This is a genomic window from Curtobacterium flaccumfaciens, from assembly GCF_018598405.1.
In the GTDB taxonomy this organism is placed as follows: domain Bacteria; phylum Actinomycetota; class Actinomycetes; order Actinomycetales; family Microbacteriaceae; genus Curtobacterium; species Curtobacterium aurantiacum.
In genome coordinates, this window is sequence record NZ_JAHEWS010000006.1 from 112,650 (window position 1) to 159,731 (window position 47,082).

At 70.8% G+C, this 47,082-nt stretch carries 40 protein-coding genes and 1 tRNA gene (1 of these 41 cut by a window edge); 28 read left to right on the forward strand and 13 right to left on the reverse strand.

Annotation, left to right across the window (positions count from 1 at the left end; translation table 11 throughout):
• Positions 1 to 694 carry the start of an arabinosylfuranosidase ArfA gene (gene arfA, locus KK097_RS05665; RefSeq protein WP_214543991.1) on the reverse strand. The gene continues 812 nt to the left of window position 1, outside the view, so 694 of the gene's 1,506 nt are visible here — the first part of the coding sequence; it begins with the start codon at positions 692 to 694; the stop codon falls past the left edge of the window.
• A gap of 295 nt (positions 695 to 989) precedes the next feature.
• Here arfA and KK097_RS05670 point away from each other — a divergent pair, with 295 nt between their 5' ends.
• The 3 genes from KK097_RS05670 to KK097_RS05680 all read left to right on the forward strand — a co-directional run bounded on the left by KK097_RS05670 (position 990) and on the right by KK097_RS05680 (position 4,314).
• On the forward strand, positions 990 to 2,345 hold the full coding sequence (locus KK097_RS05670; RefSeq protein WP_110865197.1) for an extracellular solute-binding protein: 1,356 nt from the start codon (positions 990 to 992) through the stop codon (positions 2,343 to 2,345).
• Positions 2,346 to 2,429: 84 nt separating this feature from the next.
• On the forward strand, positions 2,430 to 3,401 hold the full coding sequence (locus KK097_RS17945) for a carbohydrate ABC transporter permease (protein ID WP_027466146.1): 972 nt from the start codon (positions 2,430 to 2,432) through the stop codon (positions 3,399 to 3,401).
• Position 3,402: 1 nt separating this feature from the next.
• Positions 3,403 to 4,314: a carbohydrate ABC transporter permease gene (locus tag KK097_RS05680; protein ID WP_209049393.1), complete on the forward strand. Its 912-nt coding sequence runs from the start codon at positions 3,403 to 3,405 to the stop codon at positions 4,312 to 4,314.
• A 435-nt stretch (positions 4,315 to 4,749) separates the two neighbouring features.
• On the opposite strand, the gene KK097_RS05685 is transcribed toward KK097_RS05680, so the two are convergent.
• A complete protein-coding gene (locus KK097_RS05685; RefSeq protein ID WP_214543992.1) occupies positions 4,750 to 5,580 on the reverse strand; it encodes a siderophore-interacting protein in 831 nt (276 codons plus the stop codon).
• A 28-nt stretch (positions 5,581 to 5,608) separates the two neighbouring features.
• On the opposite strand from KK097_RS05685, the gene KK097_RS05690 reads away from it, so the two are divergent.
• The 4 genes from KK097_RS05690 to KK097_RS05705 are packed head-to-tail and all read left to right on the forward strand — an operon-like array spanning position 5,609 to position 9,799.
• Positions 5,609 to 6,688 (forward strand): FecCD family ABC transporter permease, encoded by a 1,080-nt coding sequence (locus tag KK097_RS05690; RefSeq protein WP_307858339.1) that lies wholly within the window; start codon positions 5,609 to 5,611, stop codon positions 6,686 to 6,688.
• An 11-nt stretch (positions 6,689 to 6,699) separates the two neighbouring features.
• Complete coding sequence (locus KK097_RS05695; RefSeq protein ID WP_214543994.1) at positions 6,700 to 7,830, forward strand: FecCD family ABC transporter permease; 1,131 nt, start codon at positions 6,700 to 6,702, stop codon at positions 7,828 to 7,830.
• On the forward strand, positions 7,827 to 8,768 hold the full coding sequence (locus KK097_RS05700) for an ABC transporter ATP-binding protein (RefSeq protein WP_214543995.1): 942 nt from the start codon (positions 7,827 to 7,829) through the stop codon (positions 8,766 to 8,768). Before KK097_RS05695 ends, KK097_RS05700 begins: the two co-directional genes overlap by 4 nt.
• An 11-nt stretch (positions 8,769 to 8,779) precedes the next feature.
• Positions 8,780 to 9,799, forward strand: coding sequence for an ABC transporter substrate-binding protein (locus tag KK097_RS05705; RefSeq protein ID WP_214531186.1), 1,020 nt, complete (start codon positions 8,780 to 8,782; stop codon positions 9,797 to 9,799).
• A gap of 82 nt (positions 9,800 to 9,881) precedes the next feature.
• Here KK097_RS05705 and KK097_RS05710 read toward each other — a convergent pair whose 3' ends face one another.
• Positions 9,882 to 11,936 carry a transglycosylase domain-containing protein gene (locus KK097_RS05710; RefSeq protein WP_250896474.1) on the reverse strand — a complete coding sequence of 685 codons (2,055 nt, stop codon included), beginning with the start codon at positions 11,934 to 11,936 and terminating at the stop codon, positions 9,882 to 9,884.
• 157 nt (positions 11,937 to 12,093) lie between these two features.
• Between KK097_RS05710 and KK097_RS05715 the strand changes: the two genes are divergently transcribed.
• The 3 genes from KK097_RS05715 (at position 12,094) to KK097_RS05725 (ending at position 14,464) form a co-directional block, all read left to right on the forward strand.
• Positions 12,094 to 12,336: a hypothetical protein gene (locus KK097_RS05715; RefSeq protein WP_214531185.1), complete on the forward strand. Its 243-nt coding sequence runs from the start codon at positions 12,094 to 12,096 to the stop codon at positions 12,334 to 12,336.
• 46 nt (positions 12,337 to 12,382) lie between these two features.
• Complete coding sequence (locus KK097_RS05720; protein WP_214531183.1) at positions 12,383 to 12,574, forward strand: hypothetical protein; 192 nt, start codon at positions 12,383 to 12,385, stop codon at positions 12,572 to 12,574.
• 123 nt (positions 12,575 to 12,697) lie between these two features.
• Positions 12,698 to 14,464, forward strand: a complete 1,767-nt coding sequence (locus KK097_RS05725) for a pectate lyase-like domain-containing protein (RefSeq protein WP_214543996.1) — start codon at positions 12,698 to 12,700, stop codon at positions 14,462 to 14,464.
• Between the two features lie 80 nt (positions 14,465 to 14,544).
• Here the strand turns inward: KK097_RS05725 and KK097_RS05730 are convergent, their stop codons facing one another.
• A complete protein-coding gene (locus KK097_RS05730; protein WP_214543997.1) occupies positions 14,545 to 15,039 on the reverse strand; it encodes a MarR family winged helix-turn-helix transcriptional regulator in 495 nt (164 codons plus the stop codon).
• Positions 15,040 to 15,143: 104 nt separating this feature from the next.
• On the opposite strand from KK097_RS05730, the gene KK097_RS05735 reads away from it, so the two are divergent.
• Together KK097_RS05735 and KK097_RS05740 are read left to right on the forward strand one after the other, a co-directional pair.
• Positions 15,144 to 16,076, forward strand: a complete 933-nt coding sequence (locus KK097_RS05735) for an NADP-dependent oxidoreductase (protein WP_214544024.1) — start codon at positions 15,144 to 15,146, stop codon at positions 16,074 to 16,076.
• A gap of 47 nt (positions 16,077 to 16,123) precedes the next feature.
• Complete coding sequence (locus KK097_RS05740; RefSeq protein ID WP_214543998.1) at positions 16,124 to 17,113, forward strand: alpha/beta hydrolase; 990 nt, start codon at positions 16,124 to 16,126, stop codon at positions 17,111 to 17,113.
• Positions 17,114 to 17,132: 19 nt separating this feature from the next.
• Here the strand turns inward: KK097_RS05740 and bla are convergent, their stop codons facing one another.
• Together bla and KK097_RS05750 are read right to left on the reverse strand one after the other, a co-directional pair.
• Positions 17,133 to 17,933 (reverse strand): class A beta-lactamase, encoded by an 801-nt coding sequence (gene bla / locus KK097_RS05745; protein ID WP_307858340.1) that lies wholly within the window; start codon positions 17,931 to 17,933, stop codon positions 17,133 to 17,135.
• Between the two features lie 381 nt (positions 17,934 to 18,314).
• Complete coding sequence (locus tag KK097_RS05750) at positions 18,315 to 19,796, reverse strand: mannitol dehydrogenase family protein (protein ID WP_214544000.1); 1,482 nt, start codon at positions 19,794 to 19,796, stop codon at positions 18,315 to 18,317.
• 195 nt (positions 19,797 to 19,991) lie between these two features.
• On the opposite strand from KK097_RS05750, the gene KK097_RS05755 reads away from it, so the two are divergent.
• The 5 genes from KK097_RS05755 (at position 19,992) to KK097_RS05775 (ending at position 25,354) form a co-directional block, all read left to right on the forward strand.
• Positions 19,992 to 20,630, forward strand: a complete 639-nt coding sequence (locus KK097_RS05755; RefSeq protein ID WP_214544001.1) for a TetR/AcrR family transcriptional regulator — start codon at positions 19,992 to 19,994, stop codon at positions 20,628 to 20,630.
• A gap of 78 nt (positions 20,631 to 20,708) precedes the next feature.
• A complete protein-coding gene (locus KK097_RS05760; RefSeq protein WP_214544002.1) occupies positions 20,709 to 23,303 on the forward strand; it encodes an MMPL family transporter in 2,595 nt (864 codons plus the stop codon).
• A 179-nt stretch (positions 23,304 to 23,482) separates the two neighbouring features.
• A complete protein-coding gene (locus tag KK097_RS05765; RefSeq protein ID WP_214544003.1) occupies positions 23,483 to 23,926 on the forward strand; it encodes a MarR family winged helix-turn-helix transcriptional regulator in 444 nt (147 codons plus the stop codon).
• Between the two features lie 57 nt (positions 23,927 to 23,983).
• Positions 23,984 to 24,196, forward strand: a complete 213-nt coding sequence (locus tag KK097_RS05770; protein ID WP_214531163.1) for a hypothetical protein — start codon at positions 23,984 to 23,986, stop codon at positions 24,194 to 24,196.
• 63 nt (positions 24,197 to 24,259) lie between these two features.
• Positions 24,260 to 25,354: an alkene reductase gene (locus KK097_RS05775; protein WP_214544004.1), complete on the forward strand. Its 1,095-nt coding sequence runs from the start codon at positions 24,260 to 24,262 to the stop codon at positions 25,352 to 25,354.
• A gap of 93 nt (positions 25,355 to 25,447) precedes the next feature.
• Here KK097_RS05775 and KK097_RS05780 read toward each other — a convergent pair whose 3' ends face one another.
• Entirely contained in the window at positions 25,448 to 26,530 is a 1,083-nt protein-coding gene (locus KK097_RS05780; protein WP_214544005.1) for a DUF3137 domain-containing protein, read from the reverse strand.
• Between the two features lie 81 nt (positions 26,531 to 26,611).
• Between KK097_RS05780 and KK097_RS18610 the strand changes: the two genes are divergently transcribed.
• The 6 genes from KK097_RS18610 to KK097_RS05810 all read left to right on the forward strand — a co-directional run bounded on the left by KK097_RS18610 (position 26,612) and on the right by KK097_RS05810 (position 33,370).
• The gene (locus tag KK097_RS18610) at positions 26,612 to 28,726 is read left to right on the forward strand and encodes an acyltransferase family protein (protein WP_214531159.1); all 2,115 of its coding nucleotides are present in this window, start codon (positions 26,612 to 26,614) and stop codon (positions 28,724 to 28,726) included.
• A gap of 89 nt (positions 28,727 to 28,815) precedes the next feature.
• Positions 28,816 to 29,922 (forward strand): alpha/beta fold hydrolase, encoded by a 1,107-nt coding sequence (locus tag KK097_RS05790; protein ID WP_214544006.1) that lies wholly within the window; start codon positions 28,816 to 28,818, stop codon positions 29,920 to 29,922.
• A 144-nt stretch (positions 29,923 to 30,066) separates the two neighbouring features.
• A complete protein-coding gene (locus tag KK097_RS18615; RefSeq protein WP_214544007.1) occupies positions 30,067 to 31,719 on the forward strand; it encodes a glycoside hydrolase domain-containing protein in 1,653 nt (550 codons plus the stop codon).
• Between the two features lie 29 nt (positions 31,720 to 31,748).
• Positions 31,749 to 31,970 carry a hypothetical protein gene (locus KK097_RS05800; RefSeq protein ID WP_214531153.1) on the forward strand — a complete coding sequence of 74 codons (222 nt, stop codon included), beginning with the start codon at positions 31,749 to 31,751 and terminating at the stop codon, positions 31,968 to 31,970.
• On the forward strand, positions 31,967 to 32,647 hold the full coding sequence (gene aroQ, locus KK097_RS05805) for a gamma subclass chorismate mutase AroQ (RefSeq protein ID WP_307858341.1): 681 nt from the start codon (positions 31,967 to 31,969) through the stop codon (positions 32,645 to 32,647). Before KK097_RS05800 ends, aroQ begins: the two co-directional genes overlap by 4 nt.
• A gap of 93 nt (positions 32,648 to 32,740) precedes the next feature.
• Positions 32,741 to 33,370, forward strand: a complete 630-nt coding sequence (locus tag KK097_RS05810; protein ID WP_214531151.1) for a TetR/AcrR family transcriptional regulator — start codon at positions 32,741 to 32,743, stop codon at positions 33,368 to 33,370.
• Between the two features lie 4 nt (positions 33,371 to 33,374).
• On the opposite strand, the gene KK097_RS05815 is transcribed toward KK097_RS05810, so the two are convergent.
• Complete coding sequence (locus KK097_RS05815) at positions 33,375 to 33,890, reverse strand: hypothetical protein (RefSeq protein WP_214544008.1); 516 nt, start codon at positions 33,888 to 33,890, stop codon at positions 33,375 to 33,377.
• A 52-nt stretch (positions 33,891 to 33,942) separates the two neighbouring features.
• On the opposite strand from KK097_RS05815, the gene KK097_RS05820 reads away from it, so the two are divergent.
• Positions 33,943 to 35,109: a N(5)-(carboxyethyl)ornithine synthase gene (locus tag KK097_RS05820; protein ID WP_214544009.1), complete on the forward strand. Its 1,167-nt coding sequence runs from the start codon at positions 33,943 to 33,945 to the stop codon at positions 35,107 to 35,109.
• Between the two features lie 54 nt (positions 35,110 to 35,163).
• On the opposite strand, the gene KK097_RS05825 is transcribed toward KK097_RS05820, so the two are convergent.
• From KK097_RS05825 to KK097_RS05835, 3 genes are all read right to left on the reverse strand, one after another.
• Positions 35,164 to 35,236, reverse strand: a tRNA-Arg gene (locus KK097_RS05825).
• A 110-nt stretch (positions 35,237 to 35,346) separates the two neighbouring features.
• Positions 35,347 to 36,132 (reverse strand): dienelactone hydrolase family protein, encoded by a 786-nt coding sequence (locus tag KK097_RS05830; protein ID WP_214544010.1) that lies wholly within the window; start codon positions 36,130 to 36,132, stop codon positions 35,347 to 35,349.
• 29 nt (positions 36,133 to 36,161) lie between these two features.
• Positions 36,162 to 37,583 carry a glucose-6-phosphate dehydrogenase gene (locus KK097_RS05835; protein WP_214544011.1) on the reverse strand — a complete coding sequence of 474 codons (1,422 nt, stop codon included), beginning with the start codon at positions 37,581 to 37,583 and terminating at the stop codon, positions 36,162 to 36,164.
• A 76-nt stretch (positions 37,584 to 37,659) separates the two neighbouring features.
• Between KK097_RS05835 and KK097_RS05840 the strand changes: the two genes are divergently transcribed.
• From KK097_RS05840 to KK097_RS05855, 4 genes are all read left to right on the forward strand, one after another.
• On the forward strand, positions 37,660 to 38,817 hold the full coding sequence (locus tag KK097_RS05840) for a Gfo/Idh/MocA family protein (RefSeq protein ID WP_214563933.1): 1,158 nt from the start codon (positions 37,660 to 37,662) through the stop codon (positions 38,815 to 38,817).
• A complete protein-coding gene (locus KK097_RS05845) occupies positions 38,814 to 39,740 on the forward strand; it encodes a sugar phosphate isomerase/epimerase family protein (protein ID WP_214544012.1) in 927 nt (308 codons plus the stop codon). The genes KK097_RS05840 and KK097_RS05845 overlap by 4 nt, the downstream gene beginning before the upstream one ends.
• A gap of 196 nt (positions 39,741 to 39,936) precedes the next feature.
• Entirely contained in the window at positions 39,937 to 41,691 is a 1,755-nt protein-coding gene (locus KK097_RS18620) for a thiamine pyrophosphate-dependent enzyme (RefSeq protein WP_307858342.1), read from the forward strand.
• A gap of 102 nt (positions 41,692 to 41,793) precedes the next feature.
• A complete protein-coding gene (locus KK097_RS05855) occupies positions 41,794 to 44,175 on the forward strand; it encodes a bifunctional metallophosphatase/5'-nucleotidase (protein ID WP_214544013.1) in 2,382 nt (793 codons plus the stop codon).
• A 322-nt stretch (positions 44,176 to 44,497) separates the two neighbouring features.
• Here KK097_RS05855 and efeB read toward each other — a convergent pair whose 3' ends face one another.
• Together efeB and efeO are read right to left on the reverse strand one after the other, a co-directional pair.
• Entirely contained in the window at positions 44,498 to 45,802 is a 1,305-nt protein-coding gene (efeB, locus tag KK097_RS05860; protein WP_214544014.1) for an iron uptake transporter deferrochelatase/peroxidase subunit, read from the reverse strand.
• Entirely contained in the window at positions 45,799 to 47,019 is a 1,221-nt protein-coding gene (gene efeO / locus KK097_RS05865; RefSeq protein WP_214531134.1) for an iron uptake system protein EfeO, read from the reverse strand. The genes efeB and efeO overlap by 4 nt, the downstream gene beginning before the upstream one ends.
• Positions 47,020 to 47,082 lie beyond the last annotated feature (63 nt).

Sequence of the window (47,082 nt, forward strand, 5' to 3'; positions counted from 1 at the left end):
TGTGCTCGAGGACGGTGCGCTCCCACTCGCCGAACGTCGGCATCGACGCCCCCGAGGAACCGCAGGCGACGAGCTCGAGGTCGGGCTGGATCTGCCGCATGGCCTTGGCGGTCATGGCTGCGAGCTTGCCGTAGTCGTCGGCGTTCTTGTGGCCGAGCTGCCACGGGCCGTCCATCTCGTTGCCGAGGCACCACATCTTGATGGCGAAGGGTTCCTGGCGACCGTTCGAACGACGGTATTCGGACAGTGCGGTCCCGGCGTCGATGTTCGCGTACTCGAGGAGTTCGATCGCCTCCTGCGTGCCGCGGGTGCCGAGGTTCACGGCGAGCATGAGCTCCGAGCCGACCTGGTCGAGCCAGTGCTGGAACTCGTGCAGGCCGACCTCGTTCGTTTCCGTCGAGTGCCAGGCCAGGTCGAGGCGGCGGGGGCGCTGCTCGACGGGGCCGACGCCGTCCTCCCACTTGTAACCGGAGACGAAGTTGCCACCGGGGTAGCGGATGGCGGAGACGCCGAGTTCCTTGACGAGTTCGACGACGTCCTTGCGGAAGCCGTGCTCGTCGGCGGTCTCGTGGGTGGGCTCGTGGATGCCGTCGTAGACGTGGCGGCCGAGGTGCTCGACGAACCCGCCGAACAGGCGACGTCGCACCGGCCCCACGGTGAACGCGGCGTCGAGGACGAGGTGTGTGCGGGGCATGGATCTCCTTCGATCGTGGCAGTGCGGTTCGTGCGGGGAGCGGGTGGGGCCACGGACGGGAACCGAAGCGGGCCGTCACGAAAGTGAGCGCTCACCTGACAGAAACGCTACCGGGTTCCACGCCGTCGCGAAAGGGGTGGCGGATGCCGGGAGCGAGCGCTAATGTGAGCGCTCACGGAGCACCGGAAGGTCGTTCCGTGTCCGGAGCAGCAGTGCTCCGGGTCCGGAGCAGCGATGCTCCGGCGGGAGCACCGACCCTGTTCCCGAGCCCGGCCCATCCCGATGGAGTGATGCCATGCCGATCCCACCCGCAACACCCGCGTCGCGCCTCTCGCGCCGGGGCTTCCTCGCCGCCGGGGCAGCGGCCGCGACGGTCCTGCCGCTCGCCGCCTGCTCGAGCCCCCTCGCCGCCGGCCTCGCCGGCAGCGCACTCAACCCCGAGACCCTCGTCTTCTGGAACCTGTTCGGCGGCGGCGACGGCGTCCGCATGCAGGCCATGGAGGACGGCTACGCGAAGCAGCACGGCGGCTCGAGCGCGCTGCAGGGCACCACGTTCGCGTGGGGCAACCCGTACTACTCGAAGCTGACACTGGCGACCGTCGGGAACAAGCCGCCGGACGTCGCGGTCGCGCACCTGACCCGCGCGAAGCCACTCTGGGACGGTGACCTGCTCGACCCGATCACGTCCGACGACCTGGCGAGCGTCGGCCTGAGCGCCGCCGACTTCAACCAGAAGGCCTGGGCGGCGCAGAAGACCGACGGCAACAACATCGCGGTCCCGCTCGACACCCACCCCTTCGTCCTCTTCTACAACGTCGACGTCTGCAAGAAGGCCGGCCTGATCGACGGCGACGGCAACCTCGTCGACCTCAACGGCATGGACAACTTCGAGAAGGCCCTCGCCGCGGTCGCCAAGGTCACCGGCGGCACGGCGCTCAACGTCGCGAACGTGGTGCCGGAGACGGCCACCCCGTGGCGCTTCTTCTGGACCATGTACAACCAGCTGAAGGACGCCACCCCGTTCATCAGCGACGGCGGATCGAAGCTCACCGTCAACGAGGACGCCTACAACGAGGTCACGAGCCGCACCCAGAAGTGGGTGAAGGAGGGCTGGCTGAACAAGGCCCTCGACTACGCCACCGCGCAGTCGCTCATGTTCGACGGCAAGGCCGGCTTCTTCATGCAGGGCGAGTGGGAGATCAGCACCGCGCAGTCGATCAAGGGCCTGAACTTCGGCATGGCGCCGATCCCCCAGCTCTACGACAAGCCGGCGACCCAGGCGGACTCGCACACGTTCGTCCTGCCGAAGAAGGCCCGCACGCCGGAGCAGCGCAAGCAGCACATGCTCTTCATCAAGCAGATGCTCGAGCAGAGCCTGACGTGGGCCGAGGGCGGGCACGTGCCGGCCTACATCCCGACGTTCGACAGCGCGGCGTACAAGAAGCTCACGCCGCAGTCGAACTACGCGGCCGCAGCCGAGACCGCCGTGTTCGACGACGCCGCCTGGTACGGCGGGTCGGGTTCGACGTTCGAGGGCACGGTGGGCGCCCAGCTCGCCCTCGTGCAGCAGGGCAGCTCGTCCCCCGCGCAGGCACTGCGCGCCATCAAGTCGCAGCTCGCGACGTACCTCAACACCCCGAGCCCCCTGTGACCCGGCACGCAACCGCCCGGCCGGACCACGCCGGGCAGACGACCCCCGCGATCGCCGTGAACACCGCGCGAAAGGCACGATGACGTGACCACAGCACCTGTCCTCGACCGGCCGACCGACGCGGCCACCGCGCCGCGTCTCCGCCGGAACCGCTCCTACGGCTCCAGCGTGAACCGCGGCCAGGGCCGCAGCGGCTGGCTGTTCCTCGCCCCGTTCGGCCTGTTCTACGTGGCCTTCCTGCTCGGCCCGACGGTCTGGATGATCGTCACGAGCTTCTTCAACACCTCGACCGTCCGCACCGGGCTCGGCAGCTTCGCCGGGTTCGCGAACTACGCCGAGATGCTCGGGCGCAGCGACTTCTGGTCGTCGCTCTGGCACACGCTGCAGTTCACGCTGTACACGACCCCGCCCCTCGTCATCCTGGCGTTCGTGTTCGCCGTGCTGACGAACCGGATGAACCGCGGGCAGTGGTTCTTCCGCCTGGCGTTCTTCCTGCCGTTCATCCTGCCGTCGGCGACGATCTCGCTGATCTGGGTGTTCATCTTCACGCCGAGCACCGGTCTGTGGGCGAGCCTGCAGTCGGCGATCGGCATGACGCCCGGCTCCGGCATGCTGTCGAGCCCGAACACGGCCATGATCGGTGTCGCGATCGCCACCGTGTGGTGGACCCTCGGCTTCAACTTCGTGCTCTACCTGGCCGGTCTGCAGGAGATCCCGCGCGAGCTGTACGAAGCAGCCGCCGTCGACGGCGCGTCGAACTGGCAGCAGATCAAGTCGATCACGCTCCCCCTGCTCGGCCGCACGACGACCCTGGTCGTCCTGCTGCAGATCATCGCGAGCCTGAAGATCTTCGACCAGGTCTACCTGATGACGAACGGCGGGCCGGGCATCTCGACCCAGGTCTCGCTGCAGCTCATCACCGGCGTCGGCTTCACCGACAACCGACTCGGTGCCGCTTCGGCCGCGTCGGTCCTCCTGTTCATCGTGATCGTGGCGATCGCGGTCATCCGGCAGCTCGTCGAGCGCGCTGCCGCCAAGCGAGAGATCGGTGCCTGACATGACCGCCACCGAGAGCATCACCACCGGCCGCAAGCTCCGCACCGGCGTCTCCTCCGCCGCTCCCACGAGCGCCGCGAAGATCGGCGTCAGCGGCCGCGGCTTCACGATCGCGTCGGGCATCGTCCTGACGATCTTCGCGATCATCTGGCTCATCCCCAGCGTGTTCGCCCTGAAGACGTCGCTGTCCGACAACGGCGTCGCCGCCCTCGGCGCGAACGCGATCCTGTCGAACTGGAACCCGACGCTGCACTCGTACTCGTCGCTGTTCCAGGCCGGGGACATCTGGAACTGGTACCTCGCCAGCGCCATCACGAGCGTCGTCACCGCGGTGCTCACCGTGCTGTTCGCGTCGATGGCGGCGTTCGCGCTGTCGCGGCTCGTGTTCCGCGGCCGGAACATCGCGTTCCTGCTCATCATCCTCGGGATCATGATCCCGACGCAGGTGCTGATCATCCCGATCTTCCAGGAGCTCAACGCCGTCGGCCTGCTCAACACCTACTGGTCGGTGATCTTCCCGCAGGTGCCCGCCGTGATCGCGGTGTTCATCTTCAAGCAGTTCTTCGACGGGATCCCGAAGGAGCTGGAAGAGGCGGCGCGCATCGACGGCGCCGGCATCTGGAAGGTCTACTGGTCGGTCATCCTGCCGCTGTCGCGCCCGGTGATCGCGGCGGTGACGATCCTGACCTTCGTCGGGGTGTGGAACAACCTGCTTCTGCCGCTGTTCGTGCTGTCCAACCCGGACCTCATGACGATCCCGGTCGGGCTCGCCACGGTCCAGGGCAGCTTCGGTCAGCGTTACGCCGACATCCAGGCGGGTGCGATCCTCGCGGCGCTGCCGCTGATCATCCTCTACCTGATCTTCCAGCGGCAGATCGTGGAGGGCGTGACGGGCTCGGGCCTCAAGGGCTGACGCGACCCCAGGACGGACGGGAGGCCCGGTGCCAGCTGGCACCGGGCCTCCCGTCCGTCTGTTGGTCGCGTCGCCGTGCGCGGCGCGGCTGGTCTGGTCGGGCGGAACCGGGCGTACCTGGTGGAACCGGGCGTACTTGGCCAGAAGTTTCGCGGCAGTACGCCCGAAAACACCATGCATCGCGAACGCCATGGGAAGGAACGGGCGTACCTGACGGAACCGGGCGTACCGAGCGGGAACGGGCGTACCTAGCCAGAAGTTTCGAGGCAGTACGCCCGAAAACACCATGCATCGCGAACGCCATGGGAAGGAACGGGCGTACCTGGCGGAACCGGGCGTACCGATCGGGAACGGGCGTACCTAGCCAGAAGTTTTGCGGCAGTACGCCCGGGAACACCAGGCATCGCACACGCCATGGGAAGGAACGGGCGCGGGTCAGGCGGGGACGGAGACCTTCGCCTCGTGCTTCCAGAAGCCGGAGAACGTGATGCGCGACTTCGGCAGGCCCGCGCGGTGCAGGTGCCGGCGCCCCTCGGTGGCGAGCCTCGACTCACCGACCACGAACGCGTAGCCCCTGTCGTCGACCGGGACGTGCCGCTGCAACTCGGCGAGCGCGCCGCTGCCGGGGACCGCGCCGGGCTGCCGCACGATCCACGTCACCTGCACGCCGTTCGGGGCGTCGAGGTCGCGGATGTCGGCGGCCGACGGGACCTCCTGGATGATGCGGCCGACGGTGTCGCGCGGCAACGAGGCGGCGATGCCGACGATGCCCGGCAGCCCGGTCTCCTCGGCGGCGATGATGACCTCGCTGGTGCCGGCGGGCACGTCGAAGATGCAGCCCTGGTCGAGCATCGCGAGCTCGTCGCCGGGGCGTGCTGCACAGGCCCAGATCGCGGCACGGCCCTCGAGATGCCCCCGGTGGTCCAGGTGCACGACGAAGTCGATGTCGAGCTCAGCGGTGCCGTCGGCGAGCAGGCGGTAGGCGGCGACGGTGTAGTTCGCGCAGTGCGGGCGGATGTCCTCGGGGATGCCGAGGAAGGTCGGCCACCACTTCTTGCCGTCCAGGTCGGGCATGCGGAAGGCGTCCTGGTCGGGGCGCTGGACGAACAGGCGGAACCAGTGGTCGAACCCGAGGTACCCGAACTCGTGCAGGTCGTCGCCGGTGACGGTGACGCGCTGCATCGAAGGGGTCACCCGCTCGGTCCGCAGGACACGGGCGCGGAAGAGCCTGGGGTTCGTCGGCAGGAGCCGCGGGGTCTTCGCCATGAGGCAAGGCTAACCTAAGATGGCTTCCGTGCCAGCCCCCTCTTCCACTCTGGCTTCCGGTCCGGAGGCCCTCGACACCGACGCGTCCCGCGCCCTCGGCGTCCACCGGACCGCCGTGCGCCGACGGGCCGCCGTGATCGTCGGACTCGTCGTCGCCCTGGTGCTCGTCGCCGTCGCGAGCATGCTGCTCGGCAGCAACCGCATCGGTGTCGACGAGGTCTGGGCCGGCCTCACGCGCACCGGGTCGAGCACCGACGAGGCGATCGTGTGGGGCTCCCGGATCCCGCGCACGCTCATCGGTGCCGCGGTCGGAGCGGCCCTCGGCATCGCCGGACTGCTCATGCAGGGGCACACCCGCAACCCGCTCGCCGACCCGGGCCTGTTCGGCGTCTCGTCCGGGGCGGGGCTCGCCGTGGTGCTCGGCGTCTACGTGTTCGGGGTGACGAGCACGAGCGCCACCGTCTGGTTCGCCCTGGTCGGAGCCCTGGTCGCCAGCGTCGTCGTCTTCTCGGTCACGATCGCCGGCAGCGGCACCGCCAGCCCGGTGCCCCTCGCCCTCGCCGGGGCGGCGGTCTCTGCACTGCTCGCCGCGCTGACGTCCTTCGTGGTGCTGACCGACCAGGCGTCGCTCGACGCCTACCGGCTGTGGGTCGTCGGGTCGCTCGCCGCGCGGCAGCTCGACATCCTCGGGGCGGTGTGGCCGTTCCTGGTCGCCGGCCTCGTGCTCGCGGTCCTCAACGTCCGCGCCCTCGACGCGCTCGGCCTCGGCTCGGAGCTCGCGAAGGGGCTCGGCGAGAACGTCCTCGTCGCCCGGCTCGTCGGCCTGGGCGGCATCACACTCCTGGCCGCCGGCGCCACCGCGGCCGCGGGCCCGATCGGCTTCGTCGGCCTGACCGTGCCGCACGTCGCCCGCGCGCTCGTCGGCACCGGACACCGCTGGACCCTGCCGGTCTCCGGTCTGGTCGGCGCCTCCCTCGTGCTGCTCGCCGACGTCATCGGTCGCCTGATCGGCGGGTTCTCCGAGGTCGAGGTCGGCATCGTCCTCGCCGTCATCGGCGGCCCCGTGTTCGTCGCCGTGGCCCGACGCCGATCGCTGGTGTCCCTGTGAGCGGGGCGGCGGTGCGCAGCACCGGAAGCACACCCGGCAGCAGGCCCGAGACCACCACGCCGGGCACGTCCTCCCCCGCTGTCCACACCCCCGGCCGCGCCGGCATCCGCATCGGCCCCGTCGGCCTCGCCTGGCGCCCCCGGGTGTTCTGGTACACCGTCGGGTCACTCGCCACCGTCCTGGTGCTCATCGTGATCGGGACGGCGGTCGGCTCGACGTGGATCGCACCCGGGGTCGTCACCCGTTCCCTGCTCGGCCTCGAGTCCGGCCCGGACGCCTTCATCATCACCACGCTGCGCCTGCCGCGCGTGCTCACCGGCGCGCTCGTCGGGCTTACCCTCGGCATCGCCGGCGCACTCACGCAGACGTTCACCAGGAACCCCCTCGGCACCCCGGACATCATCGGCGTGACTGCGGGTGCGAGCGTCGGTGCGGTCGCCGCGATCGTCCTCGGCGGCGGGACCTACTCGGTCTCGTCCCTGGTGCTCGGCGGCGGCATCCCGGTGGCCGCGACGATCGGCGCCCTGGTGGCCGCGGTCCTGGTGTACGGCCTCGGGTGGCGCGGCGGGGTGCAGAGCTACCGGCTCGTGCTCGTCGGCATCGGCGTGAGCGCGACCCTCGACGCCGTCACCAGCTACCTGCTCGTCCGCGCGAAGATCACCGTCGCCACCGCGGCGTCGCAGTGGCTCGTCGGCAGCCTGTCGAGCACCTCGTGGGAGAGCGTCTGGCCGCTGCTCGTGGTCGCCGCCGTCGCGGTGCCGCTCGCCCTCGCGACGAGTGCCGCACTCGGCATCGGGCAGCTCGGCGACGAGGTCGCGACCGGCGTCGGACTCGGCGTCCAGCGGCACCGCCTGCTCGTCATCGCGCTCGCGGTCGTGCTGACCGCCGCGGCCGTGGCCGCCGCGGGCCCGGTCGGCTTCGTCGCGTTCGTCGTGCCGCAGGTCGGGCTCCGGCTCGCCGGCACGAACCGCCCTCCGCTGCTGCTCGCCGGTGCCCTCGGTGCCGTGCTCGTGCTCGCCGCCGACCTGTTGTCCCGCTCCGCGTTCCCGTGGCAGGTGCCGGTCGGCATCATCACCACCGTGATCGGGGCGCCGTACCTGATCTGGCTCCTCATCCGTCACCGCAAGGAGATGTCCCGATGACGACACACCACCAGCACGCGCACCAGCACCAGCACCAGCAGGACACCCCCGTGCTCGAAGCCAAGGGCCTGTCCGTCGGCTACGACCGGCGCCCCGTGTTGCGCGACCTCGACCTGCGCATCGAACGCGGCACCGTGACGACGTTCCTCGGGGCGAACGGCTGCGGCAAGTCGACCCTGCTCAAGGCGTTCGGCCGGGTGCTCAAGCCGCAGGCCGGCGAGGTCCACCTCGACGGGGCCCCGATCCGCAGGGAGCCGAACCGTCAGGTCGCCCGCAAGCTCGCGATCCTGCCCCAGTCCCCCGTCGCCCCAGCCGGCACGAGCGTGCTCGACCTGGTGATGCGCGGACGGAACCCGCACCAGTCGTGGGCCAAGCCGTGGACCGCCGAGGACGCCGCCGTCGCCGAAGAGGCGATCGCCGCGACCGGGCTGACCGAGGTCGCGCACCGCGACGTCACGAGTCTGTCCGGCGGGCAGCGTCAGCGCGCCTGGATCGCCATGGTCGTCGCGCAGCAGGCCGAGACGCTCCTGCTCGACGAGCCGACGACCTACCTCGACCTCGCGCACCAGCTCGAGGTCCTGCGGCTCGTCCGTCGGCTGAACCGCGAGCAGGGGTCGACGATCGTCATGGTGCTGCACGACCTGTCGCTCGCGGCGCGCTACTCGGACCGGCTGGTCGTCCTGCACGACGGCGGGGTCGTGGCCGACGGCGCACCGCACGAGGTCCTCACCCCGGCGCTGCTCGAGCACGCGTTCGGTCTGCACGCCCGGGTGTTCCCCGACCCGGTGACCGGTGCGCCGATGATCGTGCCCGAGGCGGACGAGCACGACCCCGTCCCCAGTGGCCCGAGCGAGCACGCGGTCCCGAGCACGAAGACCGGAACGGGGACCAGCACGAAAACCGAAGACGCGCTGGCGAGTGCCGCGAACTTAGGTTAGCCTCTCCTAACGTGAAGACCTTCCGACGTGGCCACCTGCGCGCCGCCCTCCTGACCTCCGTGACCGTCTCGGCACTCCTCCTGACCGGCTGCTCGAGCACCGGCAACTCGAACGACTCCGACAACGACGGCGACACCGCCGCGTCGAAGGCCTGGTCGTACGAGGACGCCACCGGCGCGACCGTCAAGGTCGACCACACGCCGAAGCGCGTCGTCGTCCTGAACGACATCGCGCTGTCGTTCATCGAGTACGGCCTCAAGCCCGTCGGCACCTTCGGGCAGCTGACGATGGCGAAGGACGCCCGGTTCGAGGGTCTCGACACCGACGGCATCACCCAGCTCGGCACCGCGTACGGCGACATCGACCTCGAGCAGCTCGCCGCGCTGAAGCCCGACCTGGTCGTGACCTCGGTGTACCCGATCGATGCCAAGGGCACGCTAGACACGAAGCAGCCCGGCTACGGCTTCAAGGACAAGGCGCAGGAGAAGCAGATCGAGGCCATCGCACCGGTCGCCCAGGTCAAGTGGGGCGGCGAGGGCGAGGACGTCATCGAGGAGATCGCGGAGCTGTCCGAGTCGCTCGGCGCGAAGGAGTCGACGGTCGACGCCGCCGAGAAGCGCTTCGACACCGCTGCCGACGAGCTCGAGAAGGTCACGAAGGAGAAGGACCTGTCCGTCGTCTCGATGTACGCCGACGGCGACGGCGCGTACGTCACCCGCCCGACCGACGAGCCGTCCCTGCAGATGTACGCGTCGTACGGTGTCGACTTCGTGAACCCGAAGCCCAAGGGTTTCTACTGGGGCATCTACTCGTGGGAGAACGCCGGCCAGATCACCGGTGACGTGCTGCTGCTGTCGCAGCAGGGCTACCAGGTCGCCGACCTGGAGAAGCAGCCGACCTTCGCCGACAACGCCGCGCTCGAGGCGGGCCAGGTCCACAGCTGGACGTTCCCGGCCCTCGACTACGCGTCGCAGGCCGACTACATGACCAAGCTCGCGGGCTGGCTCGAGGACAGCAAGAAGCTGTCGTAGAACGCAACCGAGAACCGGCCTGGAGGCGCGGTGCCAGCTGGCACCGCGCCTCCAGGCCGTTCGTGGTTGCGTTGGCGAGCCGTCAGCCGACCGGCAGAGCCGCGTTCACCGCCGTCTGCGCGTCGCGCCAGACGGCCGCGCGCGACCCCGCGTAGGTGCCGCCCTGACCGTTGGAGAACGACCGCAGGTTGTGCTTCGCGCCGTCCGTGTTGCCCTGCCAGTAGGCGGTGACGGCTCGCGAGGTGCCGCCCACCAACCACACCTGGTCGGCGGCGTCCGTCGTGCCGGTCTTGCCGAACAGGGTCGCCCCGTCGGGGGTCTGCCCGCCGCTCGCCGTGCCGCCGCGGAAGGCGCCCTGCATGACGTCGAACGCGGTGGCCGCGGTCTGCGGCGACACCGCCTGCGTGCACGTCCGGGGCTGTCCGCCGAGCTCCTCGCCGTCTGGCGCGATCACCTGGTCGATCACCACCGGCGCGCAGAACCGCCCGCCGTTCGCGATGCCGGCGTATGCCGACGCCATCGTCAACGGAGCGATGCTCTCGGTGCCGAGCAGGGACGCCGGGTTCCACGGCAGCTCGCCACCGCTGGCCAGGTGCACGCCCAGGCGCTCGGCCACGTCGCGGATGTCGCAGAGGTCGAGCTGTTCGGCCATCGACTGGTACGCCGCGTTCACGGACTGGGCCGTCGCCGACCGGACCGAGTACGGACCGCGCTGCCCGGGTGAGTCGTTCTTCGGCTGCCAGAACGCCGAGGCGGGCCCACCGCACGCGGTCCACTCGCTGTGCGGGTGCGGGGTGCCGTTGACGACGGTGTCCGGGCTGCGGCCGGCCTCGATCCACGCCAGCAGCGTGAACATCTTGTAGGTCGACCCGGTCTGGAACCCGGTCGAGCTGCCGTCCGCCTGGTCGGTGGCGTAGTTCAGCGACGTCGCGGTGCGGGGTGCGTCCGACGACCGGTCGTAGTCGGTGTTCTGGGCCATCGTCAGCACACGACCCGTCCCGGCCTCGACCGTGTTGAACGTGGCTCCGAGCGCCAGCCGGGTCTCGGTCTTCGGGTCGTACTGGTCGAGCAGCCGCTTCTGCTTCCCGTTCAGGTCGAGGTCCAGCGTGGTCTGGATCCGGTACCCGCCCGTGCGCCAGGCGTCCGCCCGCTGCTGCTTCGTCGCACCGAGCTGCGGGAGCCGCTGGGCGATGGTCTTGGCGTGGTCGCAGAAGAACTCCGCGCCCACCTCGACCGCCTCGCACCCCTGCTGCGGTGCCGTCAGGTGGACGTAGTCGGCGACGCGGGACAGTCGAGCCGTGCGGTACTCCTCGGTCGACAGGTGCCCCTGCTCGTGCATCGACCGCAGGATGACGTTCCGCCGGGCGGCGTTGTCGCGGTGGTGGTCCGGCGTCGACAGGTCCCGTCGCTCCGGCCACTGCACGATCGCGATGAGGGACGCCGCCTCGGCCGGGGTCAGGTCGGTCGCCGACTTGCCGTAGTAATGCTGCGCTGCCGACTGCACGCCGTAGGTCTGGTCGCCGAAGTAGGCGATGTTCAGGTACGCCGCCAGGATCTGCTGCTTCGTGTACTGCTTCGCCAGGCTGATCGCGAGCTTCATCTCGGCGAGCTTGCGCTGCGGTGTCCGCCGGGTCGCCTCCTTGTACGCGGCCTCGCGCTCCTCGGCGGTGGGCAGTTCGCTCGCCTGCTGGATCTTGATGTTCCGCACGAGCTGCATCGTCAGGGTCGAGCCGCCCGAGCCACCCTCGCCCCGTGACGCGGCGATGCTCACGAGCGACCGGACGACGGACGTCGCGTCGACACCGCCGGTCTCGTAGAAGCGCTTGTCCTCGCCGTCCACCGCGGCGTGCTCGAGCTGGTCGCTGATCTGCTCGAGCGTGAGCTCCTGGCGATCCTGGTCCCACACGTTCGCCAGGTGCACCGGCTCGCCGCCGCGGTACGCCCAGATCTGGTTGCGCTGCGGCAACTGCCCGATCTCGATGTTCTCCGGCAGCGACTCGAAGACCCCGATCGCCGAGGTCGTGCCGAGCCCGGCGACCGCGATCACCGGTGTCACCCCGACGCTCACCAGCAGCCCGGCGAGCACACTGCCGCCCACGAAGCCGAGCGCGGCTCCCCCTGTACGTCGCATCGTCATGTCGTCGTTCCCCCTCGGCCGCACCGTCCTCGGCGCGGTTCGAGGAGCGTCCCAGTCCCGCTCGGGTGGTCGCCGGGACTTCCCCGCGGAACACCGTCGTGTCCGCTGGGAAAGTGCCGGGGCGATCCGCCCCTCGTCGCCGCGCTACGATCCGGTCATGACCCCGATCGCGCCACGTGTGCTGCACATCCTCTGCACGGCGTTCCTCGTCGTGGCGTTCCTGGCGTCGTTCGTGGGTGGGTACGCGATCGCGAACGACTCGGGGGAGGGCGGGGCCAACATCGGTGCCGGACTCCTGATGCTGCTCGGTGCGTTGTTCGGCGCGATCGGCCTCGTGCTCGGCATCGCCGCGCTCGTCGCGGTGGCGGTCACGCGGCGCAGGCCGTCGCCGCGGGTCTGATCGCCCGTTTCACCTGCGCCCAGCCCGTGCGCGTACGGTGAGGCGCGTGACACGCACCGCTCCGGTACGACCGCACCGCCTCGCCCTCGTCGGCGCCGCCGTGGCCCTGGTGATCGGGGTCGGACTGCTCTTCACCCCCTGGGACGGGCCCGTCATCGTGCTCGCCTGGGCGCTCATCGTCGCCGCGGTCGTGCTCGGTGCCGTCACGCTCTTCCTGGTGCGGGCGCCCCGCAGCTAGACCCCGCCCGGACAGCACTTGTCCCCTTTTCTCCCGACTGTCCGCGCGCGGGTTCGGGTCTACGGTCTGTCCCGTGCGGCAACGACGCCGCACGATGACGAATCGAGCATCATGCAACGACGGATGAACCGGATCCTCGCGATCGCGTTGGGCATCGGTGTCGTGGGGGCACTGGCTCCGGCGATCTCGGCCCAGGCGGTCGCCACGAGCGACACCCCGGACTTCGGCAGCAACGTGAAGATCTACGACCCCACGGTGCCCGCGTCGACCATCCAGGCCGACGTCGACGCCGCCTTCGACAGCCAGCTCCGCAGCATGACCGCGCAGTTCGGCGCGCAGCGGCACGCCTTCCTGTTCAAGCCCGGCACCTACGGCCGGGTCTGGGCGAACCTCGGCTTCTACACGTCCGTCGCCGGCCTGGGGAAGAACCCGGACGACGTCACGATCAACGGCGCGGTGAACGTCGACTCCGGGTGGAACGCCGGTGACGAGAAGAACGCCACCCAGAACTTCTGGCGATCGGTGGAGAACGTGGCGATCGCGCCCGAGAGCGGCACGGACCGGTGGGCGGTGTCCCAGGCCGCCCCGATGCGACGGGTGCACGTCAAGGGCAACCTCACGATGGGGCCGTCGAACCAGGACGGCGGGCAGGGGTACTCGTCCGGCGGCTACATCGCCGACACGAAGGTGGACGGCACGGTGACCTCCGGGTCGCAGCAGCAGTGGTACACGCGGAACTCCGCGATCGGGTCGTGGCAGGGCGGCAACTGGAACATGACCTTCTCGGGGGTCCAGGGCGCCCCGGCGAACGACTTCTCGAAGAGCTACACGACGCTCGCCACGACGCCGATCACCCGTGAGAAGCCGTACCTGTACGTGGACTCGTCGAACAAGTACCACGTGTTCGTCCCGTCGCTCAAGCAGAACGCGAGCGGGGTCACGTGGCCGAACACCGCCGGTACCGACATCCCGATGCGCAACTTCTACGTCGCCCACCCCGGTGACTCGGCGGCCACGATCAACGCCGCACTGGCGCAGGGACTCAACCTGTTCTTCACGCCGGGCACGTACCAGCTCGACGCGGCGATCACCGTCACCCGGGCGGACACCGTCGTGACGGGCATCGGGTTCCCGACCCTGGTCCCGACCAGGGGCAACGCGGTCCTGACCTCGACGGACGTCGCCGGGGTGAACGTGTCGAACCTCGTCGTGGACGCCGGCACGCAGAACAGCGCGCAGCTCGTCCGCCTCGGCAGCTCCGGATCGCACGTCGACCACGCCGGTGACCCGCAGAGCATCCAGGACGTGTTCTTCCGCGTCGGCTCGAGTGTGCAGGGGAAGGCGACGACCACGCTGCAGGTGAACGCGGACGACACGCTCGTCGACCACGTCTGGGCCTGGCGTGCCGACCACGGCGGTGCCCCCACCGGTTGGACCGTCAACACCGGTGCGACCGGTGTGGAGGTGAACGGCAACGACGTCCTCGCGACCGGACTCTTCGTCGAGCACTACCAGAAGTACGAAGTGCTCTGGAACGGTGAGAACGGCAGGACGATCTTCTTCCAGAACGAGATGCCGTACGACGTGCCGGACAACGCCTCGTGGCGGAGCCCGACCGGCGCCGGCTACGCGGCGTACAAGGTGGCGTCGTCCGTGACGAAGCACGAGATCTGGGGCGGCGGCGTCTACGCCTTCTTCAACGCGAACCCCGCGGTGCACGCGGACCGGGCGTTCGAGGTCCCCCAGACGGCCGGCGTCCGCGCCCACGGGCTCGTCACGGTCTCACTCGGCGACACCGGCACCATCTCGAGCATCATCAACGGCGTCGGGGGCGCCGTACCGACACCGGTGGGCAACACCGCACCGAACCGACTCGCCTCGTACAACTGATCGACGTCGGCGGGAGCGACCGCTCCTGATCGAACGACGGCCGACTGCTCCCACCCGAGCAGTCGGCCGTCGTGCTGTTGTCAGCTCCGCCGTCGCGCACCCGCGGATCGGGGCGGGTTCGCCCGGAGGTGCTCCGCCGCGCGGCCGAGGATCCGCGCGAGGGCGTCGACGTCGGCGTCCGACATCGACGCGAACAGCAGGGTGTGCAGCGCCTCGATGTGTCCGGGGAAGACCGTGGCGAGGACGTCGCGACCCGCCGTGGTGATCGTCACGACCGTGCTGCGTTCGTCGTCCGGTGAGGGCCCCCGGGTGACGAGCCCGCGCTGCTCGAGCAACTGCGCCTGGTAGGTCAGCCCGCTCCGGCTGTAGACGACCCCGTCGGCCAGGTCGGTCATCCGCTGCTGGCCGCCGGGTGCATCACCGAGGCGGGCGAGCACGTGGAACTGGACGTAGCTGAGTCCGCCGACGTCGCGGAGCTGCTGCTCGATGCCGTGGCGCAGCAGGCCGCTCACCTCGGTGAAGGCGAAGTAGGCCGCGAGCTGCGTCGGGGACACGGAGTTCGGCGCTTCGGTCATGCGATCCATCCTACCTGTTGCTTCGACTTCGAAGCAGTGCTAGCGTCGGTATCAGTTGCTTCGAACTCGAAGCACCCCGGCACCACATGACGAAGGGCACGATCATGAAGGCAGTACGGTTCCACGAGGTCGGCGGTCCCGAGGTCCTCCGCATCGAGGACGTCGAGACGCCCACTCCGGCAGCCGGGCAGGTGCGACTCCGCGTCGCCGCGTCGGCGTTCAGCGCAGCGGACAACGGCATGCGGGCAGGGTTCCTGCCCATCCCGATCGAGCTGCCGCACGTGCCCGGCTACGACGTCTCCGGCACGGTCGACGCGCTCGGCGACGACGTCGAGGGGCTCACCGTGGGCGACGCCGTCGTCGCGTTCCTGCCGATGGAGCGCGACGGCGGGGCGGCCGAGTACGTCGTCACGCCGGCCGATGCGGTGGTCGCCGCACCCACGAGCATCCCGCTGGCCGACGCGGCGGGACTGCCGTCGGTGGCGCTCACCGCCTGGCAGGCGCTGTTCGACGACGGGCAGCTCGAGGCGGGCCAGCGCGTGCTGGTCATGGGCGCAGGCGGCGTCGTCGGCAAGTACGCGATCCAGCTCGCCGTCCGCGCCGGGGTGCACGTCATCGCGACGGCCAGCCCGCGCAGCATCGACGCGGTCCGGGCGGCCGGAGCGGACGAGGTGATCGACCACACCACGACCGACGTCCACACCGCCGTGACCGAACCCGTCGACGTGCTCCTCAACCTCGCCCCGATCGACCCGGAGGAGTTCACAGCACTCGTCGCGCTCGTGCGGGACGGCGGCGCGGTCGTCAGCACCACGGCGTTCATGGCCACGCCGGGCGACGAGTCCCGCGGGGTCCGCGCGGCGACGGTGTTCGTCCTGCCGAACCGTGCGCGGCTGACCGAGCTGGTGTCCCTGGTCGACGCCGGGGCGCTCACCGTCGAGGTCACGCGGCGCATCACGCTCGACCAACTGCCCGCCCTGCACGCCGAGGCGAGCGAGGGACGCGTCACCGGCAAGGTCGTGGTCCTGGCCGAGTGAACCGCAGCACCGCCACCACCCGCAGCCACGCCGGATACGCTCGGCGCATGACGGACCAGGGGTGGCACGAGGACGTGCTCGGAACACCGTACGAGCGGCTGGAACTGCCGCTCGGCGCCGACTCCGAGGGGCCCATCGTCGCCACCCTGGTCCGCCGCCGGCACACTCCGACGGACATGCTGCTGCACGGTCGCGGGCCCCTGCACGGCGTCGACGTGCTGTACGTGCACGGCTGGTCGGACTACTTCTTCCAGGTCGAGCTCGCCGAACGGCTCGAACGACTCGGCGCCCGGTTCCACGCGCTCGACCTGCGGAAGTACGGTCGGAGCCTCCGGCCCCACCAGACGCCGGGCATGGTCGACGACCTGGCCGTGTACGACGAGGATATCGCCGCGGCCCTCGACGCCATCTCGGCCGAGCACCCCGGGTCGGACCGCCGCCGACTCGTCCCAATGGGCCACTCGACCGGCGGCCTGACCCTGTCACTCTGGGCGGCCCGGCACCCGGAGCTCGTGCACGGCCTGGTGCTGAACAGCCCGTGGCTCGAGTTCCAGGCGACCGCGGTGGGACGGGCGATCGTCGCACCGGTGATCAAGCTGGGCGCACGACGGAACCCCCTCGCGCCGATGCCCGCGGTCGATCCGGGCTTCTACACCCGGACCGTCTCCGCCGAGGGCGAGGGGTCGTGGACCTACGACCAGAAGTGGCGTCCGGAACGCGGCTTCCCGCTGCACCCGGGTTGGCTGGCCGCGGTGTTCGACGGGCAGGCGCAGGTCGAGAAGGGACTCGGCATCAGGGTTCCGACCCTGGTGATGCTGAGCGACAAGAGCATGCTCCAGCCGCGGTGGGACCCGGGGATGGCGCGGGCCGACGTCGCCCTGAACGTCGACACGGTGGCGCACCGTGCACTCTCGCTCGGCGAGGAGGTCACCGTCCGCCGACTCGCCGGCGCCCTGCACGACGTGGTCCTGTCCGCCCCGGACGTCCGGGAACGGGCGTACGACGCAATCGGGCGCTGGGCGACCACGCTCCGCTAGCCCCGCGAACGGTGCGTCGTCAGTCGTCCGTCCCCGCCAGCGCCGCACGGGTCGCCGCGGCGACGAGCGCATCGGACGGCTCCGCACCGGGAACGGCCCGGCTCGTCATCACCACGAGCACGATCGGTTCCCGCCCCGGTGGCGTCACGATCGCGATGTCGTTCCGGACCCCGTACGAGGCCGTCCCCGTCTTGTCCGCGACCTGCCACGAGGGGTCCACCCCGGCACGGATCGTCGCGTCGCCGGTCGTGTTGCCGAGCATCGCGTCGCGGAGCACCCGCCGGTCGGCGGCGTCGAGGACGTCCCCGAGCAGCACGGTCCGGAGGTCCGCCGCGAACTGCTCCGGCGTCGTCGTGTCCCGTCGGTCGCCCGGGGTCGCCTCGTTGAGGTCGGGTTCGACCCGGTCGACGCTCGTGGTCCGGTCACCGATGCCGCGCAACCACCGCTCGACGGCCTCCGGCCCACCGAGCCGCTCCACCAGCAGGTTCGCCGCGGTGTTGTCGCTGGACCGGAGCGCAGCGTCGACGAGCTCGCGCACCGTCATCCCGGTGTCGACGTGCTCGCGCGTCACGGGCGCGTACTCGAGCAGATCACCGCGGTCGTAGTGCACGACGGTCGCCAGGTCGGCGTCGGACGAGGCGTCGAGGACCGCGGCCGCGATGAACACCTTGACCGTCGACGCGAACGCGAACCGCTCCCCCGCACGGTGCACGATCGTCCGACCGCTCCCGGTGTCGATCGCGGCGACCCCGAGCCGTGCGTCGTACCGCCGCTCGAGCGCGCCGAAAGCCCGTGTGGTCGCAGCGTCGGACGTCGACACCGCAGAGCGGGTCGCTGCTGACGGCGCCGTCGCCGACCCACCAGTCCCTGCCGGAACCCCAGGCCCGCCACCGGACTCCCCCGAACACCCCACCAGCCCGATCAGCACCACGGTCGCAAGGGCTGCCGTCATCGTCTTCGTCCCGCGTCGCACGGCCCGATCCTGCCCGACGGCGGTGCAACGCCCCTGAGCGGCGCGGCGGGACGGGACCGCCCACCGGCTGACTGACGGTTCTGGTTCACGATCCTCGGGGTTCACGAACCGGAACCGTCAGCGCGCGGAGACGAACCGCCGTCCCCGCGCCCGTCACGTGGGCGGAAGGCGGCCTGGAGGCCCGTGGCGGCGCCGCCACGGGCCTCCAGTCCGTCGGTCGGTCGCGTCTCAGGACCGCGACAGGCGCTCCACGGTGGCGTGCGCGCCGTCCGTGATGAGCCCGTCGAGGGCGTCGCGGTACGCGGCGACGAACCGCTCGTCGTCGACGAGGTCGCCGAAGACCTGGCGGTTCGCGATGAAGGCGAGCCGGTCCTCACGCTGGGTGAGTGCGATGCGGTGCAGGGGCTCGGCGAGCCGGTCGACGATCTCGATGGGTTCGCCGGACTCGTCGGTGCCCTCGTCGTAGCGGGCCCACGACGCGACGATGCCGGCGGACAGCGTGACGGGACGGTCGGCAGCCAGGTTCTCGCGCACGACGGGCAGCAGCCACTTCGGGATCCGGTCGCTCGACTCGGCGCAGAGACGGGCGAGGGTGTCGCGGACCTCGGGGTTCTGGAAGCGCTCGATGAGGGTGGCCTTGTAGTCCTCGAGGTCGATGCCGGGGACGGGGTGCAGCGTCGGTGATCCCTCTTCGTCCATGTAACGGCGCAGGAAGGTCGCGATCGCCGGGTCCTGCGTGGCCTCGTGCGCGTAGCGGTACCCGGACAGGTACCCGAAGTAGCAGAGCCCCTGGTGGCTGGCGTTGAGGAGCCGGAGCTTCATGAGCTCGTACGGCTCGACGTCCTCCACGAGCTGGACGTCGGCGTCCTCGTAGGGCGGACGGCCGGCGGGGTGGTCGTCCTCGAGCACCCACTGGAAGAACGGTTCGGCGACGACGGGCCAGGCGTCGTCGATGCCGAGCTCGTCACGGACACAGGCGCGGTCCTCGTCGGCGGTCACCGGGGTGATGCGGTCGACCATCGAGTTCGGGAACGACACGTGCTCGTCCATCCAGCCCGCGAAGGCGGGGTCCTGCAGACGGGCGTAGGCGGTGAACATCGACCGTGCGACGTGCCCGTTGCCCTGGATGTTGTCGCAGGACATCACGGTGAAGGGCTCGAGTCCGCGGTCCCGCCGCCGGCGCAGCGCCTCGACGACCAGGCCGAACACGGTGCGGGGCGGGCCGTCGCCGCGCAGGTCGGCCGCGACGCCGGGCTCGTCGGCGACGAACTCGCCGGTGACGTGGTCGAAGTTGTAGCCGCCCTCGGTGATGGTCAGGCTGACGATCCTCGTGTCCGGGTGCGCCATCTTCTCGACGACGGCGTCGGGGTCGTCCACGGCGAGCAGGTACTCGACGATGCTGCCGACGACGCGGGACTCGCGGGTGCCGTCCGGGTGCTTGAGGACGAGCGTGTACAGGCCACCCTGCTCGGCCATCGCGGTCGCCATCCGACGGTCCTGCTCGAGCACGCCGACCCCGCAGATGCCGTACTCGCGGGCTTCGCCGCGCTGCAGGAGCCGGTCGATCACCATCGCCTGGTGTGCGCGGTGGAACCCGCCGACCCCGAAGTGGACGATGCCGGCGGTGATGCCGTCGCGGTCGTAGGTGGGCACGGCGACACCGCTCGTGGCGATCTCGTCGAGGGTCTCCGGGGACAGGCGGACGGGCATCGGGTACTCCTTCGTACGGCGGCGGTCGGGCGGCGGTGCCGCAGCGGTGCGGCAGCGGTGCGTCCGCCCAGTCTGGCACCCGCCACCCCCGACGGAACAGCGGTTCAGCACAGGCGTTCTGCACCGGGGGACGAACCTGGGGAAGCACCCAGCCTCGTTGCACCGAGTGCATCGATGCACCTAGTGTTCCTTCCTGTGACCATCGCGACCGATCGCCGTGCCGCCCTCAAGGCGAAGCACCGTGCGGCGATCCTGCAGGCGGCCCGCGACCTGATCGACGAGCGCGGCGGTCGCGACTTCAGCGTGGACGACCTGGCCGCCCGCGCCGACATCGCCCGGCGGACCGTGTTCAACCACTTCGCCTCCCTCGACGAGGTCCTGCTGGCCGTGTGCGAGCAGGAACTGTCCGTCATCATCGACCGGTTCCTCGCCGACATGGCCCGGACCCCGGTGGGCGACGGCAGCCGAGCGTCGATGTTCGACGAGCTCGAGTCAGCGGCCCGTGGCGCCGATCTGGCCCCGGCGATCGCCGGCATGTACCGGATCCTCGGCGACCCGGGCAAGGACGACCCGAAGGCCGCGGTCCTGACCCAGACGGCGTTCTCGCGCGTGACCGAACGGCTCCGGCACGAGGTCGCCCGGCGCTACCCGGCCGCCGACCCCCTCGACGCCGCCCTGCTCGTCGAGGGGCTCATGAGCGGCATCGTCGTCATCGCGGAGCACTGGCTGGCGACGTCGGGACCCTCCCTCGACCAGCCCGCCCTCGACGAGTGGGACGACCTGCTCGCACGACTCGTGCACAGCGTGCGCAGCGGCTACATGGCGAACGACTGACACTCTTCCTCCCCAAGGGGTCCACCGGCGCACCCCGCACCACCAGCACCTGACAACGAAAGGACCGCAGGCAACCGCATGGCCGGTCTCCTCTACCGTCTCGGACGGTTCTCCGCACGACGCCACTGGCTCGTCATCATCACCTGGGTCGTGATCATGGCCGTCGCGGGCGTCACGTACACGCTCTTCGCAGGCACGATCTCGTCGTCGATCACGATCCCGAACACCAAGACCAGTCAGGTGCAGGACCAGCTCGCCGACAAGTTCCCGTCGGCGAACGGCGGCAACGGCACGATCGTCTTCGAGACGAAGGACGGCAAGGCGTTCTCGTCCTCGCAGCAGTCCGAGATCGACGACTTCCTGACCAGCCTCGAGAAGCTCGACGGCGTCAAGGGCACGACGAGCGGCTTCGACACGCAGGAGCAGCTCGACGAGGGCCAGAAGAAGATCGCCGACGGCAAGGCTGCGCTCGCGGCCAACGAGAAGAAGCTAAGCGACCAGCAGAAGACGATCGATGCGGGCAAGCAGCAGATCGAACAGGCCCAGCAGCAGATCAACGCACAGAAGGCACAGGCTCAGGCGCTGACCGGTGCCGCAGCGGCAGCAGCTGAGCAGCAGATCGCGGCGGGCCAGGCGAAGCTCGACGCACAGCAGACGACGTTGGAGTCCGGCCAGCAGCAACTCGATGCGGCGGCCAAGAAACTGGCAGACGGCAAAACGGAACTCGACGAGAACGCGGACCGGCTCGACCTGTCGAAGGACATCCGCTTCGTGTCGGACAACGGCAGCGCCGCGATCGGCACCGTGCAGTTCACGAAGTCGACCTACGAGGTGCCCGCGGACACCAAGACCGCGATCGCGGACGACGCCGAGTCGGCCGAGATCCAGGGCGTCAACGTGTACGTCTCGAACGACATCGCGCAGGGTGTCCCGTCGATCCTCGGCCCGGGTGAGATCGGCGGTGTCATCATCGCCGCGATCGTGCTGCTGCTGATGCTCCGCACGGTCATCGGCGCAGCGGTCCCGCTCGTCAGCGCCGTGCTCGGCGTCGGCGTCGCGTCGCTGACCGCGCTGTCGTTCTCGAGCGTCGTCGAGTTCATCTCGGTCACGCCCGTGCTGGGGGTGATGCTGGGCCTGGCGGTCGGCATCGACTACTCGCTGTTCATCCTGAACCGGCACCGGACCCAGCTGAAGCAGGGCATGCAGGTGCACGAGTCGATCGGCCTCGCCAACGGCACCTCCGGCAACGCCGTGGTGTTCGCCGGTGCGACGGTCATCGTCGCGCTGCTCGCGCTGAACATCACCGGCATCCCGTTCCTCGGCCTGATGGGCACCGTCGGTGCGGTCGCGGTGCTCTTCGCGATCCTCATCGCGACATCCTTCACCCCGGCTCTGCTGTCGCTCATCGGCATGCGGATCCTGCGGAGGAAGGAACGCGCGAAGATCGGCAACACCGACTCGACGCGGATCCCGAACAAGCCGATGTCGAGCTGGCGCGCGGTCATCACGCTCGTGCTGGGCGTCGCGGTGCTCGGCACCATCGCCCTGCCCGCGACCCAGATGCGCCTCGGCCTGCCGAGCGGGTCGTCCGAGGCCGTCGAGTCGAGCCAGTACAAGGCCTACAAGACCCTCGAGAAGGAGTTCGGCGCCGGTCAGAACGGTCCGCTGCTCGTCGTGGCGACCCTGCCGGAGTCGATCAGCAAGAGCGACGTCACCGCGACCGAGGTCACCATCGGCCAGGCGATCGCGAAGAACGACGACGTGGAGGCCGTGCTGCCCATCGGTGCCTCGAAGGACCGCGACATCATCGCGTTCCAGGTGAAGCCCTCTGGTGGCCCGGACAGCGTCTCCACCGAGAACGTCGTGAAGGACCTGCGCGAGCAGACCGTCTCCACCGACGACGGCCGGGTCACCCTCGGCGTCGCGGGCAACGCGTCGGCGAACATCGACGTGTCCGAGAAGCTGTCGAACGTCCTGCCGCTCTACCTCGTGGTGGTCGTCGGACTGTCACTGATCATCCTGATCATCGTGTTCCGGTCGTTCCTCGTGCCGATCACCGCCACCGCCGGGTTCATCCTGTCCGTGCTGGCGTCGTTCGGTGGCCTGACCGCGATCTACCAGTTCGGCTGGCTCGGCTCGGTCTTCGGCGTGCACGACCCGGCACCGATCCTGAGCTTCCTGCCCATCATCGAGATCGGCATCCTGTTCGGTCTGGCGATGGACTACCAGCTGTTCCTGGTGTCCGGCATGCGTGAGGCCTACGCCCACGGCGCGAGCGCGAAGGTGGCCGTCCAGCGCGGTCTGCACGCGGGTCGCGCGGTGGTCACGGCAGCGGCGATCATCATGATCTCGGTGTTCGCGGGCTTCATCTTCTCGGAGTCCTCGACCATCAAGCCGATCGGCTTCGGGCTGGCGTTCGGTGTGCTCATCGACGCCTTCGTCGTCCGCATGCTGCTCATCCCGTCGGCGATGCACCTGCTCGGCAAGAGCGCCTGGTGGTTCCCGAAGTGGCTCGACCGGATCGTGCCGGACGTCGACGTCGAGGGCGCGAAGCTCGAGCGCACCCACCCCGTCGCCGGCCACGAGGACACCCGCACCGGCACCCACGCGCTCCCCGTGGAGCCGGACGCGACCACGCACGACTCGGGGCACCCGCCCGCGCACCGCGCGTAGTCGACGCAACCAGCCTGGAGGCCCGGGCCGACCCACACGGGTCGGCCCGGGCCTCCAGGCCGTTGCGCCACTGCCCCGACGCGACACTGTCGTCGTCGTACGACAGCGACATGGTCGCTCTCCCCCGCGCACGAGCGACGACCACGCCACTTCGTGCACGAACGAAGTACCCTGAACGCATGACCGAGACCGCACCGGACCCGCTCGCGCTCGACCGGCAGCTCTGCTTCGCGCTGGCGGCGACGAGCCGCAGCGTCATCGGGTTGTACCGCGACCTCCTCGAGCCGATGGGCCTGACGCACCCGCAGTACCTCGTGATGCTCGCCCTGTGGGAGCGGGACCCGCGGTCGGTGCGCGAGATCGCCGGCGAACTGCGGCTCGACTCCGCGACGTTGAGCCCACTGCTCAAGCGGCTGGAGACCTCCGGCTACGTCCGCCGCACCCGCAGCGCTGCCGACGAACGCCAGCTCGAGGTGTCCCTGACGACGGCGGGGCACGCCCTGCGCGACCGGGCACAGGCCGTCCCGCTGGCCGTCGCCGATCGTCTGGGGTGGCCGCTCGCCCGCCTCGAGTCCCTGAAGGACGAGCTCACCGAGCTGCTGGACCGCGTCGACCAGGTGTGAACCGACGGCATCGGTGCCATAATGGTTCGTGCACGAACGAATCGAGAGGACAGACCCGTGGGACGCTTCGGCCAGTGGTACGAACGGTGGAACACGACGCTCATCAACAAGATGGGCCCCTCGCAGATCGGCGCCGGTCGCCCCGAGGGCATCGACGACCGCACGGTCGACCGCGGATGCCCGATCTGCGGCAAGCCCCTGTCCCTGCACCAGGTGATCCGCCCCGAGGGCCAGGTGCGCTCGTCGACGCTGGTCTGCCCGCGCGACTGACGCGCCGCCTGAAGAACTCCTCCGAAGCGGAATTGCACCAGGCAACACGTCGTTCCCCCTGACGTGAAGCTCTTCGAACCCGCCACCATCGGCGCCCTGTCCCTGTCGAACCGCATCGTCATGGCCCCGCTCACGCGCACCCGCGCCAGCGAGCACGGTGTCCCGAACGACCTGCTCGTCGAGCACTACCGGCAGCGCGCCGGCCTCGGCATGATCATCACCGAGGGCACCTGGCCCGTGCAGGAGGGCCGCTCGTACCCCGGGCAGCCCGGCATCGAGACCGAGGACCAGATCGCCGGCTGGCGCCGCGTGACCGACGCCGTGCACGCCGCCGGCGGCACGATCGTCATGCAGCTCATGCACGGTGGCCGCGTCTCGCACACCGACATCTCGCAGACCCCGCGCATCGTCGCCCCGTCCGCCATCGCCGCCCCCGGGCAGACGCACCTGGCCGACGGCTCGAAGGCCGACATGCCCGTCCCGCACGAGCTGACCACCGCCGAGGTGCAGGAGGCCGTGCAGGGCTTCGTGCAGGCCGCCCGCAACGCGATCGCCGCCGGGCTCGACGGCGTCGAGGTCCACGGCGCCAACGGCTACCTGGTCCACGAGTTCATGTCGCCGGTGTCCAACACCCGCACGGACCAGTACGGCGGCTCTCCCGAGAATCGTGCGCGCTTCGCGATCGAGGTCACCACGGCCATCGTCGAGGCCATCGGCGCCGAGCGCACCGGCATCCGCCTGTCGCCCGAGCACGGGATCCAGGGCGTCATCGAGGACGACTCCGACGACGTCCGCGCGACCTACACGGCAGTCGCCGAGGGCCTCGCGCCGCTCGGACTCGCCTTCGTCGACGTCCTGCACGCCGAGCCGACCGGCGAGCTGGTGCAGCACATCCGCCGCACCGCGGGCGCGCCCTTCATCGTGAACTCGGGCTTCTCCGCGCTCACCACCCGCGACGAGGCCATCGCCATCGTCGAGGGCGACCACGCCGACGCCGTCGCCGTGGGCCGCGCCGCGATCGCGAACCCGGACCTCGCGCACCGCTGGGAGCACGACGCCGAGCTCAACGAGCCGCGTCCGGAGCTCTTCTACGGCGCGACCGCCGAGGGCTACACCGACTACCCGTCGCTGGCCGAGGCGCGCGCGACCGTCGCGTAGTCGACGCGCCACCTGACGGACGGGAGGCCCGTGGCGACACCGCCACGGGCCTCCCGTCCGCACCGGGGCCAGGTCGCAGACGTGCGCCGACGGTCAGTGGTCGAGGACCGACATCGACCCGACCACCGCGACGGCCAACGGCCCGCTGCAGGACACGCAGACGAGGCCCATCCACGCGGCCCCCGCCCACGTCGCTCGCAGACGGCTCTTCCGCCGGTCGCGGAGCACCAGGCGACGCCCCGCGGCGGCGATCGCGTCGGCGTGCCCGTCGTCGAGCAGCGATCGGTCGTCCTGGTACCGGGAGGCGGCGCGCACGATGCGCGGCACGACCTCGCCCAGGACTGCCTCGACCTGCATCCACGGCGCAGGGCGCGACCAGTCCGCGATCCCCGGCGCCGAGAAGACCAGCCGGTCGTCGACCATCTCGACGTTCCAGCCGGCCGCGTGGTCGACGAGCGCTGCCATCACGTCAGGGGTGAGGACGTACAGCGCGTCCTGGCCGTAGTCCTCCGGCGCCCAGACCCGGAAGTGCCGGTCGAAGTCGCCCTCCAGCGACATCCGTTGCCGGTGACGGAGCACCACCGGCAGGTCGCTGCGACGACCGTCGTTCGCCGTTGCGTCGAGGAGCAGGTGCGGCAACGGTCCGGGCAGCCGCACGGTCAGGTACGTCCAGTCCCGCGAGACCATCCAGCGCCGCTGGACGCAGCCGAACTCGACGTCCGGGACGCCGTCGATGTGCACGGGGGCGGTGCCGAACCGGGGGTGGACGCGGATGCCGGAGTAGCGCGGGGTGATCATCGAGTCGAGCGGCTTCGGACGGACCGGCCGCGCGGGGTACCCACTGGCCTCCCCCGTCAGCGCTGCCCGAGCCTCGTCCGGACGCAGGGGCCGAGGCCGTTCGCCCCGGACCAGGAGCACGACGAGCCCGACCACACCGGCGACGAGCACCACGAACCAAGCCACCCAGCGGACGACGTCACCGACACCCGCGCCGTTGTGGACGAGCCCGGTGCCCCAGACCACGAGCGCGGACGCGAGCCACGCGAGCGGGACCTCGATCGCCAGGAGCAGCGCGTTCCACCACCGCGGAGCCTGTCGCGGGCGGCGAATCCGCGGTCGTCGCGCCGTCTCCGCCGCGAACTCGTCGTCGGACGCGGTCAACCAGCGCAGGTCCATCGGCCCCCCTCTGGAGAAGGATCGTAGCGTCCGCGTCGAGAACGCCCGGCGGAGCCGTCCACGTCTCCTAGGATCGACGCAGTGAGTACTGCAACGCCGGGCGAGCGGGGCCCCGCGCACCGAGCGCGCGACAGGACGCGGTGGGACATCCAGGGCCTCCGCGCGTTCGCCGTCCTCGCGGTCGTCGTGTACCACCTGTGGCCGGGCGCGCTGCACGGCGGGTTCGTCGGGGTCGACGTCTTCTTCGTGATCTCCGGGTTCCTGATCACCGGGCTCCTGCTGCGGGAACAGCTCGCGACGGGAACGATCCGGCTCGGACGGTTCTGGTCGCGCCGGGCGAAACGGCTGCTGCCGGCCTCGTTCCTCACCATCGTCGTCACGGGCGTCGCGGTGCTCGTCGCCGTGCCGAGCGCGCTGTGGGGACAGTACGGGCGCGAACTGATCGCCTCCACGGTGTACCTGCAGAACTGGGAGCTCGCGGCGAACGCGGTCGACTACCTGGCCTCGTCGGACGCCCCCTCGCCGTTCCAGCACTTCTGGTCGCTGTCGGTCGAGGAGCAGTTCTACATCCTCCTGCCGCTCCTGCTGCTCGGCGTCGGGGCGCTCGCGCGCAGGCGGTTCACCCCGCTGGTGACGGCACGGATGCTGCTCGGCAGCGTCGTCGTGCTGTCACTCCTGTGGAGCATCGTGCAGACGGCCACGAACCCCGGCGTCGCGTACTTCTCCACCGGCACCCGTGCGTGGGAGTTCGCGCTCGGTGGCCTCGTCGCGACCGTCCGCCTGCCCGAGGTGCGCACCGAGGTCGCCCGGCGCGTGCGACTCGTCGCCACCGGCGTGGGTGTCGTGGCCCTCGCCCTGTCGCTCGTCGTGATCACCCCGGAGACGGCGTTCCCCGGGATCGCGGCACTGCTCCCGGTCGCCGGCGCGACCCTCGTGGTGCTGTTCGGTGCGGGCACCGAGTTCGAGGACGTCGGTGCGCTCCGGCCCGTCGCGTTCCTCGGCCGGATCTCGTACGCGCTGTACCTCTGGCACTGGCCGCTCGTCGTCATCCTGCCGATCATGCTGGGCCGCCCGCTCGACTGGGCGACGGGCACGGCCGTGCTCCTGGTCGCGGTCGGCCTGGCCACCGTGACGACGATCTGGTTCGAGGAGCCCGTCCGGTTCTCGACCTGGCTCCGCGACCTGCAGCCGCGCGGGGTCGTCTCGCTCACCGTGATCTGCAGCTTCACGGTCGTGACGCTCGGGGCCGCCACCCTGACCGCCGTGTACGTGCAGGAGGTCAACGCGACCACGGTCACGAAGCAGGTCACCGCCGAGCAGGAGGACGACGACGAGTCCTGCTTCGGCGCCGCCGCCCGGATCGGCTTCGACGAACCCTGCGTCGACCCCGAGCTCGCCGACGTCCGCGTACCCGCCCCCACCGTGGCGAAGGACGACGACGACAACCGCGCCGAGTGCTGGAGCGGCACGTTCCGCCCCTGCGTCCTCGGCAAGGAGACCGGGTGGTCCAAGCACCTCATCGTCGTCGGGGACTCGCACAGCAACGCACTGATCGGGGCGTACGAGAAGATCGCCGACGACAACGGCTGGCGGATCGACCTGGCCGGCACCGGCGGCTGTTACCTCACCACCGCGCAGCAGGACTCACTGAGCCCCTCGTCCATGCGCGGCTGCAACTCGTGGAAACACGCCGCCATCGACTACGTCCGCGAGCACCGTGACGCCGACGCGCTCGTCGTCACCCACTCCACCACGCAGATGCCCGTCAGCCTGCCGCCGGGGCCGGCGCGCGACACTGCCACCCGGAACGGCCTGGTCGATGCGTGGGAGCAGGCGGCCGGCGACGAGCTGCCCGTCATCGCGATCCGCGACAACCCGGTCCCGCGGCCCGACGTGGTCGCGTGTCTGAGCACGATGTCGGGGCCGACGACGGACGTCTGCGACCGGTCCCGCTCCGAGGCGCTCGGCCGGACCGACTCGTCCGTCGAGGCCGTCGCGGCCTTCCGCGCAGCCGGCGGTCGAGCGGCGTCGATCGACCTGAGCCGCTACTACTGCACCGACACCACCTGCCCGGCGGTCGTCGGGGGTGTCCTCGTGTACCGGGACAGCACGCACATCACGGCGACGTGGGCGTCGTCGCTCGAGCCGTACCTGGAGCGGGCGCTGCAGGACCGGTTGGCGGCGTTCGCGCGCTGAGCCCTCCGGTACAGCCCGCCTCACCCTGGACGCGTCGCCCGGACAGGGGAAGACTGGAACGGTCGGGTCCACGTCACCAGGGAGCGAGCATGCGTGAACACGTCCCCAGCCGGGTCAGCGACGCCGCGGTTCGCGACCTCGTCGATCGGCTCCGCCGCTACCGCGCGGTCACCCGGCCGGCGCTCGGCCACGACGGCGGCGTCGACGAGCAGCTGCTGACCGAGACGCTCCGGCACTGGGCGGACGACCACGACTGGCGCGCCCACGAACACCGCATCGCCGGCTGGGGCTGGCAGGAGACCGAGCACACAGCCGTACCGATCCGCGCGGTCGTCCGTGCAGCCGATCGACCCGATGCGCCCGTGGTCCTGTTCCTGCACGGGTGGCCGGACTCGGTGCTGCGGTTCGAGCACGTGTTCCCCCTGGTGCCGGACCTGACGGTCGTCGCCCCGGCTCTGCCGGGCTTCCCCTTCGCCGCGCCGGTGGAACCCGGGGGCCTGTCAGCGGTCGCGATGGCCGACGCCGTCGCCGCCGCGATGGCCGAGTTCGGGTACGACCAGTACGTCGTCTCGGCCGGGGACGTCGGCTGCGACGTGGCAGAGGCGCTCGCTGCCCGGCACGGCTCACACGTCACCGCGCTCCACCTGACCGACCTGTCGCAGTACCACTTCCTGGTGGACCCGCCGACGGACCTCGACGACGAGGAGCGGGCCTACGTGGAACGTGGCCACGGGTGGCAGCAGCGTTCCGGCGGGTACATGCACGAGCAGTCCACCCGCCCGCACACCCTCGCGGTCGGTCTCGGCGACTCCCCCGCCGGGCTGGCGGCCTGGATCCTCGAGAAGCTCGTCGAGTGGACCGACGGGGACGGGGACGGCCGTGCCGGTGCGTTCCCCCTCGACGACGTGGTCACGTGGATCGCCGCGTACTGGTACACCGGCGCGATCGGGACGTCCTTCACCCCGTACGCCAGTCCAGCGGCCAAGGACTGGCCTCGGATCGAGGTCCCCACGGTGATGACGGTGTTCCCGGCGGACCTCGTCAACGCGCCCCGGCAGTTCGTCGAGCGGTTCTTCGCCGTCGTCGAGTGGATCGAGTTCCCCAGGGGCGGTCACTTCGCCGCATGGGAACGACCCGAACAGTACGTCGAGGGTGTCCGGCGAGCGGTCGCTGTCGCAGGGGACGACACGGACTGAGCGCTTCATCAGACGATCGTCTGCCGAATTGCAGGACCGTCCCAAGTTGAGGGACGAAGTTGCTCGGACCACACCGCGGCCATCAGCATCGCACAGCGCGATCGACGGCCAGCGGACGCTCGAGGCAACTGAAGGGGCACCCCCGTGCACATCTCGCGCCGAACTGCGCTCATCGGCATCACCGCCGCCGTCCCGCTCGTCACGACCGCGCTCGCGGCCCCGGCCGACGCCGCCACCCCCTCCGGCGCGGCCGGATCGACCGGTTCCTCCGGCTCCGCCGACCCGGGTGTGCTCGCCGTGCAGCGCTGGCTCAACACGACGTTCGGGCACCTGCACGGGTGGGTGCACGTCGACGAGGACGGGCTGACCGGCAGCGGGACCGTCCTCGGGATCGTGCAGGGCACCCAGTCGCTCCTCGGCATCTCCCCCGTCGTCGCGACGTTCGGGCCGACGACCCGTCGGAAGCTCGAGCAGCACGGCGACGTCGGCTCGGAGACCGGCGACGACGCCGCGACCTGGTGCCGGCTCGTCCAGGCAGGACTCGTCTGCAAGGGTTCGTCGGACGTCACACTCACCGGTGAGTACGACGCGGCCACCGTGACGGCCGTGCAGGCACTCCGGTCCGACCTGGGTGCCGAGCCCGGCGCACTCCCGCTGTCGGCCCACCTGTTCGGCGCCCTCCTGACCGTCGACCCGGTCCGCCTCGCCGACGGGGGGTCACGCGCCGTGCGGACGGTGCAGCAGTACCTCAACCGCACCTACGCCGAGGCGACCGGCGGCGCGTACGGCAGCACGAGCGGGCTCGTCGACACGAGCACGTACTCTGCGGCGATCCGCGCGGTGCAGGTCGCGGTGGGGGTCACGGTCGACGGCGCCTGGGGACCGGGGACGGCTGCCGCGCTCCGTGCCGCGGGACCGAGCGTCGTCGGGGTCGGGACCACCGGCGCCTGGGTGTTGCTCGTCAAGGCACTCCTGGTGCTGAACGGCGAGCGCGTCGTGTTCAGCAGCACCTACTCGGCTGCGGACGCCGCGGTGGTCCGTGCCTTCCAGCAGTTCCAGGCGTTCCCGCCCGCCGAACAGACCGGGACGTGCGACGCCGGTACGTGGGCCGCCCTCGCCGCGAGCACGGGCGACCCGGACCGCGCCACCACCGGTACCGACACCGCGGTGCGCCTCGACGACGCCCGGGCGGCCGCCGTCCGTGCGTCCGGCGCCACCAGCGTCGGCCGGTACCTCACGAACCACCAGCGTTCCGGGGCACTCGACAAGGCCCTGACCCCCGACGAACTCCGCGTGATGGCGAACGCCGGGCTCGGGCTGTGGCCGATCTTCGAGGAGGGCGGGTTCGCCGCCTCGTGGTTCACCGAGGAGCAGGGTGTGCGTGACGCCCACCGCGCCCACGATGCCGCACGCCGACTCGGGATCCCGAAGCAGACCACCGTCTACTTCGCCGCCGACTTCGACGCGACCGCGGCGCAGGACGAGTCACTCGTGGTCCCGTACTTCCGTGGCGTCGCCACCGGCCTGCGGGACCGGGGGAACCTGTACAAGGCGGGCGTCTACGGATCCCGTGCCACGTGCACCGCGGTGAGCGGCGCCGGTCTCGCGCACTTCTCGTTCGTCGCCGGGATGTCGCCGGCATGGGCGGGCAACCAGCTCGAGCCGCTGCCGGGCAACTGGTCGCTCAACCAGATCCAGAACCGCACGGTCGGGTCGGGCAAGGGGTCCACCGAGATCGACGCCGTGGTGGACTCCGGGCGCGACCCCGGCGTCCCCGCGGCTCGGCTGGCCGACTGACCGGCTCCCGACCGGGATCGAGCACCGCCGTGACCACCACGACCCCGCGTGACGACGAGCCGCACGCCGCGTTCCCGCACCGTGCCACGTACGTCTTCTCGAACTTCGAGGAGGCGATCTCGATGGACTGCTACTGCGAGGAGGGCGCCGACCACTTCGGCGTCTACCCGTTCTACGACGAGGTCATCAAACCGATCATCCACGATCTGACCCGACGCGTCCGGCGCCGGTTCGGGAAGGAAACCCCGTGAACACCGCACACCCCACCACCCCGAGTGCCGCCCGTCACCGGAACCGCCGGACCGCCGCGACGGCGCTGACCCTCGGGCTGCTCGCGGCGGGCATCGCGCTGCCGACCTCGGCGGCGAACGCCGACCCCCTGCCCACGTCCGCCGAACCGACGGGTTCCACGATGACCATCTCCCACGACGGCTCCCGTCCCGCGGCGTCGTCGGCACAGCTCGACACCATCGGCGCGTTGATCATCCGCCGGTTGGAACTCGCTGACCCGGTGGCCGAGTCGAAGTGGCTCAGCGGCAAGCCGGTCTCCGATCCGGTGCGCGAACAGGCCGTCGTGGACGAAGCCGTCGCCCTGGCCGACCGACATGGTGTCGACCCCGTCCTGGTGAACCGGGTGATCCGCGCACAGATCGCCGCGAGCAAGGTCGTGCAGCGTGGCCTCATCAACCACTGGACGCACAACCCGTGGACCGCACCGACGACCGCGCCGGACCTGGCGACCATCCGCCCCCAGCTCGACGCCATCGACACGGACCTGGTGACCGCGCTCGGCCAGGCGCAGACCGTCGCCCAGGACCACCGGTGCGCGCACCTGGTGGACGCGGAGCGGAAGCACCTCGACGTCGGACTCGACTCGTTGCACCGGAAGGGGATCGACGTGGCGTGGAACACGTTCTGCTCCGCCTGACCCGATCGACGGGACGGGCCGCCATCGTGAGCGGCCCTAGGATGTGGTGTTCACTGATCGCCCGGGTCCGGGCGAGGAAGGACACCGCGCCAGATGAACCAGCGGCAGCTCGCCATGGAGGCGTCTCGACGAGCCATCATCGACGCCGCGGGGCAGCAGTTCGCGGCCTTCGGCTACGAGGCGACCACGTTCTCCCGCGTCGCCGAGGCGATGGGCAAGCCGAAGTCGGCGATCGGGTACCACCTGTTCCCGTCGAAGAAGGACCTGGCGACGGCCGTCATCGAACTGCAGCAGCAGCGCTGGCGGGAACTCTTCGACGCGCTCCCGGCCGAGCCCGGTCTCGAGCGGCTCACGGTGTTCCTCCTGACGACCGGCATGGACGTCCGGAAGGGTTCGGTCGCCGGCGGTGCCGTCCGGCTCCTGCACGAACTCGGCAAGGCCGGCGTCCCGGTGCCGCGCGGCTTCGACTGGTTCGAGATGACGCGGGGCGAACTCGTCAGCGCCGGGGTCGCGACCGCCGACGTCGACGCAGCCGGGGTCCAGCCGTCCGTCCTGCTGCTCCTCAACACGACGCTGGGCATGGTGGACGGTTCCACGCAGCTGACCGACGACGAGCTCGTGGCCCAGCTCAAGGCCCTGTGGTCGCCGCTCTTCACCTCGTTCGGCATCGAGGGCGCCCCGGAGATCATCCAGGCGGCCAGGCCCTACACCCCGGGAGGATGACGACTCAGTCGTCCCCGCCCCACGTCGTGCTGTAGATCGCGGCGTACCAGCCGACCCCCGGCTCGTCCTCGGTCGACCCGATCGTGATCCACGAGGCACGCGTCGTCACGTACAGGTCCTCGTCGTGCCCGCAACGGATCTCACGCGACGCAACGGGCTCGCCCAACGCCGCGCCACCCGGTCCGGACCGGCCGTTCCAGACAGCCAGCGGCAACGACTCCCCGCCGCGGCACGTCACCGACACCCGGATCCGTCCTGGCCGTCCGTCCTCCCGCCCGCCGAACGACAACCGGTCCGTGGTGCGGCCGAGACCCACGCCGCTCCCCAGCTCGTCGGGCTGTCCCGCCCAGCGGTGCCGGACCTGCTCGGTCCACGAGTCCGACAGGACCTCGTCGTCGGACATCCGCGGGTGCGCCCCGGAACAGGCGGCGAGGACCAGAGCGACGAGGACCACCGCGGTCACCCCGGCGACGGAACGGCGGCGGAACGGACGGCGGCGGCGGCGGGAACGAGCGATCATGGCAGACCCCATCCTGCCGGTCGATCAGCCGCCCCGCACCGTACAGTGCACCATGACCGAAACAGCGCCAGCGCACCAGTTGCTCCACCTCGGGGTGCTCGCCGACTCCCGGAAGGCCGACGAGCGTCGCCTCCCGATCCACCCGGCCCACTTCGACCGCATCGATCCAGACCTGCGCGCAGCGATGACGCTGGAGCGCGGGTACGGTCTCCGCTTCGGCGTGCCCGACGAGCAGCTCGAACCCCTCGTCGGCGCGATGGCCGACCGTGACCAGGTGATCGCCACCGCCGACGTCGTCCTCCTGCCCAAACCCGTGCCGTCCGACCTCACGGACCTGCGCGACGGCCAGGTGCTCTGGGGGTGGCCGCACTGCGTGCAGGACCGGGAGCTCACGCAGCTCGCGGTCGACGAGCGCCTGACGCTGATCGCGTGGGAGGCGATGAACCACTGGCGCGACGACGGCGGGTTCGGCCTGCACGTGTTCCACAAGAACAACGAACTCGCCGGCTACTGCTCGGTGATCCACGCACTGCAGCTCTGCGGGTCGACGGGCGACTACGGGCGCCGACTCACCGCGGTCGTCATCGGCTTCGGCGCGACCGCCCGCGGCGCGGTCACCGCCCTGAACGCGCACGGCATCCACGACGTCCGTGTCCTGACGAACCGGGACGTCGCCGCGGTCGGTTCCCCCATCCCCTCGGTCGACATCCTGCGCATCGGGCAGGACGACGGGCCGACGTCCGAGATGGTGGTGACCACCCCGGACGGGCCGGTCCCGCTCGCGCCCTACCTGGCCGAGAACGACATCGTGGTCAACTGCACCCTCCAGGACCCGAACGCGCCCCTCGTCTTCCTGCAGACCGAGGACCTCGCCGCCTTCCGGCCGGGGAGCCTCGTCATCGACGTCTCGATCGACGAGGGCATGGGGTTCAGCTGGGCGCGGGCCACGTCCTTCGCGGAGCCGATGATCACCGTCGGTGCCACCACCAACTACTACGCGGTCGACCACAGCCCGTCGCTGCTCTGGAACTCGTCGACGTGGGAGATCAGCGAGGCACTGCTGCCGTTCCTGCGGACGGTGATGTCCGGCCCCGGTGCCTGGGCAGGGTCCGAGACCATCCGTCGGGCGATCGAGATCGAGGACGGGCACATCCGCAACCCGGCGATCCTCGCGTTCCAGGGCCGCTCCGCCGAGTACCCGCACCGACCAGCGGATTGACTCGTGAACGAGGAAGGGCCCCGGTGGATTCCACCGGGGCCCTTCCTCGTACTGTGCGCTCGAAGGGACTCGAACCCCCAACCTTCTGATCCGTAGTCAGATGCTCTATCCATTGAGCTACGAGCGCGTGGCCTTGCGGCCGTGGAAGACTCTACAACAGGTGCGGCCCGGGCGCCAATCGAGGCCGCCGCACCATCACACTCGGCGTGTCGCGAGCGTCCGCCGCCGGCCGCGCCGTCACAGCCCCGCGGGCTCCTCGTCGAACACCTCGGCCAGGAACACCCGCAGCGCCTGCCACGACCGACGGTCGGCCCGTTCCTGGTACTGCGCACCGTGGTCCGGGGCGTCGGTGCCGGGCACCGCGAACGCGTGCATCGCGCCCGAGTACGTCACGACCTGCCAGTCGACCTCCGGCGCGGCCCGCATCTCGTCCTGCCACGCGTGCACCGCTTCGTCCGGCACGACGGGGTCGGCTCCCCCGGTGAGCACGAGCAGCTTCGCCCGGATGTCCGCGGCGTCCGAGGGGTCGTGCGCGATGAGCCCGCCGTGGAACGACACCGCACCGACGAGGTCGGCCCCGGTCCGCGCGAGTTCGAGCGCCGTCGAGCCACCGAAGCAGTAGCCCATCACGACGACGCGCGACGGGTCGACGTCGGGGTCGGCGAGCAGTCGCTCGAGCCCGGCGGTCGCACGGGCACGGAGCAACGGCAGGTCCTGGTAGAAGCCACCGGCCACCTGGGCCGCGGTGTCGTCGCCGGGCCGGACGCCGGCACCGTAGATGTCGGCACCGAACGCGACGTAGCCGAGCCGGGCGAGCATCGTCACCCGGGCCTCGACGTGCTCGTTGACGCCGTGCCAGTCGTGCACGACGAGGACGGCCGGACGACGGCCAGCGATCGCGGCGTCCTTCGCGAGCACGCCGAGCAGTTCGGTGCCCTCGTGGTCGTAGGAGACGTCGTCGACGCGGATGTCGGCGCCGGCGGGTTCGGGAACGGTCTGCAGGACGTCGTCGGTGGTGTTCACGTCGCCCGACGCTACGCCGCCCGTCGGGGTCAGCCCTCGACGTTGTCCCAGCCGTCCGGGCCGACAGACCCCGCGGCGTACTCGTCGAGCGGCGCCTTCCCCGCCTTCCACGCGTCGAGGAACGGTCCGACGACCTTCCAGCCCTGCACGGCGCTGTCACCGCGGACGGACAGCGTCGCGTCGCCCTCGAGCACGCCGGCCAGCACCTCGCCGTAGGCGCTGAGCCGCCCGGGGTTGAACGTCACCTCGAGGCTGGTGTGGTCGATCGTGTACGGGTCGCCGGCACCGTTGACGTTGAGTTCGAGCTGCATCTCGTCCGGGGCGATCCAGATGCGCAGCCGGTCGGGCAGCTCGGTGCCGGTGAGTCCCTCGGGCACGTGCGGGGAGTCCTTGAACGTGATGACGATCTCGCGGCGCTGCGCGGCGAGCGCCTTGCCGGAGCGCAGGGTGAACGGGACGCCGGCCCAGCGCCAGTTCGCGATCTCCAGGGTGAGCTGGGCGAGGGTCTCGGTGCCGAGCGACGGGTCCACACCGTCCTCGTCGACGTACGACGGCAGCTGGCGGTCCGCGACGGCGCCGGCGGTGTACCGGGCGCGCCTGCCCGCGGTCACGACGTCGCCGCCCCACGGCCGGACGGCCCGCAGCACGAGCTCCTTCTGGGTGCGCAGGTCGTCGGCCTTGATCGAGGCGGGGGCCTCCATCGCGACGACGGCCATCACCTGCAACAGGTGGCTCTGGATCATGTCGGTGAGCGCGCCGGCCTTGTCGTAGTAGCGCGCCCGGCCCTCGAGCCCGAGGGTCTCGTCGTAGACGATGTCGACGCGCTCGACGTGCTGCGACGAGAGCAGGGGCTCGATGATGCGGTTCGCGAAGCGCAGCCCGAGCAGGTTGAGCACGGTGGAGCGGCCGAGGAAGTGGTCGACGCGGTGGATCCGCTCCTCGGGGATGAACGAGTGCAGCAGGTCGTTGAGGTGCGACGCGCTGTCCGCGTCGGTGCCGAACGGCTTCTCGAGCGCCAGGCGGGTGCCGGCGGGCAGGTCGAGGTGCGCGAGTTGCTCGCAGCTCTTCTCGGTGACCGCCGGGGGCAGCGCGAAGTAGATCGCCGGGTCGTGGTCGCACGCCGCGAGCAGCATCCGCAGGTCGTCCGGGTCCGTGACGTCGGCCTTCCGGTAGGTCGAGGCGTCGACGACGGCCTGCAACCGGTCGGGCAGCACCGCGGCACCGGACGCCCCCTCGTCCTCCTCGTTCTTCGACGCCTGCGCGTTCTCGAAGGACTCGCGCACCTGGGCCTTCCAGTCCGCGTCGGACAGGTCCTCCACCCCCGCCCCGACGAGCTGGATCTCCCAGTCGTCCTTCACCTGGAGCAGGGTGGCGAGGCCGGGCAGGAGCAGGCGCTTGGACAGGTCGCCACTGGCTCCGAGGATGAGCAGGCTGGTCTGGAGGCTCGACATGCACCAGACCGTACTCATCGGTCCCGGTGGACGGCCGGGCCGCTACGGTGGTGACAGTCGGGCGCGAGGGAGCACCATGAGCAGTGGGTACGAAGGGCGGCGCCTCCGTGTCGCCGTGGTCGGGACGGGCATGATCGCGGGCGTGCACGCCCGCGCCGCCCGGGCCTCCGGGGCCGACGTGCTCGGCGTGCTGGGCCGGAACGCCACCCGGTCCGACCAGGTGGCGGCGCAGCTCGACCTGCCCCGCGGCTACGCCTCGCTCGACGAGGTCATCGCCGACGCCCCCGACGTGGTGCACATCTGCACCCCGAACGACCAGCACCACCCGCAGGCGCTCGCGGTGATCGCGGCCGGCATCAACGTGGTGTGCGAGAAGCCCCTGGCGATCGATCCCGCCCAGGCCGCCGAGCTCGTCGCCGCCGCGGCCGACGCCGGGGTCGTGGCCACGGTGCCCTTCGTGTACCGGTACCACCCGATGGTGCGGGAGATCCGGGCGCGCATCGCCGACGGGGAGCTCGGCCGGCTGCTCGCGGTGCACGGGCACTACCTGCAGGACTGGATGCTCGACGAGGACGCCTCGAGCTGGCGCGTCGACCCGACCTCGAGCGGACTGTCCCGCGCATTCGCGGACATCGGCTCGCACTGGTGCGACCTGGTCGAGTTCGTGACCGGCGAGCGCTTCGCCTCGGTGTCCGCGGCGACCGACATCGTCTACCCGACACGGCCGGCCGCGTCCGGCCCGTCGTTCTCCGGTTCCCCCGACCCCGATCCCGTGGCGGACGCGACGGAACGTGCCGCGGTCACCACCGAGGACACCGCCGTCGCGACCTTCCGCACCGCCACCGGCCGCATCGGCAACGTCGTGATCTCGCAGGTCGCCTCCGGTCGCAAGAACCGCCTGTGGTTCGAGGTCGACGGCACCCGCGGCAGCGCTGCCTTCGACCAGGAGCAGCCCGAGTCCGCCTGGTTCGGCAACGAGCGGGGCGCGCAGATCGTCGTCCGCGACCCGTCGCAGGGGTACCCGGACCAACGTCGTCTGGCGATCGTGCCGGCCGGGCACCCGCAGGGGTACCTCGACGCCTTCGCCGCGTTCGTCGCCGACACGTACACCGCCGTGCGCACCGGTGTGGCCCCCGACGGCCTGCCGACCTTCGCGGACGGTGCACGCTCCGCCGACATCATCGAGGCCGTGATCGGCAGCGCTGCCGAGACGACGTGGCGGGAGATCCGGTGAAGCTCGGCATGCTGACCGCCTGCCTGCCGGGCTGGTCGCTCGACCGGATCGCCGGGTTCGCCCAGCAGCAGGGCTACGAGCGGCTCGAGGTCGCCGTCTGGCCGGGCACCGGCGGTCGCGACTTCGAGGCGGCGCACCTGCCGGTCGCGACGTTCACGGACGAGGACGCCCAGGCCACCCGCGACCTGCTCGACCGCACCGGAATCGAGATCTCGGCTCTGGCCTACTACGAGAACAACCTGCACCAGGACCCGGAGCACCGTGCGGCGGTGCGGACCCACCTCGAGCACGCGATCGACACCGCGCAGACGCTCGGCATCCCGTACGTCGGCACGTTCATCGGCCGCGACACCACGAAGTCCGTCCGCGAGAACATGGCCGAGGGGAACCGTGTCCTGCCCGAGCTCGTCGACTACGCCGGCGAGCGCGGCGTGCGGCTCATCATCGAGAACTGCGTGATGGAGGGTTGGCACCCCGACGGGTACCCCGGCAACATCGCGTACTCCCCTGAGCTCTGGGACTGGGTGACGGGGCTCGGCTTCGGCCTGAACTGGGATCCGTCGCACCTGACGTGGATCGGGATCGACCCGGTGGAGACGATCCTGCCGTTCGCCGAGCACATCGTGCACGCGCAGGCGAAGGACGTCGAGCTGTTCCCCCGGAAGCGCGACGAGTACGGGTTCTTCGGCAAGGTCGACAAGGGCGACGACCCGTGGGACATGGGCTGGTGGCGGTTCCGGGTGCCCGGCCGCGGCGTGGTCGACTGGCCGCGCGTCGTCGACCGCCTCTACGAGGCGGGCTTCGACGGCACGCTGAGCGTCGAGCACGAGGACCCGCTCTGGGGCGGCACCGACGACAGGGTGCTCGAGGGGCTGCGCATCGCGCACCGCACGCTACGCCCGCTGATCGCGCAGGAGCAGTAGCGAGCACCCACCGGTGGCGAGCACAGGGCCCTGGTCTGGAGGCCCGGATCGCTTGACCGACGTCGGTCACGTGATCCGGGCCTCCAGGCCAGAGCCTGTGAACGGACCCGTGCGCGCCCGCGCACGCTGGGGCCCATGAGCACGACCGTGAGCGACTTCGTCATCGACCGCATCAAGGCGTGGGGGGGTCTCCCGCGTGTTCGGGTACCCCGGCGACGGGATCGGCGCCTTCGACGGTGCGCTCGGCAAGGCGGCGTCGAAGGGCGACGGCCTGGAGTACGTCCGGCCCACGCACGAGGAGATCGCGGCGCTGATGGCGACCGCGCACGCGAAGTTCACCGGCGAGGTCGGGGTCTGCGTCGCGACGTCGAGTCCCGGCGCCTTCCACCTGCTGAACGGCCTGTACGACGCGCAGATGGACAACCAGCCGGTGGTCGCGATCGTCGGTCAGCAGGGCCTCGCGGCGATGGGGTCGTTCACGCAGCAGGAGTCGAACCTGGAGCGCGTCTTCGCCGACGTCGCCTGCTACGTGCAGACCGTGGCGACGCCAGAGGCGGTCGGCGTGGTGCTCGACACCGCGTTCCGTACGGCGTCGCTCCGCAAGCAGCCGGCCGTGGTCGTGCTGCCCCACGACGTGCAGGCGATGTCTTACGACGCGCCGCCGCTGGAGCACTGGGCCTCGCGGTCGAGCGACGTCCCGGCGTCCACCCGCATCACACCGCCCGCCGACGAGGTCCGGAAGATGGCGGAGATCATCAACGCCGGGTCGAAGGTGACGTTCCTCGTCGGCGCCGGTGCGCGCGGTGCGACGGCCCAGGTGCTCGCCGCGGCCGAGAAGGCGGGTGCGGGGATCATCACGGCGCTCCGCGGCAAGGACGTGATCCCGGCAGACGTGCCGTACCACTCGCAGCAGCTCGGGCTGCTCGGGTCGCTGCCGTCCCTGCACCAGATCCGCGACTGCGACACCCTCGTGCTGCTCGGCACGAACTACCCGTACGGCGAGTACATGCCGAAGACGGGGCAGGCCCGGGGCATCCAGGTCGACATCAAGCCGGAGCAGCTCGGCCTGCGGTACCCGACCGAGCTCAACCTGTGGGGTGACGTCGGGTCCACGCTCGACGCCGTGCTCCCGCTGCTCGAGCAGAAGACCGACAGGTCGTTCCAGGAGACGATCGCTCACGAGATGCGGGAGTGGGAGTCGGAGATGCGCGCGCAGTCCGAGGTCGCCTACGACGACGGGGTGAACCCGCGCCGGGTGATCCAGGCCGTGAACGACCGGCTGCCCGACGGCGTCACGGTCACCGCGGACGCGGGCACGACCGCCGACTGGTACGGCCACCACATCCGGCTACGCGAGGGCATGCGCGGCGACATGTCAGGCCGGCTCGCGACGATGCTCGCGGCGATGCCGTACGCCGTGACCGCGAAGTTCGCGTTCCCGGACCGTCCGGCGGTGTGCACGATCGGCGACGGGGCGTTCCAGATGCTCGGCATGAACGAGCTCATCACGGTGAAGAAGTACATGGCGGCCTGGCCGAACCAGCAGCTCGTCATCGTGGTCATGCACAACGACGACCTCGGGCAGGTGTCGTGGGAGATGCGCACCGAGGACGGCAACCCGATGTGGCGCGGCTCGCAGGACGTCGAGTCGATGGACTACGCCGGGTACGCGACGCTGCTCGGGTTCCAGGGCATCGCGGTGCACGAGGACTCCGAGGTCGACGCGGCGGTCGAGCGGGCCTTCGCCCACCAGGGCGTGACGCTCATCGACGCGTACGTCAGCCGGAGCGTCCCGCCGCTGCCGCCGCACATCACGAAGGAGTACGCGATCAACACGGCGAAGAGCCTGCTGAAGGGCGACCCGGTCGAGCTCGACGTCGTCAAGGACTCCGCCAAGGCGATGGCGACCGAGGTCACCGAACGCGTGAAGGGTGCTCTCGGCCGCGACTGAACCGGGGTGGCCGGGCGACGGGGTACGGCCGTGTGAACGGTGTGTGACGACTTGCGGCGGGGTCTGGCGAGTCGCCTGTGCGTCTTCGTAGGTTCGTCGACGATGAACACTTCCCACACCACCGGATCCGCCGGTGCGACGACCCGACGGCGTCTCGGCGCCGGCGCGGCCCTCGCCACCGCCGGGGTCCTGGTCGCACTGTCCGTCCCGTCCGCAGCCGTCGCCGCCGAGGGCGACACGACGATCGACATCGTCGACGTCAACGACTTCCACGGTCGCATCGAGTCCGAGGGCACCGCCGCCGACAAGGCCGCCGGGGCCGCGAAGCTCGCCGGTGTCGTGCAGTCGTACCGCGAGGCCAACCCGAACACGATCTTCGCCAGCGTCGGCGACAACGTGGGTGCCTCGACCTTCACCTCGCTCATCCAGCAGGACGCCCCCACGATCGACGCCCTGAACGCCATGGACCTCGACGTCAGCGCGATCGGCAACCACGAGCTCGACAAGGGCCAGGACGACCTGACCGGCCGCATCGAGGACCGTGCCGAGTGGCCGTACGTCTCGGCGAACATCGTCAAGGCCGGCACCACCGACCCGGCGTTCACCCCGTACTCCATCGTGGAGAAGGGCGGCGTCAAGGTCGGCTTCATCGGCGCGACCACCGAGGACCTCATCCCCGGACTCGTCAGCCCCGGCGGCGTGCAGGGCCTGGCGATGGCCCCGATCGTCAGCCAGGTGAACCGGTACGCCGAGCAGCTCACCGACGGCAAGGACGACAACGGCGAGGCCGACGTGCTCGTCCTGCTCGTCCACGAGGGCGCCACGACGAGCGCGCTCACCGACGCCACCGGCACCGGCTCCTTCGGCAAGATCACCTCCGGCGTCTCGTCGAAGGTCTCCGCCATCGTGTCGGCCCACACCCACGCCACGTACAACCACTCCATCGCGGGTCCTGACGGCACGAAGCGTCCGGTGATCCAGGCCGGGTCCTACGGGGTCGCCTTCGGGCACCTGCAGCTCACCGTCGACGCGGACAAGCAGCTCACCGGCATCACGTCCGAGGTCAAGTCGGTCAACGCCGAGACCCGCGTGCCCGCCGACGCCACCTCGGTCACCGCCGTGAGCGGCATCGTGACCGCGGCCAAGGCCGTCGCCGACGTGAAGGGCAGCGAGAAGCTCGGCGAGATCACCGCCGACCTGCGTCGCGCCGTGCAGTCCGACCGCAAGGCCGAGAACCGCGGCGGCGAGTCCGTCCTGGGCAACTACATCGCCGAGGTCCAGCGCAGCGCCACCGAGCGCAACGGCTCGAAGATCGCCTTCATGAACCCGGGCGGCCTCCGCACCGACATGGTCTACGCGTCGAGCGGCGCCGGCGACCCGGACGGCACCGTCACCTACAAGGAGGCCGCGCTCGTCCAGCCGTTCGCCAACACCCTGGTGACGAAGGACATGACCGGCCAGCAGATCAAGAACGCCCTCGAGCAGCAGTGGCAGCCGGACGGCCTCGAGCGCCCCTTCCTGAAGCTCGGCGTCTCGGAGGGCTTCGCGTACACCTACGACCCGTCGAAGGGCCGCGGCGAGCGCATCACCGGCATGACCCTCGGCGGCAAGCCGATCGCGCTGACCGACACCCTCAAGGTGACCGTCAACTCGTTCCTGTCGACCGGTGGCGACAACTTCGCCGCCTTCGCGACCGGCACGAACGTCGCCGACTCGGGCCAGGTCGACCTGCAGGCCCAGGTCGACTACTTCGTCGCGAACGGGACCGTCGAGCCCCCGGTCGACCAGCGCGCCGTCGGGGTCACGGTCACGCCGACCCCCGCCGGTGGCTTCCAGCCCGGTGACGAGATCGAGCTCGACCTGTCGTCGCTCCTGTTCAGCAGCGAGGACCCCGCGAAGGCCGGCACGGTGTCGGTCAGCGCGGACGGCGAGGAGCTCGCCTCGTCCGCGATCGACCCGACGATCATCGACAAGACCGACGAGCAGGGTCGCGCGACCCTGACCGTCACGGTCCCCGAGATCGAGGCGCCGACCGCACGGGCAGCCGCCCGCACCGCCGGCTCCGTCTCGCTCGCCGCCGTCGCCGACCCGGTCGCCACGACCGACGCACCGCTCGTGGTCACCCTCCCGGGCGGCCAGACCGTCACCCTCGCCGTGACGATCCCGGTCGCCGCTGCGGTCGACCCCACGGATCCGACCGACCCGACGGACCCCACCGACCCGACGGACCCCGTCGACCCGAACCCGGGCACGGGCGGCGGGGTCACCCCCGGCCCCGGCACGGGAGACGGTGACGACGCCGGCATCGGTGGCGTCGGCGGGACCGACGACGGCCCGCGCGCCGGTGGCGACCTCGCCTACACGGGTGCGGACCTGACCGCTCCCGTCATCGCGGCGGGCATCCTGCTGCTGGCCGGGATCACGGCACTCGTGGTCATCCGCCGGAAGCGCGCACACCGCGACGCGACGGTGCTGACGGACTGACCCCGCGCCTTCCGGGCACACGCTGCGAACGGGCCGTCTCACCCTGGTGAGGCGGCCCGTTGGCGTCGTCCTGGAGGCACGGATCACCCCCGGCGCGCACGTCGCGCACCCGGGCTCGCGCGATGGCTGTCCCATCGCGGGAGAACACTGCGGATCCGCGGATCTGCGGGGTACTCTCGGGGTTGTCGCACCGCGACGCGTCGCGCCGGGTCGCTTTCAGCAAGTCGACGGTGGTTCCGTTCGGCGAGACTCCGCGACGCGGGCGTCCTCCGCCTCCAGGGAAACGGCGGAGGGCGCCCACTCCTCGGGTCAGCGACTCATCTCATCGGAACAGCTGCTCGCCGATGTAGGAACCCTTTCGGGGTGCCGGCGGCACGGCGAACACCGCGGAGCCGATGTGCGAGACGTACTCGTTCAGACGGTCGGAGGCGCCGAGCTTCCGCTGCAGCCGCGTGAAGTGGTCCGGGTCGTTCACGTAGGCGATGAAGAGCAGGCCGGCGTCGAGCTGGCCGTACTCGTTGAGCCCGTCGGTGTAGTTGTACGGCCGCCGCAGGATCTTCACGCCGCCGTTCGCCTCGTGCGCGGCGAGGGCGATGTGCGACGTCGGGTCGATCTTCGTCGCCCCGTCGGAGTCCGCCGCGTGGAAGTCCGGGGTGCTGTGCTCCTGTCCGCCGGAGAGCGGGGCGCCCTGGATCTTCGTCCGCCCGAACACCCGCTGCTGGTCGCTGACGACGTCGGCGTCCCAGGTCTCGATGTTCATCCGGATCTTCCGCACCACCTGGTAGCTACCGCCAGCCATCCACCCGGCGTCGCGGGCGAGCCAGACGAACCGGTCGTGGTCGGCGTCGGTCGTGATGTTGCGGGTGCCGTCCTTGAACCCCATCAGGTTGCGGGGTGTGCTCTGGTTCGGCCCCGCCGATGCCCGACCGAAGCCGAGCACGGTCCAGCGGACGGTCGCGGTGCCCCGGGCCATCCGAGCCAGGTCGCGCACCGCGTGGTACGCCACCTGGGGGTCGTCGGCGCACGCCTGCAGGGACAGGTCTCCGCCGGTCAGGCCCGCCTGCAGGTTGTCGCTCGGCAGCGTCGGGATGTCGGCGAGCGACGCGGGACGCCGGTCGGCCAGGCCGAAGCGCTCGTCGAAGACGCCCGGGCCGAGGCCCACCGTGACGGTCAGGGACGCCGGCCCGAGGTCGAGTGCCTCGCCCGTGTCGGCGCCCACCCCGTTGCCGTGCGCGGGTTCGACGCTGCCGACCGTCTTGCCGGCCTGCAACTGGGCGATCGCGGCCGACCAGCGGGCGAGGAGCACCTGCAGCTCGGTCGTCACGGTCGTCGACAGGTCGAAGGTCATGTAGACGCAGTACCGCTGCGGGGTGGTGCGGATCCCGCCCTGGGGCTGCCGGGCCGCGGTGGCGTAGAACGGCTGGCTCTGCGACAGGTCGATCGACTCGTCGCCGTTCGTCGCCGCCGTGAACGGGTTCACGCCGGTCGCCGCGGTGGCGCCACCGATGCCCGCTGCGGCCCCGACGCCGGCACCGGCCACGGCCAGGCCGGCGCCGAACAGACCGCGGCGGGAGACGTTCGGCCGCGGTGCCTCGTTCGCCCGGGGTGCCTCGTCCGGCTCGGTCACGCGGTCGCGACCTTCTCGGCCAGGCGGGACAGCGGGTCCTGGAGCGCCTGGATCTGCTGCGAGATCGTGTTCGCGTCGGACTTCTTGGTCGCGGCGTCCCACGTGGCGAAGCCACCCAGGTCGTCGGCGTCGCGGTAGCCGTCCATCAGGGTGTTCGTGGCGTCGAACTGCTTCGCGATCTGCTTCGTCAGGGTCGGGTCGAGCTTGGTCAGCCCCGGCTTGAGGTACGCGAAGGCCTGGCGCGCACCCTCGACGTTGGCGGCGAGGTCGACCAGGTCGATGTGGCTGTACGCCTCTTCCTCGCCGGTGACCTTGTTCGACTGCACCTCTTCGAGCAGGCCGGCGGCACCGTTGGCGAGGTCCTCCGGCTTGTAGTCCAGGGTCGGCACGAGCTTCGCGAGCAGCTGCACGTCCTCGGTCAGGTCCGCGGCGGTCTTCTTGGTCGAAGCGGTGATCTTCCCCGCCTGGAACAGGTCCTTCTCGACGGCGTGGAACCCGCTCCAGCCGACGGCCGGGTCGAGGTTCGAGGCGCGCATGTCGATCAGGTAGTCGAGGTTGCCGGCGTTGTCGGTGGCCGTGAAGCCCTTCTTGACGAAGCCGTCGACGTCGCTCTCGACGTGCTCGTAGAACGGGCGGGCGTTCGCGTAGTCGGTCTTCGCGGCGTCGAGGTCACCGGCGTCGATGTCCTTCTGCAGCTGCTCGACCGCGGCGACCATGTCGGTGACCTGGCCGTCGACGTAGGTCGCGTAGCCCTTCGCCCCGTCGCGGAGCAGGGTCGAGGCGCTGCTGTTCGCGGTCGACGCCGCCTTGCCGGTGACGGTGAAGTCCGTCAGCTCGGTCTCGGCGCCGGGGCAGTACACCTGGTACTCCCCGCCGGTCAACGTGGCGGTGAAGCGGACGGCGTCGAGGCCGGGCGCCAGGTTCTCCTTCTCGCCGAGGATCCGCTGGTCCTGCAGCAGTTCGACCTCGGTGATCGCGGTCGAGGACTCGTTCTTCACGGTGAAGGTGACGGGGCCCGCCGGGACCTTCGTCGAGGACACCGCGCAGGCGTCCTGCCCGTCGTTCGTGAGCGTGATGGTGACGCGGGAGACCTTCGCGTCGGAGCCGGAGTCGTCGGCTCCGGTGGACCCGCCGGCGCAACCGGTGAGTGCGAGGGCGGTGACGGCGCCGAGGGCGCCCAGGGTGATCAGGGGTCGGACGGGCTTACCGAAGGACATGGTCGGTGCTCCTTGCAGGGTCCGCGGCCGGAGGGCCACGGGCGGGGACCCTGCAAGGAGCAC

Excerpts from the sequence above, each read along its gene's own strand:
- KK097_RS05815 (WP_214544008.1), bottom strand. The coding sequence starts at position 33,890 with ATGATCGCTCGTTCCCGCCGCCGCCGCCGTCCGTTCCGCCGCCGTTCC.
- KK097_RS05670 (WP_110865197.1), top strand. The coding sequence starts at position 990 with ATGCCGATCCCACCCGCAACACCCGCGTCGCGCCTCTCGCGCCGGGGC.
- KK097_RS05730 (WP_214543997.1), bottom strand. The coding sequence starts at position 15,039 with ATGACCGAAGCGCCGAACTCCGTGTCCCCGACGCAGCTCGCGGCCTAC.
- KK097_RS05710 (WP_250896474.1), bottom strand. The coding sequence starts at position 11,936 with ATGACGATGCGACGTACAGGGGGAGCCGCGCTCGGCTTCGTGGGCGGC.
- KK097_RS05855 (WP_214544013.1), top strand. The coding sequence starts at position 41,794 with ATGAACACTTCCCACACCACCGGATCCGCCGGTGCGACGACCCGACGG.
- KK097_RS05820 (WP_214544009.1), top strand. The coding sequence starts at position 33,943 with ATGACCGAAACAGCGCCAGCGCACCAGTTGCTCCACCTCGGGGTGCTC.
- KK097_RS05680 (WP_209049393.1), top strand. The coding sequence starts at position 3,403 with ATGACCGCCACCGAGAGCATCACCACCGGCCGCAAGCTCCGCACCGGC.
- KK097_RS05840 (WP_214563933.1), top strand. The coding sequence starts at position 37,660 with ATGAGCAGTGGGTACGAAGGGCGGCGCCTCCGTGTCGCCGTGGTCGGG.
- KK097_RS05700 (WP_214543995.1), top strand. The coding sequence starts at position 7,827 with ATGACGACACACCACCAGCACGCGCACCAGCACCAGCACCAGCAGGAC.
- KK097_RS05735 (WP_214544024.1), top strand. The coding sequence starts at position 15,144 with ATGAAGGCAGTACGGTTCCACGAGGTCGGCGGTCCCGAGGTCCTCCGC.
- KK097_RS05835 (WP_214544011.1), bottom strand. The coding sequence starts at position 37,583 with ATGTCGAGCCTCCAGACCAGCCTGCTCATCCTCGGAGCCAGTGGCGAC.
- KK097_RS05780 (WP_214544005.1), bottom strand. The coding sequence starts at position 26,530 with ATGGACCTGCGCTGGTTGACCGCGTCCGACGACGAGTTCGCGGCGGAG.
- KK097_RS05760 (WP_214544002.1), top strand. The coding sequence starts at position 20,709 with ATGGCCGGTCTCCTCTACCGTCTCGGACGGTTCTCCGCACGACGCCAC.
- KK097_RS05685 (WP_214543992.1), bottom strand. The coding sequence starts at position 5,580 with ATGGCGAAGACCCCGCGGCTCCTGCCGACGAACCCCAGGCTCTTCCGC.
- KK097_RS05725 (WP_214543996.1), top strand. The coding sequence starts at position 12,698 with ATGAACCGGATCCTCGCGATCGCGTTGGGCATCGGTGTCGTGGGGGCA.
- KK097_RS05810 (WP_214531151.1), top strand. The coding sequence starts at position 32,741 with ATGAACCAGCGGCAGCTCGCCATGGAGGCGTCTCGACGAGCCATCATC.
- KK097_RS05790 (WP_214544006.1), top strand. The coding sequence starts at position 28,816 with ATGCGTGAACACGTCCCCAGCCGGGTCAGCGACGCCGCGGTTCGCGAC.
- KK097_RS05765 (WP_214544003.1), top strand. The coding sequence starts at position 23,483 with ATGACCGAGACCGCACCGGACCCGCTCGCGCTCGACCGGCAGCTCTGC.
- KK097_RS05750 (WP_214544000.1), bottom strand. The coding sequence starts at position 19,796 with ATGCCCGTCCGCCTGTCCCCGGAGACCCTCGACGAGATCGCCACGAGC.
- efeO (WP_214531134.1), bottom strand. The coding sequence starts at position 47,019 with ATGTCCTTCGGTAAGCCCGTCCGACCCCTGATCACCCTGGGCGCCCTC.
- KK097_RS05740 (WP_214543998.1), top strand. The coding sequence starts at position 16,124 with ATGACGGACCAGGGGTGGCACGAGGACGTGCTCGGAACACCGTACGAG.
- KK097_RS05715 (WP_214531185.1), top strand. The coding sequence starts at position 12,094 with ATGACCCCGATCGCGCCACGTGTGCTGCACATCCTCTGCACGGCGTTC.